Consider the following 57,299-nt stretch of genomic DNA (forward strand, 5'->3'; position numbering starts at 1 on the left):
CGAACGCTTCGACGGCACGATGACGAACACCGGCTGCCCTTCCTCAACCAGCGCGATCGGGCCGTGCTTGAGCTCGCCTGCGGCGAAGCCCTCTGAGTGCAGGTAGGCGACCTCCTTGAGCTTCAGTGCGCCCTCGAGCGCGACTGGGAAGCCGACGTGGCGGCCGAGGAAGAGTACCGACTTCGCGTCGGCGAGCTCGCGGCCAAGTTCCTGGATTTCTGCTTCGTTGTCCAGGATCCACTGGATCTTCTCCGGCATCTCCTCCAGCTCAGCAATGATGGTCTGGATTTCGTCGGTGAACTTGTTGCCGCGGACCTGCGCCAGGTACAGCGCCAACAGGTAGGACGCCACGATCTGGGAGATGAACGCTTTCGTCGACGCCACTGCGATTTCTGGGCCAGCGTAGGTGTACAGGGATGCGTCGGCCTCACGCGGGATGGAGGAGCCGACCGTGTTGCAGATCGCGATGACCTTCGCGCCCTGCTCGCGCGCGTGGCGTACCGCCATGAGGGTGTCCATGGTCTCGCCGGACTGCGAAATTGCTACGACCAGGGTGTTCGGGGTGACGATCGGGTCGCGGTAGCGGAACTCGTGCGCCAGCTCGACCTCCGTCGGGATGCGGCACCAGTGCTCAATCGCGTACTTCGCCACGTGCCCCGCGTACGCAGCGGTACCGCAGGCCACGATGATGATCTTGTCGACGCTGCGCAGCACGGACTCGTCGATACGTAGTTCGTCGAGCGTGAGCTTTCCCTCGGCGTCGAAGCGGCCGTAGAGGGTGTCGCGAACGGCGGCCGGCTGGTCGTGGATCTCCTTCGCCATGAAGGAATCGAACCCACCCTTTTCTGCGGCGGTGACGTCCCACTCGACGCGGAACGGGCTGCCCTCGGCGTGGTTGCCTTCGAAGTCAATGATGTCGTAGCTGTCGGCGGTCAGGGTAACGATCTGCCCGTTGTCCATCTCCACCGCGTCGCGGGTGAACTCGATGAAGCCGGAGACGTCAGAGCTGAGGAAGTTCTCACCCTCGCCCAGGCCGATGACCAGCGGGGAGTTCCAGCGCGCCGCAACGATACGGTCCGGGAATTCCTGCTCGATGGCCAGCAGCGTGAACGCGCCCTCGAGTCGCAGGGCGGTCAGGCGCATTGCCTCGGTGAGGTCCTTGTTCGCCTCAGTATTGAAGATGTCCAGCAGCAGCGTGGCTGCCACCTCGGTGTCAGTTTCGGAGCGGAACGTGTAGCCCTTCTCGCTCAGCTCAGCACGAAGTGCCGCGAAGTTCTCGATGATGCCGTTGTGCACCACGGCCAGCGCGCCGTCGCCGACGACGTGGGGGTGGGCGTTGGCGTCGGTAGGCCCGCCGTGGGTTGCCCACCGGGTGTGCCCGATGCCCAGGTTGGAGGGCGCAAGCGGTGCCTCGGCGATGGCCTGCTCAAGGTCCGCGACCTTGCCTGCCTTCTTCCTGCACGCGATGGTGTCGCCCTGCATGACTGCTACCCCGGCCGAGTCATAACCGCGGTATTCGAGCCTGCGAAGCCCATCAATAATGACGGTGAGGGCGTCGTGCTCGCGTGCACGCTCGCCACCTATGTATCCAACGATTCCACACATGGGGCGAATTTTACACGCGGCGTAGTTCCTGAAAAAGTGACGCCGCCGTACCCTAGCCCAGCGAGCCGGTGAGCTTTCCGTGAAACTCCGTGGTACTCGGGTTCATGCCGACAAAGCGCACGTGCTTGCCGTGCTCGGCGTACTTTTGCTCAATGCTGTCGAGCGCCGCGACTGTTGACGTGTCCCACACGTGCGCGCGGTGCAGGTCCACGACAACCTCTTCCGGGTCCTCCGAGTACATAAACAAGGTGGTCAGGTCGTTGGAGGAGGCGAACAGCAGCTGGCCGGATACCACGTAGTGGGCAACGCCGTCGATAACTTCGCGGGTCACTTCAACCAGGTGGGCGACGTTGCGTACAAAGATGACCGACGCAACTAGGACGCCAACCACGACGCCGATGGCTAGGTTGTTCGTCGCCAGCACCACCGCGACCGTGATCAGCATCGTGACGGTTTCCGACACCGGAAGCTTACGCAACGTGCTCGGCGTCACCGAGTGCCAGTCGAACGTGCCCACCGACACCATCACCATCACGGCGACCAACGCTGCCATCGGAATCATGGCGACGTATTCGCCGAACGCGAGCATCAGGATCAGCAGGAACGCGCCCGCCAGGAAGGTGGAAATACGGGTGCGAGCCCCCGAGACCTTCACGTTGATCATGGACTGGCCGATCATGGCGCAGCCACCCATCCCGCCGAACAGGCCGGTGACAATGTTCGCGACGCCCTGCCCCCAGCTCTCGCGAGTCTTGTTGGAGTGCGTGTCCGTGACTTCGTCAATCAGCTTCGCGGTCATCAGCGACTCCATCAGGCCAACAAGCGCCACGCCGAGCGAGTACGGTGCGATGATCCGCAGCGTCTCCCAGGTCAGCGGCACGTGTGGGATAAAGAATTCGGGCAGGCTGCTCGGCAGCTCGCCGCGGTCCCCGACCGTCGGGACCGGCGCATTCGTCGCGACCGCGATGAGCGTCACCACCAGGATTGCGACGAGCGGGGCCGGAACCGCCTGCGTAAACTTCGGCATCACCACCATGATCACGATGGCCAGCGCCAGCAGCGGGTACACCGCCCAGTGAATGCCGATGATTTCGGGCAGCTGCGCCACAAAGATGAGAATCGCCAGCGCGTTGACGAAGCCAATCATCACGCTTCGCGGCAAGAACCGCATCAGCGTTGCGACGCCAGCAACCGCCAACAGAATCTGGAACACCCCGGCGAGCATGATGGCTGCCACCATGTAGTCGTAGCCGTAGTCGCGCACCAGTGGCGCGATTACCAGCGCCACCGCACCGGTGGCGGCCGCGATCATGGCGGGGCGCCCACCCGTAATCGCGATCACCATCGCCATGATGAAGGAGGAGTACAGCCCGATCTTCGGGTCCACCCCGGCGATGATGGAGAAGCTGATCGCCTCTGGGATCAGCGCCAGCGCCACAACTAGCCCGGCGAGGACCTCCTTCGTCAGGATGCGCGGTGTCTTCAGCGCTGTCGCCACTGATGGCTCGGGCTTGTACCGGCGCGTGTTTTCCGTGGTCAGCACGGTGGCTGCCATATGTGTCACTCCAAACGTTGTTGCTATTCGTAGCGCAGGGCTTCGATCGGGTTCATTCTCGAGGCGCGGTTGGCCGGGTAGTAGCCGAAGAACAGGCCAATCAGCAGCGCGAATACCAGTGAGAGTAGCACTGCCGAGATCGGGGGCAGCACGAAGGCGTTGAGCAGCAGCGCGCCCAGCATGCCGAAGCTCGCGCCCACGACCACGCCGAAGAGCCCGCCGATGAGGCAGACGATCATCGCCTCGGTGACAAACTGCGTGCGGATCATTCGCCTCGTCGCCCCGAGCGCCATGCGCACACCAATCTCGCGGGTGCGCTCCGTCACGGTAATCAACATGATGTTCATCACGCCGATACCGCCCACCAGCAGCGAGATCCCGCCGATCGCGGAGACCACCACGCTCATCATGGTCAACGTCTGGTTGAGCTGATCGATGTCACGCTTCATGTCGGCCACTTTCCCCTTGTAATCGGGGTCGTCCTCATAGGCACGGTCCGCCCACGCCTGGACGTCCTTGGCCACTTGATCGGTGTCGGCGCCGTCCGCGACGCGCACGCTCACGTTGTCCACGCCAGGCACCGGCGTGCGCATCATGTCCGGCTGCACCGTGTACGGCACCGCCATCATCGACTGCGAAAAGTCCCCGACCAGCACTCCCTGCTTCTCAAAGTGCCCGTACGCGCCGACCACCTGCACCGAAGCATACTGCCCGCCGATGTCCAGCTCGACTTCCTGCCCGATCGCCGAATCAGGGTCGTTATTGAACAGCTGCTCCACAACCTCCGGCGAGACCACCGCCACGGCACGGTTCGCCTCAATGTCGTCTTGGGTCAGAAATCGCCCGGCGGTCAGCGGCAGGTTCTGCATCTCCAGCTGGTCAGCGTTGACAAAACTCACCATCGTGGTGCCGTGCGCCAGCCCGCGTGTCGCCTGAGCTGTCGAGCTATCCAACTCAAACGCGATACCCTTCGCCTGCGCCCCGAGGTCGGCGCGCAGGTCCTCGATCATGTCGGGGGTGAGCTTCGAGGCGTCGTCAATTTCTTGGAACATGTAGCGGGCGGCCTCGCTGTCATCCTCCTGGCGGGGCTTGACTTCGAGGTGGACGTCGTGAATGCCGAACTGCTCCAGGCTGTCCAGCGTCTGCTTCTGCATCGCCTTACCCAGCGTCATAATCGCAATCACCGAGGCGATGCCAATGATCACCCCGAGCAGCGTCAGCGCCGAGCGCATCTTGTTCGCCCGCAGGCTCACCGTAGCGAGTCTGACAGATTCGCGCGGGTTCACTCCTGCTCCTCAACCAAGGTCACAGTGGCACCGACGCGTTCGCGGTACTCGGCAGGCTTGTTCAGCACCCGCGTCCCCTTCTCGACGCCCTCTACGACCACATCCGAATCCGAGACCAGCCCAACCTTGACCGGCGTCTTCACTACCTCGAACTTGTCCCCGTCATCCTTCGGGCGAAGCGTGTACACCGAGTAGCTGCCATTCTCGTCGACGACGGCCTCCCGCGGCACAGCGAGCGCGTCCTTCGCGGACTCCGTGGTGATCTGCGCCTTTGCCGTCCCGCCGATCTTGAGGCCCTCGGTATCACCCAGAACCTCGATCTCCACGGGGAACTCCGGGCGCGCCGCCTGTGCCGACGCCCCATCCGCAGCGGGCTGCGCTTCCGCAACCGATGAAACATCCAGCACACGGCCCTTAAACTTCTTCGCGCCGGTGCCAGGCGTGGTGAACGTGACGGCGTCGCCCGGCTGCATCTTCGCCGAGTCCAGCTCCTTGACGCTCGCGCGCAGCACCAGCCGATTCGGGTCCGCCACCGAGAGCAGATAGCCCGTCGGCGTTTGCCCCTGCTTCACCGCAACCTCCGCGACCACACCCGCGATCGGAGCACGCACCTGACCCGACGCCACGTCGACCTCAAGCTGCGCGATTGACTGGCCAGCTGCCGCCTGCGCCGCCTGCACCCCACGCTGTGCCTGCTGCACAGCCGCCGCCTGGGAATCGAGCTGCTGCTGGGCGGCAAGCTTCGCCACCTCGAGCCCAACCGCCGCCTCTGCTTTCGCATCAAATGCCTGGGCAACCGCGCGCTGCTTCGCCGCAAGATCCGCGTCGGTGTCGTTGAGGGCGGCGTCGTACGCCTTTTGCGCCGCAGAAAGGTTGTGCTTCGCGCCGCGGAAACGCTCGTCGGCCTCCAGTTTGCTCAGCAACGGCTGCACAGCATCGTCTTGCGCCATCCCAGATTGGAAGATGCCGTGGTTGCCGCGCACAGACTCCAGGGCCGCCGTCAGCGCGTCACGACGCGCCGAGTCCACGCCCTGCGCCTGCGTAAGCAGCGTGCTGTCCAGGCCCGCAGCGACTGCTTTCTTTCGCTGCTCGAAAACTGCGGTAGCCTCCTGCAACTGGCCATCAGCCTGGCGAAGCGCCGCCTCCGCCTGCGTCACCTGCGGGTTCAGGCCACGCTGCATCGCGTCGCTCGACTGCTGGTAAGCCTGCTGGGCCTGCTCAAGCTGATTCTGCGCCGCGACATCCGCCGAAATCTGCTGCGCGCGCTGCGCATCAATCTCACGCTGGACCCCCGACGTATCCAGGACCGCGACGACCTGGCCCGCCTCGACACGCTGTCCCACCTTCACGTTCAGGGCTGTGACCGGGCCGGTCAGGTGCGTCGTCAACGCGGTCACCGTGGCAGCCTCCACCGTCGCGGTGACCGGCACTTTGGCAGCAACATCACGAGGAGCGAGCTCTGTCGTATCAGCTGCCATGACCGGCTGACCGCCCCCAAACCCGCACGCAGCGGTAGAGGCAAGAATACAAAGCCCGAGCCCCACGGTGGCAAGGGTCCGGGAAACGACATGGTTCGTTCGGCGCAGTCCTTTATTCACAGCGCTAAGGATAGCCGAAGTTTCACATCAATCAGAAGTTTTACGGATATAAAACTCCGGGTGATCCGCGCGCAGCAACGTGTTGCCAGTCAGGCCGCACCAGGCACGAATATCGATATCGATCGCCTCGTTCGTGGACCGCAAGTGCAGCACTTCCCCATCCTTGATCTGGTCGCGGAACAAGAGGAAGAGGCGCACCAGGACATCACCGCACGCGATGTCCTGGGCGTCCCAGTAATGATCCTCATGCATTGCGGCGTGCCATCACGTTGTCGCGGGCCTGCACAATGAGCGCGAGCTGCTGCTCAGCCAAGTTCGCGGCCACGATTGGGTTATCCGCAAACGTTGCAAAACCGCAGTCCGTGGAGAAGACCACCCGGTCAGCCCCGAACGTGTCCAGGGCTCGCTCGATGCGCTCCTCCACTGCCTCGACGGGCTCCAGCTCCTGGAGCTTTTGGTTCAGCACGCCAACGCAGATGCGCTGGTCGTCGCGGATTCCCTCGAGGGCTCGGATATCGCCGGCGCGTGGCGTCGCCAACTCCATGGACAACATACCCACGTTCAGCGAGGCGAACAGCTCAACAAACGGAGCGTAATCGCCCGTCAGCGCCGCCGACTCGTCCGTGGTCCAGTTGCCGCGGCACACGTGCAGCGCCAACCGCTCCTTCGGCAGCCCCTCCGTCAGCTCATCGAGCAACGACTTCGCGAACTCCAGCTCCTCATCCACCGTGCCCTCCAGGCCGTCGAGCGCGCCACACATAAACGTGCGGCCGCCCCCGCCTGCCTGCCCGTACACGACTTCAGTAAGCACCGGCTCATCGATCTGCACCAGCGACGTTCCCTTCGCCAGCAATTCGTGGAGCTCCTCGCGCAACACCCTGACAATGTCCTTCGACATCTCCTCACGGTTCTCGTACGCGCGGTCGGAGACACACTCCATCCACATCGTGCGCGTGAGCAGATACGGCCCCGGCAGGCACACCTTCACCGGGCGGTCGGTGAGCTGCTGCACGAACTCAACCTCGTGCGCAACCAGCGGCTTATCGCGACCAAGCGGGCCAAAGACCGCCGGGTGGCGCACCTCGCCCGCCGGGACGTCCAACGCGCGAAGCTCGCGCTCGAACTCCTCCGGGTCATCCACGTACGGCAGCAGGTCCGTAATCGGGATCAGCTGGCAGTTCTGCAGACGCCCCGCGACGAAGCTCGAGTAGTTGTCGCGTCGCATTTCACCATCCGTGACGACGTCCACTCCGGCCCGCTCCTGCGCCGACACCACCAGGCGCACCGCGTCGTCGGCTGTGGCCTGGAACGTGCCCTCATCCATCCGCTCTTCGAGGTGGCGGTGCAGCGCATCCAACAACCACGGAGACCGTGGCCAAGAGCCCATCGTCAGCACAGATCCGGCCGGAATCTCCGGCGCGGGAGCTGGCTCAGACAGTTCCTTGGCGATCGTCGGCTCCACGACCTCCTGCGTCACCGGCATCTGCGGGCGCTTGCGCGGCCCCTTCTTCTTTTTCGGGCGCACAGCCTCGGGAGCGGCCGGGATGTCAGCAACCTCCACGGGCTTCGTAAACGCCCCCTTCGACACGAGGAAGCGCCACCGCTTGTGCTCTGGCTCCTCAACCACGTTGACCAAGTCATTGCCAGTCAAGTTACACCAGGAAGGCAGGTCCACCTTGACTGTGGGGTCGTAGGAGATAATCTCCAGCAGCTGGCCAGACTCGAGCGGATCGATGTTCTTTCGGATCAATAACAGCAACCCGTTACCGCAGTCCAGATCGCCGCCGTCGAAGCTGGCGTCTGGAGCGTACGGGTGCAGATTCTCGGACTGAGACATCGTTGCCTTAGTAGGAAACGCTTGGGGTGCCGTCTGCCAGGAACTCAACCAGCTTTGCGCCGCCGACGATGGTGGCGCCGTCGATAAGATCCTCTTCCCCGAAGCCGCGCTTCTTGGCACAAGGCGCGCACACGTACAGCTTGCCCTCTGCGGCAACGAAGTTCTCAATCAACTCCTTGATTGGAGCGAAGCCCTCCTCATGGATGTCGTCCGCGTAGCCCTTCGCAGCGAGGCGAGCGCCCTCGGAAGACAGGAAGACCATCGTGTCCTGCGCGGAACCTACAGCAGCGTTGGCGACGACGAAACCGAGCGTCGCAAGGTCCTCATTGTCCTTCGCGTGTGCAACAGTGACGCAAAACTTGCCAGTACCCATAGTGAACTCCTTTTCATTGAACGTTACGAGCACCAGAAAGTCTACCGAAATAGAAAAAGCACCACCCCGTCGTAACGAAACTTGGGGGTGGTGCTCTCTTGTCCTTGAGTCGGACGCCTCTACCGGATGGGTTTAGCGTGCCTTCTCAATGATCTCCACGAGACGGAAGTGCTTGTCCTTGGACAGCGGACGCGTCTCCTGGATGCGGACGAGGTCGCCAACACCTGCGGTGTTCTCCTCGTCGTGTGCCTTCACGCGCTTGGTGGTACGGACGATCTTGCCGTACAGGGCGTGGGACTTGCGGTCCTCGACCTCAACAACGATGGTCTTGTCCATCTTGTCGGATACGACGTAGCCGCGGCGGTTCTTCTGAACACGCTTCTCGTTGGTCTGTTCGTTCACGTTTGCCTCACTCATGATTAAGCCTCAGCTCCCGGAACAACGGACAGGCCGAGCTCGCGCTCGCGCAGCACGGTGTAGATACGTGCAATGTCGCGCTTCACGGTGGAGATGCGGCGGTTGTTGGTCAGCTGGCCGGTAGCAAGCTGGAAGCGCAGGTTAAACAGCTCTTCCTTTGCCTCGGACAGACGAGCGCGCAGCTCTTCGTCGTTGAGCTCGCGGAACTCGGATGCGGGGGTACCGTTTGCCATTAGAACTGGTCCTCCTTCTTGATGATGCGAACCTTGCAAGGCAGCTTCGCGCCTGCGCGGCGCAGTGCCTCGATAGCGGTTGCGTCGTTCGGGTAGGACATCTCAAAGAGAATACGTCCCGGCTTTACGTTAGCGACCCACTTCTCGACAGGGCCCTTACCGGAACCCATACGAACACCGAGCGGCTTCTGCGTCAACGGACGGTCCGGGAAGATGTTGATCCAGACCTTGCCACCACGCTTGACGTGGCGGTTGATCGCAATACGAGCCGCCTCAATCTGACGGTTGGTGATGTACGCCGGCTCGAGAGCCTGCAGAGCGTAGTCACCGAAGTTGATCGTGTTGCCACCCTTGGACACGCCAGAACGAGTCGGGCGGTGCTGGCGGCGGTACTTCACACGCTTAGGAATAAGCATTGATTAGCCCTCCTGCTTCTGCTCTGCACGCTGGCGGCGCTGGCCACCACGGCGTGGGCGGCGATCGCCACGGCCACGACGCTCGTTCGACGGAGCGTTGAGCTCGGACTCGCGCACGCCACCGACGACGTCGCCCTTGTAGATCCAAACCTTGACGCCGATGACGCCGAAGGTCGTGTGTGCTTCTGCGATGCCGTAGTCGATCTCAGCACGAAGGGTGTGCAGTGGCACACGGCCTTCGTGGTAGCGCTCGACGCGGGACATTTCAGCGCCGCCGAGACGACCCGAGGTCATGACCTTGATGCCCTTGACCTGTGGGTTACGCATAGCGGACTGGATTGCCTTGCGCATCGCACGACGGAACGCAACGCGGTTGACCAGCTGTTCAGCGATGGACTGAGCAACGAGCGTCGCGTCGGCGTCGACGTTCTTGACCTCGAGGATGTTCAGCGCAACCATCTTGCCGGTGAGCTTCTCGAGCTCACGGCGGATGCGGTCAGCCTCAGCGCCACGACGGCCAATCACGATGCCCGGGCGGGCAGTGTGAATGTCGACGCGGACGCGGTCACGGGTGCGCTCGATGACAACGTCGGAGATACCGGCGCGCTCGAGGCCCTTGGACAGGAACTCGCGGATCTTGATGTCTTCTGCGACGTAATCAGCGTAGTTCTTGTCGGCGTACCAGTGGGACTTCCAGTCGGACGTGATACCCAGGCGCAGGCCGTGTGGGTGAATCTTCTGGCCCATTACTTCGCCCCTTCCTTGGACTCGACAACTACGGTGATGTGCGAGGTGCGCTTCCGGATCTGGAATGCGCGACCCTGAGCGCGTGGCTGGAAGCGACGCATGGTCGGACCTTCGTTTGCCCAGCACTCGGAGACGACCAGCGTACGCGGGTCCAAACCGAAGTTGTTTTCAGCGTTGGCGGCTGCAGATGCAACAACCTTGGCAACGTCCTTCGCAGCACTCTGTGGTGCGTACTTCAGGACTGCGAGAGCCTCGGAGACGGACTTCCCACGGACGAGGGCGAGCACGCGGCGCGCCTTCATCGGAGAAACACGAACGAACTTGGCCGTCGCGGATGCAGTGGTGATGGTGTCAGCCATTGCTTATCGACGTCCCTTCTGTTCCTTGACGTGACCCTTAAAGGTCTTGGTTGGTGCAAACTCACCGAGTTTGTGGCCGACCATGGACTCGTCGACAAACACCGGGACGTGCTTGCGGCCGTCGTGGACGGCGAAAGTGTGTCCGATGAAATCTGGGAGAATGGTCGAACGGCGAGACCAGGTCTTGATTACCTGCTTGGTGCCTGCATCGTTCTGAGCGTCCACCTTGTTGAGGAGGTGCTCATCGACGAACGGGCCTTTCTTTAGGCTACGTGGCATGTCTTACTACCTCCTCTTAACGCTTCTTGTTCTTCGAGCGACGGCGTCGCACGATCATGTTGTTTGAGTAACGGTTTGGGTTGCGGGTGCGAACTTCCTTCTTGCCCCATGGGGACACTGGGTGACGACCACCGGAAGTCTTACCTTCACCACCACCGTGTGGGTGATCCACAGGGTTCATGACAACACCGCGGACCGTTGGGCGCCAGCCCTTCCAGCGCATACGGCCAGCCTTGCCCCAGCGGATGTTGATCTGGTCAGCGTTGCCGACCTCACCAACGGTTGCGCGGCAGCGGATGTCCACGCGGCGAATTTCGGAGGACGGCATACGCAGCACTGCGTAGGAACCTTCCTTACCGAGCAGCTGAATAGAAGCGCCTGCGGAACGAGCAAGCTTGGCACCTGCACCAGGCTTGAGCTCAACAGCGTGGATCGTCGTACCGGTCGGGATGTTACGAAGTGGGAGGTTGTTACCAACCTTGATGTCGGCGTTAGGACCAGCCTCAACGACGGCACCCTGCTTCAGGCCCTTCGGAGCGATGATGTAGCGCTTCTCACCGTCGTAGTAGTGGAGCAAAGCAATGTTAGCGGTGCGGTTCGGGTCGTACTCGATGTGAGCAACCTTTGCCAGCACGCCGTCTTTGTCCGAACGACGGAAGTCAATCACGCGGTAGCGACGCTTGTGGCCGCCACCACGGTGACGAGTGGTGATGTGGCCGTGCGTGTTGCGGCCACCCTTCTTCGGGAGCGGGCGCAGCAGCGACTTTTCCGGAGTGGAGCGGGTAAGCTCCTCGAACTCCGAAACAGAGCTGGCACGGCGACCCGGGGTTGTCGGCTTGTACTTACGAATAGCCATATTTTGTCCTTTTCTATCGAGTCACTTAGACGGCTGCGCCGCCGAAGATGTCGATGGGATCGCTGCCCTCGCGGAGAGTAACGTAGGCGCGCTTGGTGTCCTTGCGCTTACCGAAACCAGTGCGGGAACGCTTGCGCTTGCCCTCACGGTTCACGGTGTTCACCGAAGCGACGTCGACGCCGAAAATCTCTTCCACGGCAATCTTGATCTGGGTCTTGTTAGCAGACTTCGCTACAAAAAACGTGTAGGTGTTCTGCTCCATCAGCGCGTAGGTCTTCTCAGAGAGGACCGGCGCGATGATGATGTCGCGGGAATTCACGATCTTAGCCATTTACTTCTCCTCCTCCGCAGCTTCAGCCTTGCCACGGTTGATGAAGGTGTGCAGCGCCTCAACCGAGAACACAACGTCATCGGCGTTCAGCACGTCGTAGGTGTTCAGCTGCGCCGGCTCAAGAATGGTGACGCCCGGCAGGTTCCTTGCGGACAGACGGGAGTTAACATCCTCACGGCCGATCACGAGCAGCACCGACTTACGGTCAGTCAGACGCTCAATGAACGCACGAGCAGACTTGGTCGAAGGCTTCTGGCCCGGAACAAGCTCCTCAATGAGGTGGATGCGCTCGTTGCGAACACGATCAGTGAGTGCACCAGCAAGTGCAGCCTTGATCATCTTCTTTGGGGTGCGCTGCGCGTAAGAACGCGGCTGCGGACCGTGGACAATGCCACCGCCGGTGAAGTGTGGCGCGCGGATCGAGCCCTGACGAGCGCGACCGGTGCCCTTCTGGCGGAATGGCTTCTTACCACCACCGCGGACCATGCCGCGGGTCTTGGTGGCGTGAGTGCCCTGACGAGCGGCTGCCAGCTGAGCTGTCACAACCTGGTGCATCAGGGGAATGGAAGCTTCACGGTCAAAAAGTTCTGCCGGAAGCTCAACGGAACCGTTGGTCTTTCCGTCTGCGGTGTGGACGTTCAACGTCAGGTTCGTCATGCGTGAGCACCGCCCTTCACTGCGGTCTTGACGGTAACAACAGAACCCTTCGCACCAGGGATAGCACCCTTGATGAGGAGGAGGTTGTTGTCGCCGTCGATGCGTTGAATCTTCAGGTTCTGGGTAGTAACGCGGTTACCGCCCATACGGCCAGCCATGCGCTTGCCCTTGAACACGCGACCCGGCGTAGACGCGCCACCAATGCCACCAACGCGACGGTGAGCAGCCTGGTTACCGTGTGCTGCACCCTGGCCCGCGAAGCCGTGACGCTTCATTGCGCCAGCGAAGCCGTGGCCCTTGGTGGTGCCAGCAACGTCGACGAAGACGTCGCCGTCAAACAGATTGACGGTGATCTCTTGGCCGAGTTCGTACGCAGAGGTGTCATCCATGCGGATTTCAGCTACGTAGCGACGTGGGGTGACGCCAGCCTTCTTGAAGTGGCCAGCCTCTGGCTTGTTCGTCTTACGGGGATCGATGTCGCCGTAAGCAATCTGGATGGCGGAGTAGCCATCAGTCTCTGGTGTACGGATCTGGGTGACCACGCACGGCCCAGCCTCAACGACGGTAACCGGGATAACACGGTTCTCGTCGTCGAAGATCTGGGTCATGCCGAGCTTGGTGCCCAGAATGCCCTTGATCTGGTTATCAGACATGTATTAGTTCTCCACTACTTACAGGTTGTCGGATCTCTAGTGATTACTGGATGTTCACGTCAACGCTTGCAGGAAGGTCGATACGCATGAGCGCGTCAACCGTCTTCGGCGTCGGATCGAGAATGTCGATGAGACGCTTGTGCGTGCGCATCTCAAAGTGCTCGCGAGAGTCCTTGTACTTGTGGGGAGAACGAATAACGGCGTACACGTTCTTCTCTGTGGGCAACGGCACCGGTCCAACGACGCGGGCACCCGTGCGGGTGACCGTCTCAACGATCTTCTTCGCAGATGCGTCGATCGCTTCGTGGTCGTAGGCCTTCAGCCTGATGCGGATCTTCTGTCCCGCCACGCTTACCTCTTCCTCGCATCCCCACATTCTGAACGAAGCGGTGGGGTTGTAGCTTCTAGTTTCTCTATAACGTTGTCCGGGCTGGGCCCATGGCTCAACGCCAGTGTCGTTTTCATTGACTGTTTGACACTTCCGGAAGGTGAGTAACGCGACAATAAACTGCGCGCTTACTTCAGTGCTTCCGCCTCGGTGCACACGTGCATCGGGGTGTCAGACTCGGAAGGGTGCGTGACCCTTGCGTACTGCCGCTGTTTATTTGCCATGTCCCTTCTCCGGTTTCTCACCTAGTTAACCTAGATAAAAACCTTCTTTGGAAGGTGTCATGTTTACCCCACCATCACAACCTTGCGGCCGCCATGTCGAGGCAACCCGAGTATTAAAACACGTTCTTGCAAGAAGCGCAACCCCTCCTCTGAACATTTCAGTTTGATTGCAGAGTGATATCCATTCGGAACTTTTTGCATCGATTCAGGCAAGCTAGTTGGTTGCTGTGTACCCTGGGTGTTTACACGGGCGTCTGTCCGTCGTACTTTTCTTTACCCATATATATACGAAGGGATTTTCCATGGCCGACCACAATGCAACCGAGAACACCCCTGCCACCACTGAGGCAAAGGAGACGGAGCAGGTTCGCACTCGCAACTCCAACCTTGAGACTGAGCACGGCACCACAATGATCGACGACAACGTCGTCGGCAAGATCGCCGGCATCGCCGCCCGCGAAGTTTCCGGTGTTTACAACCTGGGCGGTGGCGCTGCACGCATGTGGGGTGCTGTTCGCGAGTCGCTGACCTCCTCCACCAATGTTCAGCAGGGCGTCGATGTCGTTGTCGAGGACGGCCACGCTTCCGTCGCTGTTGCAATTATTGCGGAGTACGGCGTCGCCATCCACGAGCTCGCAAACGCCATCCGCGAGAACATCACTGTTGCTGTTACCCGCATGACCGGCCTTATCGTTGACCGCGTCGACGTCACTGTTCACGATGTCCACCTGCCGGAGCAGGACAACGAGGAGTCCAACGAGGCCGCCTACAACGCTAACCAGGCGCTGGCTCAGTAGTTATGGCGTACACCTCCGTTAGCCGCGAGGTGGCCGAAGCCGCCCGGGACGCCATTTTGGCCGTCCCCGGCGTTGCGGGTATGCATGGCGGGTTCTTCGGTGAAGTTGCCCTCCTGCTACCCGGCGAGCGGATCGAAGGGCTCAAACCCGCGACGCGATCCTCAGACCCCAACCTCCGCGGCCTTGAAGTCAACTTTATTTACGACGTTTCGAGCGAACGGGACATTCACTCCATCGCCGACGACGTACGCACCGCTACCCTGCGCGCCACCGATGTCGATTTCGTCGACGTTGTTGTCGCCGACGCCGAATAGGTACGCCCGTTAGGGCGTCCGCGTTGCGTACCCACAACTACAAGTAAGTGGTGAACAATGAATCTTTTATCTAACAAAGCGTTAACCGGTGTCATTATCGGCATTATCGTTGCTTTCTTCGTCACCTTTGGCGGCGGACTCGGGCTACTTTGGCTCGTTCTCTTCTCCGTCATTGGTGGTGTCGTCGGCGCCCAGCTTGATGGCAAGCTGGACCTCGCAGAAATCCTGAGCACCAGCTCGGGCAAGGGTCGTAGCTAATGGCGTCGAACCAATTCCATCTCAGTGAGCGCGTCATCGCGCAGATTGCTGAGGTGGCGGCTTCGTCAGTGCCCGGCACGATCGAAATGGACGCAAAGCTTGCAGGTTTGGCAGGCCGCAGCTTTCCCCAAATCGATGTCCGCCTGGACCGAGTTTCAGGCACCGCGGCCGTCGAAGCCGAGATCGCTACTACTTACCCTGCCCCCATTGCTGCCATCACGGACGCGGTGCGTTCAACGATCATCTCGCACATCCGGACCTTGACTGGGCTTGACGTCTCCAGCGTCAATATCGAGGTGGCAAACGTCACCGCGAACGCCGGTGAACCCGTCTCGTGGGACGACGTTGCAAACCACCAGTCGTTCATCATCCCGACTCCGCTGAAGGTCAAGCCTTTGGACGTAGAGTCCCCGACGACGAAGGAGCCGGAACCGTTGCACGATATCGTCGCTCGCTCGCTTGTCGACGACCTGACGGACACCCACGTTCCAGAGCCAGTCTCTGTGAAATCCATTGCCGCTCCGACTCCGTACCCCGTGCGTACCAAGGGCTTCGAAGCACAGCCCACGCGGGTTTTCCGTCCACAAACGCCGGAGCCTGCCCGACTGCTTGGCGTGCAAACACGCAAACAGCGCGTATATAGCCCGAGCGTTCCGCAACCTGCGCCGCTCAAGCCCATTCGCGTGAAGCGCACTGCGGCACCGACGACGGTATCGGCACCGCAACCTCAGCCGCTTCGTGAAATTACGATCAAACCGGCGGTGAAGTACTATGACCGAACCTAATACGCCCGTCGCCCCAGTAGGCCCGCACCCGGCTGCCGCACCGAAAGCTAGCCCAGTTGCACGCTGGATCACCGTGCTCGCCGGCCTGGCGTTCCTCGGGGGCGCCGTTGTTATCGGGCACGACGTTTGGGTCCGCCTCCAAGAAGCAGATGGCCAAACCGAATGGCTCCCCGAGCTCTACGACCAGTTGACGTTGAATCTCATTGACATTACGTGGGTAGCCGTCGCCGTCGGCATCGTTGTGATGTTGGTGGGGCTTGCGCTCGTGATTGCGTCGTTGAAGCCACGCCAGAAAACTCATCTACGCGTGCAGTCACCGGTTTCGATCTGGACGCGACCCGTGGATATTGCGCGGAAGTCGACGTTCCTTGCAACGTCTCAGTTTGGCGCAAACCATGCGCGTACCAAAGCGGACCGGAACAAATTGACGCTCACAATGCAGACCGACGTCCAGCGGCCCGATGTCGAGCAGCAAGCGCACGAAACTCTCGTTGGTGAGTTCCAGCGTCTGGAGCAGGTACCCGCCATCACCATCAAGACCGAAGCGCCAGCACCAGTTGCTGAACAGGAGGCGAAGTAAATGACCAAGACACTTGCGTTCTTTGACCGCCTGCTCGTGTTCATCATTGGCGTTCTCCTGCTCTGCGTCGGGTTTATCCCACTCACGTACTTCTGGGACATCCCCTACGTGAGCGAATGGATCCAGCAGGTCGATCCAGTCGTGATCAGCAATCTTCCCTACCGTTCCTGGTACAACACAGCGCTGATCGTCGGTGCTGTCGTGCTGGTACTTCTTGGACTGTGGGCTGTCATCGCAAATATTCGCAGCCGCGGATTCTCGACCCGAGCAATCACCGCGGCCGACGCCGAGCATGGCACAACCGAAATCAACGTCAAACGCGTCGCCGAAGCGGCGTGCCACCACTTGGCTATGGACCCCATGATCAACTCCGCCGACGCCAAAGTTGCGATGGTGGAGACCAGGCCGACCGTTGAATTCGTTGCGATTGCCAACCCAGCATTCTCGCTTGACGAAGTCGTTGACGTTCTCGAACGCGCCGATCAGGACTTCCGAATGGCAAACCACACAATGAACGTGGATACCCTGTGGAAGCTGCACTTCGACCAGGTTAGCGCCTAAAAGGACTCACGCGAAAGCTCCCCGCCAACGGGTGGGGAGCTTTTTCATGTCCAGACGGTGCGGCTTAAAAGACATTTTGTGTGTATATATCTATTCGGTTTCCCGGACTCCCGATATGGTTTTCAAAACAGTTCCATTCGCCGGTCTTGAGAATTGAACGCCGGATGACGTCTGACGTGTGGGATGTATCGAGTCTGCGGGTAGCGCAGCGAGATTGGTGGCTCTAGAGAACAAGAACCGGTCTCTCTACGCGTTGGGCGATCGCATACTGCCAGGGGGACGAGCAAAGCCCTGGGCGTGCACGATACTGGCCAGGGCACGAACAGGACCGGGAAGCAAGGCATTGGGGTATGCCGTTAAGCGAGCTGCCATACAGCCTGCGGGGCGAGAGACGATCTTGCACACAGCGGTGCACTGAATGGGCGGCTGAAAGAATTCAATACTGGCAATGATCGTCAGTGCAACCCCAGTCTAGCCGTGAGAAAGGGGTGGGCTGGACGCGGCTAGTTACACACAAAATGTCCCTTAAGTCGGCGGTGCCCAATGCACTGAAGTAACAGCACGGTGACCAGCTGCAGGACATAGTGGTCCTAGAACCGTTGCCTTCCCAACGCACTGTAGGCATGAAAAAAGGTCACTCCCCGATGGGGAGTGACCTTTACGTCACGTTATCGGACTGAGTTAGCCGAGGATCTTGGTGACGCGGCCAGCGCCGACGGTACGGGAGCCCTCGCGGATAGCGAAGCGCAGGCCCTCGTCCATAGCGACTGGGTGGATCAGCTCGACGGACATGTCGACGTTGTCGCCAGGCATGACCATCTCGGTGCCCTCAGGCAGGTGCACAACACCGGTAACGTCGGTGGTGCGGAAGTAGAACTGAGGACGGTAGTTGTCGAAGAATGGCGTGTGACGGCCACCCTCGTCCTTGGACAGGACGTAGACGGAGCCCTCGAACTTGGAGTGAGGGGTGTAAGCGCCCGGCTTGATGACAACCTGACCACGCTCAACGTCCTCACGCTTCAGGCCACGAAGCAGCAGAGCTGCGTTGTCGCCAGCCTCAGCGGTGTCGAGAAGCTTGTTGAACATCTCGATGGAGGTGACGGTGGTCTTCGTGGACTTCTCGCGGATACCGATGATCTCAACTTCGTCGTTGAGGTTCAGGACGCCACGCTCAACACGGCCGGTAACAACGGTACCGCGGCCGGAAATGGTGAAGATGTCCTCGATCGGCATCAGGAAGTCACGGTCGGTCTCGCGAACTGGGTCCGGAATGGAGTTGTCGCAAGCATCCATGAGCTCAACGATGGAGTCAACCCACTTCTCCTCGCCCTCAAGAGCCTTCAGAGCGGAGATGTGAACGATTGGAGCCTCTTCGTCGTAATCCTGCTCTGCGAGAAGCTCACGAACTTCCATCTCGACGAGCTCGATGATTTCCTCATCGTCGACCATGTCGCACTTGTTCAGAGCAACGAGGATGTAAGGAACGCCAACCTGGCGAGCAAGCAGAACGTGCTCGCGGGTCTGAGGCATCGGACCGTCGGTAGCAGCAACCACGAGGATTGCGCCGTCCATCTGAGCAGCACCGGTGATCATGTTCTTGATGTAGTCAGCGTGGCCTGGAGCATCCACGTGTGCGTAGTGACGCTTAGGAGTGTTGTACTCGACGTGGGAAATGTTAATGGTAATGCCGCGCTCGCGCTCTTCCGGCGCCTTGTCAATCGCGTCGTACGCGAAGGACTTGTTCTCCTCCGGGTACTTGTCAGCGAGCACCTTGGTGATAGCAGCCGTGGTGGTCGTCTTACCGTGGTCGACGTGACCAATGGTACCGATGTTGACGTGCGGCTTTGTACGTTCGAACTTTGCCTTTGCCACTGTATGTCCTCCTAGGACTTCATGGTGGCTACGACCTTCGCAGCCACGTGGTTTACATTTGCCTTTGCCTTCGAAAAGGCGTCGGCTCATTCACAATGTGCCAGTTACCTGATCCTAGAGATTCCCAGTCTGATTTTCAAACCGTCAGACCGAAAGTTCCGGGATCATTCGTCGCGAGTAACGGCCGGCTCAAACCACCACTTCAATCTTGTGGCGATTCCAGCGCGACCGCTACTAGCGGCCATCCCTGCTTCCTTCTACCGGTCACGCTCACTGGCACGTGAGCAGGCCGTCGAGAAGCAGGGAGCAGCGATTAGTTGCCGTTGCGGGCGTCGATGATTTCCTGAGCGACGTTGGACGGAACTTCACCGTAGGAGTCGAACACCATGGTGTAGTTCGCGCGACCCTGCGTCTTGGAGCGCAGGTCACCGACGTAGCCGAACATCTGCGACAGCGGAACAACAGCCTTGACAACCTTGGCGCCAGAGCGGTCGTCCATCGAGTTGACCTGGCCACGACGGGAGTTCAGGTCACCGATGACGTCACCCATGTACTCCTCAGGCGTCACAACCTCAACAGCCATCAGCGGCTCGAGCAGCACTGGCTTCGCCTTAGCGACGGCCTCCTTGAGCACCTGCGAACCGGCCATCTTGAAGGCCATTTCGGAGGAGTCAACCTCGTGGTAAGCGCCGTCTTCGAGGGTTGCCTTGATGTTGACCAGCGGGTAGCCAGCGAGGTAGCCGTACTGCATCGCGTCCTGGATACCGGCATCCACGGAAGGGATGTACTCCTTCGGCACGCGACCACCGGTGACCTCGTTGACGAACAGGTAGGTTGCGCTCTCGCCCTCTTCCAGGGTCTCTGGATCCGGGTTGTAAGGCTCGATGGAAACGATAACCTTTGCGAACTGACCGGAACCACCCGTCTGCTTCTTGTGGGTGTAGTCCAGGGACTGCACCTTCTTGCGGATGGTCTCGCGGTACGCAACCTGTGGAGAACCAATGTTCGCCTCGACCTTGAACTCGCGCTTCATGCGGTCAACGAGGACGTCGAGGTGGAGCTCGCCCATGCCGCCGATAACGGTCTGGCCGGTCTCCTCATCCAGGTGAACGGTGAAGGTTGGGTCCTCTTCAGCAAGCTTCTGAATAGCGGTGCCCAGCTTCTCCTGGTCAGCTTTGGTCTTCGGCTCAATAGCAACCTGAATAACCGGATCCGGGAAGTCCATGGACTCGAGGATGATCGGGTGATCAGGGTTGCACAGGGTGTCACCAGTAGTGGTGTGCTTCAGACCAATGAACGCGTAGATGTTGCCGGCGTCAGCGTGCTCAACCGGATTCTCCTTGTTCGCGTGCATCTGGAAGAGCTTGCCCACGCGCTCACGCTGCTGCTTGGTGGAGTTCATCATGTTCTCGCCCGGGATAGCCTGGCCCGAGTACACGCGCACGTAAGTCAGCTTGCCGAAGAACGGGTGCACAGCAATCTTGAACGCCAGTGCAGAGAACGGCTCATCAACGGAAGGCTTACGCGTGAGGTCTTCCTCACCGTCGACGGAGGTGCCGTGAACCTCGCCGATATCCAGCGGAGAAGGCAGGTAATCGACGATGGCGTCCAGCACAGGCTCGACACCCTTGTTGCGGTACGCAGTACCACAGAACACTGGGTAAACTTCCGAATTAACGGTCAGCTTACGGATGCCAGCCTTGAGCTCCTCGATCGTGAGCTCTTCGCCGCCGAAGTACTTCTCCATGAGCTCTTCGTCGGACTCAGCAACGGTCTCGACGAGCTTCTCACGGTACTCCTCAGCCTTTTCCTTCAGATCGTCCGGGATCTCGGTGATCTGTGCAGGGGTGCCGGTCTCGACCTTGCCTGGCCACAGCATTGCCTTCATCTCAAGAAGGTCAACGACGCCGTCAAAGTCATCCTCAGCACCGATCGGCAGCTGCATCACCAACGGCTTGGCGCCGAGACGATCGACGATCGTGCCAACGGTGTAGTAGAAGTCAGCGCCCAGCTTGTCCATCTTGTTGACGAAGCAGATACGCGGAACGTCGTACTTTGCAGCCTGACGCCAGACCTGCTCAGACTGCGGCTCAACGCCTTCCTTGCCGTCGAACACAGCAACTGCGCCATCGAGCACGCGCAAGGAACGCTCAACCTCGACGGTGAAGTCCACGTGACCCGGCGTATCGATGATGTTGATCTGGTTGTTATTCCAGAAGCAGGTCACTGCTGCGGACGTAATGGTGATGCCGCGCTCTTTCTCCTGCTCCATCCAGTCAGTTGTGGAAGCACCGTCGTGGGTCTCGCCGACCTTGCGGTTAATACCGGTGTAGAACAGAATGCGCTCTGTCGTGGTGGTCTTACCAGCATCGATGTGCGCCATGATGCCGATGTTGCGGACCTTGTGCAGGTCCTTAAGCACTTCTTGTGCCACGTTATTTACCCCAACTTAAAAGTCGTCGACGTGCTGCACACGTCTTGGCGAATATTTACCTAGTTCATTGTGCCACTGTTTGCCCAAGATGGGCAGAGCCAGCCTGGAAGTCACCTCAAAACAAAAACCCGGACGCCGCACGTGCACCCACATTGGTGGGTAACCACGTATGCAATTGTGCACACGTTGTCCGTGTCAGCATGGTCCGGGCGCTTTGTTTCATATATGACCTACCGGCGACTACCAGCGGTAGTGAGCAAACGCGCGGTTTGCCTCAGCCATCTTGTGGACGTCCTCGCGACGCTTCACGGATGCACCCAAGCCGTTGGACGCGTCCAGGATCTCATTAGCGAGACGCTCGACCATCGAGTTCTCACGACGCTGGCGCGTGAAGGTGACCATCCAGCGCAGAGCCAGAGTGGTTGCACGAACTGGCTTCACCTCGACTGGAACCTGGTAGGTAGCGCCACCGACACGACGGGAGCGAACCTCAAGGTCAGGACGGATGTTGCCGAGCGCCTTTTCCAAGGTGCCAACCGGATCGGTGCCGGTCTTTTCACGGCAGATCTCGAGTGCACCGTAGACGATACGCTCAGCGGTGGACTTCTTGCCGTCGAGAAGCACCTTATTGACCAGCTGGGTCACGAGTTCAGAGTTGTATACCGGGTCCTTAACGATGGGACGCTTCGGAGCTTGCTGCTTACGCATTTCTGATTACTGTCCCTTCTTTGCGCCGTAGCGGGAACGAGCCTGCTTACGATCCTTGACACCCTGGGTATCCAAGGAACCACGAATAATCTTGTAGCGAACACCTGGGAGGTCCTTCACACGACCACCACGGACAAGCACCATGGAGTGCTCCTGGAGGTTGTGGCCCTCACCTGGGATGTATGCGGAGACCTCAATACCGGAGGTCAGACGAACACGAGCAACCTTACGAAGCGCCGAGTTCGGCTTCTTCGGCGTGGTGGTGTACACGCGGGTGCACACGCCACGACGCTGCGGGGAACCCTTCAGCGCTGCAGTTGCTACCTTGCCACGCTTGTCGTGGCGGCCCTTGCGGACCAGCTGCTGGATAGTTGGCATAGATTTTCCTTCTAATTTTTACGCTGAGGCGGACAATCGCCTGAACATGCAAAAATGAGGGCTCTTTCCCGGGGCCCTGCCGCACGTCCAGAACGCTCCGCCACGTTTATGCGAAAACGATCAGACACTTCACCTTGAGTTGGTGAACCGTCCGACAGCGTATCACGGCCACCCCAGCTTTGCAAGACCGAAACCTCCTCCACAGTACATACCCCCGCTCGAGGGTGTACTGAAGGTGTATGGAGGCGCTACTACACCTACACCTATCGCCCGTCGTCCACCAAGGATGCACACCCCTACGGCTACCACATGTTGTATCTCAGTTACTCTTTGTGTCCATATCTACTAAATACGATCAATGGAATTACAGCTACGTTAGTTACGAACCGAGAGAAAGGAAGCAGCATGGCCGCCAACAACGTCAACCCCCAAGCCACCATCAACGAATACCTCCACCGCGCTGACTGGCGCATCAACGCAAACGCCAATCAGGACTACTCCCTCGGCGGAATGATTCTCAACTCCGCCGGCAAAATCACCGCCAACTACTGGCTGGACGAAGTGTTTTCCGACGTCGCCGGCAATGCCCACCGCAACGGCGACCTCCACATCCACGATCTCGACATGCTCTCCGGGTACTGCGCAGGGTGGTCATTGAGGCAACTCCTTGAAGAAGGGTTCGGAGGGGTACCTGGCACGATATCTTCTCTGCCACCAAAACATTTCTCCTCCGCGTGCGGACAAGTAGTGAACTTCCTCGGCACGCTGCAGAACGAATGGGCTGGCGCGCAGGCGTTCTCCAGCTTCGATACCTACATGGCACCATTCGTGCGGCTGGACTCGCTCACCTACGAGGACGTCTTGCAACACATGCAGGAGTTCGTCTTCAACCTCAACGTTCCCTCGCGTTGGGGGACGCAGACTCCGTTCACGAACCTTACTTTTGACTGGACGTGCCCTCAGGACCTCGCTGAGCAGACTCCGTTCATCGGTGGAGACCCTGTCGACTTCACTTACGGCGAGCTCCAAGAAGAGATGGACATGATCAACCGCGCGTTCATTGAGGTTATGTCCCAAGGCGACGCCGACGGCCGCCCATTTACCTTCCCCATCCCGACGTACAACATCACCAAGGACTTCGACTGGGGCTCGCCAAACACGAAAGCCCTGTTCGACATGACTGGCAAGTACGGCCTCCCCTACTTCCAAAATTTCCTCAACTCGGATTTGGACCCAGGCATGATCCGCTCGATGTGCTGCCGCCTCCAACTCGACCTGCGTGAACTACTCAAGCGCGGAAACGGCCTGTTCGGTTCCGCGGAGCTCACTGGCTCCATTGGCGTAGTCACCCTGAACTGCGCACGCCTCGGGTACCTCTTCCCCAACAATGAGGCTGCACTACTGCGCAGGGTTGACGAGTTGATCGAGGTGGCTGTCGATACGCTGGAGCGGCGTCGCGCGTTTGTGCAAGATTGCTTCGATAAGGGGCTATACCCGTACACGAAACGGTGGTTACCGGGGTTTGACAACCACTTCACCACCATCGGGGTCAATGGCTGCAACGAAATGGTACGCAACTTCACGCACGACGCCTACGACATCACCGACCCCCAAGGCCACGCACTTGTGGCGCGCCTGCTCGACCACATCAATGCCCGTATCACGGAAGCTCAGGAACGTACAGGGCACCTCTACAACCTAGAAGCGTCCCCCGCGGAAGGCGCAACGTACCGCTTCGCACGCGAGGACCGTGCCCGCTATCCCGGCATCATCCAGGCAGGTACCGAGGAGCAGCCGTACTACACCAACTCCTCCCAGCTGCCTGTTGCGCACACTCCAGATCCGTTCGCGGCGCTCGCCGCCCAGGAGGACCTGCAAACGAAGTACACCGGCGGCACGGTGCTTCACCTGTACATGGGCGCAGCAATGTCCAGTGGCGAAGCAACCGCCAAGCTCGTACGACGCAGCCTAGAAACCTTCCGCCTGCCGTACATCACTATCACGCCGACGTTCTCCATCTGCGCAAACCACGGCTACATCTCCGGCGAGCACCCCGAATGCCCGCACTGCGGAAGCGCCACCGAAATGTGGACGCGCGTAATGGGCTACTTCCGGCCCGTGCAAAGCTTCAACACTGGGAAGAAGGGTGAGTTCGCTGAGCGTCACTACTTCGCAGAAGCCTTCGCCTAACCTGCCGGTGGCGGGGATCATTCCGTTCTCCGCCACCGACTGGCCCGGCCGTCTCACGGTCACGGCATTCACACAAGGCTGCCCACTGCGCTGCAGCTACTGCCACAACCCTAACTTGCAGGAATTTACTCCTGCTCCCCACGATTTCTCGGAAGTGCTCGACTTACTGCGGGCTCGACACGGACTGATTGACGCCCTCGTCATTTCCGGCGGCGAACCACTCGCATGCGCAGGACTCGGCGAAGCGATTGCCGCGGCCCATGAGATCGGGTTTCCCGTCGGGCTACACACGAGTGGCTATGTCCCCGCGAGGCTGGGTTCCATTCTCGCTGAGTCGACTACCCGCCCCGACTGGATCGGGTTCGACGTCAAGGCGCTTCCCGAGCACTTACCCTCGGTCGCTGGTGTCACCAGCGTGGTGGCTGCACGGATGTGGGAAAGCCTCGACATCGTGTGCACCGCGGCCCGCGAACATGGCATGGGACTGCAGCTGCGTACTACGTTGTGGCCGGGGTCCGTCATCGAGCAAAACATCGACCAGCTGCAGGACGCCGCCGCACAGCGGGGCCACGCGCTGGTATTGCAGTGGGCTCGCGGAGTTGACGCCGACGGCGTGTACAGCGCCTAAGGCAAAGCGCCCCGCCTCCCTGGGTTCAGGGGGCGGGGCGCCGGTGCTGGGGTAGCAGACCTAGCTATAAGCCAGAGTCACTAGATCTGGTCGTACCCGTATTCCTCCAGTGGGACGGAGGCGCCGGTGTAGTCGCCGTATGCCTCGTCGCCGTAGATGCCGTCGCCGAAGGACGGGATCGAGTAGGCGGCGGAGCGGGCGGCTTCCGTCGGCTTGACCGTGATGTTGCGGTAGCGCGAGATACCGGTACCAGCCGGGATCAACTTACCGATGATCACGTTCTCCTTCAGACCGATCAGCTGGTCAGAACGCTTGTTGATAGCAGCGTCCGTGAGCACACGCGTGGTCTCCTGGAACGAGGCGGCGGACAGCCAGGACTCGGTTGCCAGGGAGGCCTTGGTGATACCCATGATCTCGGAGCGCATCTCTGCTGGCTCGCCACCATCTGCAACAGCTGCAGCGTTGACCTGGCGTGCCTCCGACAGATCCACAAGCGTACCCGGCAGGAACTCGGTGGTACCCGAGTCGATGACGGTGCCGCGTCGCAGCATCTGGCGGATGATGATCTCGATGTGCTTGTCGTGGATGGACACACCCTGGGTGCGGTACACGGCCTGCACTTCGTCGATGAGGTGCTTCTCCACACCACGGCGGCCGAGAACCTCGAGCACGTCGTGCGGGTCAGCAGCGCCGCGCAGGAGGCGGTCGCCCACGTTGACGTGGTCGCCTTCACGTAGGGAGCGCTCGATCATCGCGTTCGGGTTGGACTCCATCGGGCGGCGGACCTGTGCGAGGCCCTGGCGCTTCGACAGCTTCTCGTAGACCACAACGTCGGAGCCGTCATCCGGGTGGATGGTGAGCGTCCAGAAGTTGCCTTCGTCTTCGAGGGTGACGGTGCCGGCCACGGATGCGATCGGGGCGCAGTTCTTCGGCACGCGGGCCTCGAACAGCTCCTGAACACGTGGCAGACCACCGGTAATGTCGCCACCGACACCACCCTGGTGGAAGGTACGCATGGTCAGCTGGGTACCAGGCTCACCAATCGACTGTGCAGCCACGATACCGACGGCTTCACCGATGTCGACAAGCTTGCCGGATGCCATGGACTTGCCGTAGCACTTCGCGCAGACGCCGGTTGGGGTCTGGCAGGTCAGGACGGAGCGGACCTTGACTTCTTCGACACCGGCGGCGACGAGGGCGTCAATACGCTCTTCCGAAAGCTCAGCGTCGGCTTCGAGCACAACGTTGCCCTCGGCGTCCTTCGCGTCGGATGCCAGTACTCGGCCAGCGACGGAGGTCTCGACGAACTCGTCGCGGACGAACTTCTCACCGGCAAGCTGCGCAACTGGAACCTTGACTCCCTGGCGGGTGCCGCAGTCGTGCTCGCGGACGATGACGTCCTGGGCGACGTCGACAAGACGGCGGGTCAGGTAGCCGGAGTCTGCGGTACGCAGTGCCGTATCCGCCAGGCCCTTTCGGGAACCGTGAGAGTTGTTGAAGTACTCCATCACTGTCAGGCCTTCACGGAAGGAAGTCTTGATCGGGCGGGTGATGTACTCACCGCGCGAGTTCACGACCATGCCCTTCATGCCGGCCAGGGTCCAGATCTGACGCATGTTACCGGCAGCGCCAGACTTCACGATCATCGGAATCGGGTTGTCATCCGGGTACAGCGCCTCAACTGCTTCACCGACCTGGTTGGTGGCGTCCTGCCACAGCTCCACGAGACGGTCGTAGCGGTTCTCCTCGGTCAAGGCACCCTTCTCCCAGTACTTGCGCTCGATCTCCTCGGCGCGCTGCTCGTACTGCTCAAGGATTTCCGTCTTGTTCGGAAGCACCAACACGTCGGACATTGAGATGGTCACGCCGGAACGGGTCGCCCAGTAGAAACCGGCGTCCTTCAGCTTGTCCAGCGTTTGGGCAACGGTAATCATTGGGTACTTCTCCACCATCGACTGGATGATGTCGCCCAACAGCACCTTGCCGACACCGCCGCCCTTACGGACCATCGCGCCTTCCTGGTACGGGAAGTTGAACGGAAGCAGCTCGTTGAACATGATGCGACCAAGGGTGGTCTCCATCATCCAAGCCTGGCCCTTCGACCAGCCGTCTGGGAACTGCTCAGCCTCAATCTCAATCGTCGGACGCAGGTGGTCGATGCGCACCTTGATCGGTGCCTGCAGGCCAAGTACACCCAGGTCGTAAGCCATGATGGCCTCACGGTAGGAGGAGTACACGCCCTTGGCTGGGCCGTTCTCGTCGGCTGGGGTGAAACGACCCTCGCCGCCGATCTCGTCCTCGCCCTTTTCCATGGTCAGGAAGTACAGGCCGGTCACCATGTCCAGGCGAGGCATCGCCAGTGGCTTGCCGGATGCCGGGGACAGGATGTTGTTCGAGGACAGCATCAGGATGCGGGCCTCTGCCTGCGCCTCCGCGGACAGTGGCAGGTGGACCGCCATCTGGTCACCGTCGAAGTCAGCGTTGAACGCCTCACAGGCCAGCGGGTGCAGCTGGATTGCTTTACCCTCGACCAGCTTCGGCTCGAACGCCTGAATGCCAAGACGGTGCAGGGTTGGCGCACGGTTCAGCAGCACCGGGTGCTCGGAAATCGCCTCTTCGAGGACGTCCCACACCTCAGGGCGCTGGCGCTCCACCATGCGCTTCGCCGACTTAATGTTCTGCGCGTACTCATTGTCCACGAGGCGCTTCATCACGAACGGCTTGAACAGCTCGAGCGCCATCAGCTTCGGCAGACCACACTCGTGCATCTTCAGCTGCGGACCAACAATAATGACCGAACGGCCAGAGTAGTCCACACGCTTACCCAGCAGGTTCTGGCGGAAGCGACCCTGCTTACCCTTCAGCAGGTCAGACAGGGACTTCAGCGGACGGTTGCCTGGGCCCGTGACAGGGCGGCCACGACGGCCGTTGTCGAAGAGGGCGTCGACAGACTCTTGCAGCATGCGCTTCTCGTTGTTCACGATGATCTCTGGGGCTCCCAGGTCAATCATGCGCTTCAAACGGTTGTTGCGGTTAATTACGCGACGGTACAGGTCATTCAGATCCGAGGTGGCGAAACGGCCACCGTCGAGCTGCACCATCGGGCGCAGCTCCGGTGGGATCACCGGGATCGCGTCCAGGATCATGCCGGCAGGATCGTTGCCGGAACGCTGGAACGCAGCCACGACCTTCAGGCGCTTCAGTGCGCGGACCTTCTTCTGGCCCTTACCCTCCGCGATGATGGTGCGCAGCTCCTCCGCCTCAGCTTCAAGGTCGAAGTTGCGGATCAGCGTCTGGATCGCCTCAGCGCCCATGCCGCCGGTGAAGTAATCCTCATAACGGTCCACGAGCTCTTCGTAGAGGAACTCGTCGATAATCATCTGCTTCGGAGCAAGCTTCTGGAAGGTCGACCAGATCTCGTCGAGGCGCTCAACCTCACGCTCGCCAGCCTCACGGATGTGCTGCATCTCCTTGTCAGCAGCATTCTGCACCTTCTTACGGGCAGCAGCAGTCGCGCCGGCGGCCTCGAGCTCAGCGAGGTCCTCCTCCAGCTTCTGTGCACGCTCCGCAATCTCGGCGTTAGCGTCCTGCTCAACTTCCTTCTTCTCGAGCAGCATCTCCGCCTCGAGCGTCGACATATCGTTGTGACGCGCCTCCTCATCAACACTGGTGATGATGTTGGCAGCGAAGTAAATGATGCGCTCCAGATCCTTCGGAGCAAGATCCAGCAGGTAACCAAGGCGCGACGGGACGCCCTTGAAGTACCAAATGTGGGTCACCGGCGCAGCCAGCTCAATGTGGCCCATGCGCTCACGGCGAACCTTCGACTTGGTGACCTCGACGCCACAACGCTCACAAATGATGCCCTTGTAGCGAACACGCTTGTACTTGCCACACGCACACTCCCAGTCACGGGTAGGACCGAAGATGCGCTCGCAGAACAGGCCGTCCTTTTCCGGCTTCAACGTGCGGTAGTTAATCGTTTCGGGCTTCTTGACCTCACCATGCGACCAACGACGGATGTCGTCAGCAGTAGCCAGGCCGATGCGAAGCTCGTCGAAGAGGTTTACGTCAAACACGTAAATTCCCTTTCACCTCCCCAACGACGGGGAGGATTGCAGTTGGATAGATTCTTTCGTTCGTTCCTGGCTTAGGCGGTGTCCGCCGCGGAGCCCTCGTCACGTGACAGGTTGATGCCAAGGGAGGAACCAGCCTGATCAAAGTCGTCGTCATCGCCGTCGAGCTCCATCGGGGTGCCGTCCGTCGAAAGAACCTCGACGTTCAGGCACAGCGACTGCAGCTCCTTGAGCAACACCTTGAACGACTCCGGAATACCCGGGTCAGGGATGTTCTCGCCCTTCACGATGGCTTCGTACACCTTCACGCGACCAACCACGTCATCCGACTTGATCGTCAACAGTTCCTGCAGCGTGTAGGCGGCGCCGTATGCCTGCATCGCCCACACCTCCATCTCACCGAAGCGCTGGCCACCGAACTGGGCCTTACCGCCAAGCGGCTGCTGGGTAATCATGGAGTACGGACCAGTAGAGCGAGCGTGAATCTTCTCGTCAACCAGGTGGTGCAGCTTGAGCATGTACATGTAGCCGACGGAAATCGGGTACTTGAACGGCTCGCCGGAGCGGCCGTCGAACAGCGTGGTCTTGCCGTTCTCATCGACCATGACGTCACCGTCGCGGTTCGGCTTGGAATTCGCCAGCAGACCAGCGATCTCCTCGTTCGTCGCGCCGTCAAACACTGGGGTCGCGGTGAGCGACTCCGGCGGGACGTCGTACAGGTGCTCAGGCAGCGTCTCGAGCAGCTTAGCGTTCGCAGGATCGTCCGGGTTGACCGTCCAACCAGCCTTCGCCAACCAGCCGAGGTGCACCTCGAGGACCTGGCCAATGTTCATACGACGCGGCACACCGTGGGTGTTCAGGATGATATCCACCGGAGTACCGTCCGCCATGAACGGCATGTCTTCCTGCGGCAAAATCTTGCCGACGACACCCTTGTTACCGTGGCGGCCAGCCATCTTGTCACCGTCCTGGATCTTGCGCTTCTGCGCAACGTAAACGCGAATCATCTCGTTGACGCCTGGCGACAGATCGTCGTCGTCCTCGCGGGAGAAGCGACGAACCGCGATGACCTTACCGGTCTCACCGTGAGGGACCTTCAGGGACGTGTCGCGGACCTCGCGAGCCTTCTCGCCGAAGATGGCGCGCAGCAGACGCTCCTCCGGAGTCAGCTCGGTCTCACCCTTCGGGGTGACCTTACCGACCAGGATGTCGCCGTCGCGCACGTCCGCACCGATGCGGATGATGCCGCGCTCGTCGAGGTCCTTCAGCACGTCCTCGGACACGTTCGGAATCTCGCGGGTGATTTCCTCGGCACCGAGCTTGGTGTCGCGGGCATCAATCTCGTGCTCCTCGATGTGCACGGAGGTCAGGATGTCATCCTCAACCACGCGCTGGTTCAGGATGATCGCGTCCTCATAGTTGTGGCCTTCCCACGGCATGAACGCAACCAGCAAGTTGCGGCCGAGCGCCATCTCGCCGTTCTTGGTGCCCGGACCGTCAGCCAGCACCTGACCAGCCTCAACGCGCTGACCGTGGTCAACGATCGGGACCTGGTTGTAGCAGGTTCCCTGGTTCGTACGCTCGAAAGTGCGCAGCATGTACGTGTCCTGGATGCCCTCGTCGTCCATGACGGTGATGAAGTCACCGGTCACGTTCGTGACGACGCCAGCCTTCGCCGAAATAATCGTGTCACCCGCATCGTACGCGGCGCGCTGCTCCATGCCCGTGGCCACGTACGCAGCCTCAGAGCGCAGCAGCGGCACAGCCTGCTTCTGCATGTTCGCACCCATGAGGGCACGGTTCGCGTCGTCGTGCTCGAGGAACGGAATCATTGCCGTTGCCACGGACACCATCTGGCGCGGGGAAATGTCGAGGTAATCGACGCCCTTCGGGCCGACGACGCCGATGTCGCCGTCCTTCAGACGGACCTCGATACGCTCACCGGTGAGGTTGCGGTCCTTATCCATTGGGGTCGCCGCCTGCGCGATTGCGTAACGGTCCTCTTCGTCCGCGGTCAAGTAGTGGACCGTATCGGTCAGCTTGCCGTCTTCGACCTTCTGGTACGGCGTCTCAATAAAGCCGAACGCGTTCACGCGTGCGTAGGAGGAGAGCGCACCGATCAGACCAATGTTCGGGCCTTCAGGCGTCTCAATCGGACACATACGGCCGTAGTGCGACGGGTGGACGTCGCGGACCTCAATGCCGGCGCGCTCACGCGACAGACCACCAGGGCCCAGCGCTGAAAGACGACGCTTGTGCGTCAGCCCAGACAGCGAGTTGTTCTGGTCCATGAACTGGGACAACTGGGAGGTACCAAAGAATTCGCGGATCGCCGCGGAAACCGGACGGACGTTGATCAGCGAGGTCGGCGTGATGGACTCCGCGTCCTGCGTCGTCATGCGCTCGCGCACAACACGCTCCATACGGGACAGGCCAACACGAACCTGGTTCTGGATCAGTTCGCCCACCGTGCGCAGACGACGGTTACCGAAGTGGTCAATGTCGTCCGTATTAATCGCGATGACCTCGCCCTCCGGGGAAGTCATTTCGGTCTCACCTGCGTGCAGGCGCACCAGGTACTCGAGGGTGGTCGCGATGTCTTCCTCGGTCAGCGTCATCAGGCCGTCGTGGTCGCCGCCAAGACCGAGCTTGCGGTTGATCTTGTAACGGCCAACTCGTGCCAGGTCGTAGCGCTTCGCCTTGAAGAACGAGTTCTCCAGCAGGGACTGCGCGAGGTCGCGCGTCGGCTGCTCGCCCGGGCGCTGCTTGCGGTAAATCTCCAGCAGCGCCTCGTCGGTGTTCGCCACACCGTCGTTCTCGAGGGTGGACATCATGATCTCGGAGAAGCCGAAGCGCTCCGTGATCTGCTCCGTCGTCCAACCAAGCGCCTTCAGCAGCACCGTCACTGGCTGACGACGCTTACGGTCAATACGCACACCAACCGTGTCACGCTTATCGACGTCAAACTCCAACCACGCACCGCGCGAAGGGATCACCTTCACCGCGTGCAGCGGCCGCTCCGTCGACTTATCAATCGTCTCGTCGAAGTACACGCCCGGCGAACGCACCAACTGCGAAACAACAACACGCTCAGTGCCGTTGACGATGAAGGTGCCCTTGTCCGTCATCAGCGGGAAATCACCAATGAACACCGTCTGAGACTTAATCTCCTGGGTTTCATTGTTGATGAACTCCGCCGTCACATACAACGGCGCGGAGTAGTTAATATCTTTTTCTTTACACTCGTCGATCGTGTCCTTGACATCTTCGAAGCGCGGCTCGGACAGCGTCAGGCTCATGTTGCCCGAGTAGTCCTGGATTGGAGAAATCTCTTCGAGAATGTCCTCCAAGCCACTCGTGATACGCGCGTCGGCGCCGCGAGCTTCCTGCTCACGCTCACGCCACTCCTGCGTACCAACAAGCCACGCGAAAGATTCAAGCTGTACATCAAGAAGACCCGGGACAGCGATCGGCTCTGCGATCTTCGCGAACGAATAACGTTCGGGAGCCCCGGGAATTTCAGCCATTGACATGGTCTGGTTTGAGACTGCCAAGTTGGGTCCTTCCAGCACCTAAGGCGGACGCCGATCTCTACTCTGGCTCTGTAAAAATCGGCGTTTCCGCTGGGTAGATTAGCATTCGGTCTGCTTCGGAATACCCGCCCCCAGAGACAGCAAAATCACCTTGTCAAGTCAGCGCTTCGAAAATTCTCGACGCCAACAAAGCAAGGTTGACATAGCGGACTGGAGACGGCTTCCAGTGCACCGAATGAGTTTACACAATGCACCCAATGTTGTAAAGGGCAGCAACAATCCCCCGATTCAATGCCGTCGCGGGGAAGCTTAGCACTAAACGCAGGCGCGACGCTAACGCCGACGCGGCCACAACGCGCCAACCAGACCAATCAAGGTCAGCGCACCACCCAAACCGAGCACGCCCCATGTGAAGGCTTGCTGCGTGGAAGGTCCGTAGGCGCCGTCGAGAAGCGAGATGAGCTCGGCCGTCTGCTGCTCGTCCATCGCGGCGTCGTAGGAAACAATGCCCTGGACCTCATTGCCGTCCACGTCAGCATAATAGTCGTTGACGCGCTCCTGCATCCCCACGACCACGCCGGTGATCTGATCAACCAACAACTCGCGCTGCGCGCTATGCGTATAGAACGTGCGGACCGGCTCACCTTCTTCCCCTTCGACGGTCAACGTGTTTCGCATATCCGCGTACCGCTGCGCCACGTTCGTTGGCGCAATGACCTGCCGGAACCGCAGCACCGTGCGCCCAGCAACCGATTCCTCTGCGACGAACTCCGCGGGAGCAGCCCCACGCAACACCGGGTCGAACACCTGGTACGTCTCCTGCTTTACCGGCGACGGCAACTTCAGCCACGACCCCTCCACCGGGACATCGACGGCCGGCATCGCCATCACAAGCTGGACCTTTGCCGGGCCCTGCGCCTCACCGGTTTCACGGTCCAACGTATACGTCCACGTGCTCGCGCCGACAAGGTTTTCAAAGTCCGTACCCGCGTCCCCCGCACGCAACGTGTCCCCCACGCGCACGCTGGCAGAGTCCTTGCCCGCCGGATTCTGCACCTCCATGTGCAGCTGGTGCACCACCGGGGCCGGCTCTCCCTCGCGGGTGCCGTCGGGATCGGCCATCGTCAGCGTTACCGCCCCAAGGTCCAGCGGTAGCTTCGCGCCCGAGTTCAGCACACGCGGAGCCAGCAGACCGCCAACCAACAACGCAATACCGAGGCCCGCCAACAACGAAGCAATGATCCTGGATTTGGGCAGCATGGTGCGAAATCTTAGCACACAACGCGAAACACCCCGCCAGCCACAGTACGTGGCGACGGGGTGATCGTCGAAAAGCTATGCAGCCTGCGAGATTACTTGAGGGTAACCTTTGCGCCAGCCTCTTCCAGCTTGGCCTTTGCAGCCTCTGCATCGTCCTTGTTTGCGCCCTCGAGGATAGCCTTTGGAGCACCCTCGACCATTTCCTTGGCGTCCTTCAGGCCCAGGCCCGGAACGAGCTCGCGGACAACCTTGATGACACCGATCTTCTTGGCGCCAGCGTCCTCGAGAACAACGTCGAACTCGTCCTTCTCCTCTGCAGCAGCAGCGTCGCCGCCAGCAGCGCCCGGAGCAGCAGCAACAGCAACTGGTGCAGCAGCGGTAACGTCGAAGACCTCCTCGAATTCCTTCAGGAACTCGGAAAGCTCGATGAGGGTCATTTCCTTGAACTGCTCAATGAGCTCGTCCTTAGACAGCTTAGCCATGGTGGCTTCCTTTCTATTGGTGGGCGGTTAGCCCAAGTTTGTAAGTGTGTTATGCGGCGTCGTTCTGCTTGTCCTGCAGCGCAGCGACAAGGCGAGCCGTCTTGGATGCCGGAGCCTCGAACAGCCCAGCAGCCTTTGCCAAAGAACCCTGGAATGCGCCAGCGAGCTTTGCAAGCGTGGTCTCGCGGTTGTCCATCTCAGCGATGGCATCAACCTGAGCGGCGTCGATGGCAGCGCCATCCATGTAGCCACCCTTGATCACGAACGCGTCGTGATCCTTGGAGAACTTCTTCATGACCTTAGCAGCGTCGACAGCCTCGCCCTTAATGAAAGCGATAGCGGTCGGGCCGGTCAGAAGCTCGTCGAGACCCTCGATGCCGTGCTCGTTCGCAGCGATCTTGATGAGGGTGTTCTTGGCGACGTGGTATTCGACATCGAAGCCGAGATCGCCACGAAGAGTCTGCAGCTGACCAACGGTCAGGCCACGGTACTCCGTCAGCACGATGGAGCTAGCAGCGTCAAACTTCTCCTTCAACACAGCAAGCTCGCGCTCATTCTTCGGATTTGCCATTACACACGCCTCCTTCCAATAACTTCATGTCCTTCAATCCGCCCGGGACACAAAAAGTGCCCCGTGCAGAAGCACGAGGCACCATTAGAAAGGTAGGCCACGTTCCTCCTGCGTGGGTCGACCCCTGGAGAGGGGTACCTTCGGCCCCGAAGGGCGACCGACGGTCTTCGGTGAAACTTGAGCTCGGGTATTACCCGTTCAAACTTCGTTGTGGAACCCTACACGTCTTCCTGCGTGCGCGCAACTCCGCGCAACATCCGCACCGCCACCACGAACAACGCAATGCCTCCCAGCAGCGCCATCAAGCCAACACCGAGGATGAGCCCGCCCCAGAAACCGCTGGCAGCCACGCCCGTCGCGGGTTCCTCCTGCGCTGCTCCCTGGTCGAAAGATGAGACGATGCCACCGCCACCAGCCTGTATCGGAGCGTCCGGGATCGCCCTTCTTGTCGACGTCGGCTTCGCCCCCGTCGGCTTTACCGCCTGCCGCTTTGGTGCCGACGTTGTTGTGGACTTCTGCGCCGGTTTCTGCGCCGTCGTCTGCTTTGGTGGCGCCTGCTTGGTCGCGGCCTTCGCTTCCGTCGCACGCACAGTATTTATTACAGTGCGCGGTGGCACTGGCTTTGACGGCGCAGTCGTTGCTACTGGCCGTAGCTTCTGGCCGAACTTGCTCAACTCCTCGTCGATTGAGCGGATCCCCTTCGCCAATGCACCCATCCACGTGTCGCTGGTCGCTGCATTGGAGCCGCACGAGTCCAGCTCACGATACCCGCTCGCGTGCTGTTCGCGGGCCGTCGCGATGGCGGCGTCGCCGACCGCGAAGACCGCAACGAGCTCCGCGGAGTCAAACGCGAAAGTCACGGCGTAAAGTCCAGGCTCGGTGAATCCGAATGCCTGGTGGTCATGGGCGTTCGCCGGGTAGCTCAGCGTGCGGGACTTGTCGCCGGAGTCCAGCTCGAGCTTCGCGCCCTGCAGACCCTCGTGCCAGGTGTACATACGGCCGGGTCCGGCGACAGCAGTAATGCGGACGGTGGCGGGGGCTGGGTGGTGGGTTGTCGAGAACCCGAGCCATGGCAGGTCCGCCTTCTGCGACTGCGGCAACACCCACATGCGCTCGGGGCGGGTGGGGAACGTGTCGCGCAGCGTCGCAGGGATGTCCTGGCGGGCGCGGTCGGGAACCTCGAAGAGGAAGGTGCCGCTGGTGTGCCGCGCGGGGTTGTTGGGGTCGCGGTCGTCGATGAGCGCGGCCTCCCCCGTATCGACGGGCCCCATGTCCATATGCCCGTTCGCGATGAACACCTCCGGGCGGGTGCGCAGCGCGTCGCAGTGCTTCGCAGCGGATGCGGGTGCCGGTGCCGCGGTTGTCACTGGTGTTGTTGGTGTTGGTGTTGGCGGTTGCGTCGGTGATGGAGTGGGCGTCGATAGTGCGGGGGTGCGAAGTCCCGTCGTGGTGCCCTCCGGCAAACCGACGTCCGCGTCGGTGCCAACCAGCCAGTACTGGTCGGTCCAGCCGGTGTACTCAGTCTCACCGTTGGTCAGCTCGGCGCGACCCTGCCAACGCAGCTTATAAACGCCGGGCTTCGTAAACGTCCAGTTGAAATGGCCGTGCGCGCCAACCTCATACTCGACGGTGCGCATCTGTTCGTCAGCGCTATTGAAGAGGCGCTCAGCCGGCGAGGCGGCGTTCTTAAAGAAGATCTGCACATCACCCGGACCATCGATGCCCAGCAGGTCGAAGTACATCATGTCGTCTTTGAAGTTGCTCGGCACAGCACCCGGCAGCTCGTGCGCCGGGTCAAATGCACCGATGCCGGACCAGATGGGGCGCCAATCATCGGTGAAATCCGCGTGCTGGGGCGCGAGCCACACCTGACTGCCCGGAGCGCCCAGAAAATCGAGGGAGCCATCATCCGGGATGGTGAGGCGGGAGACGTCATTGCCGTCGGCGTCAGCGTCGAGAGGCAGACGGAAGCAGACGTCGCGCTGGTCGGTGACCTGCTGACCGTCAACCGCACCAATGGACAGCTGGCCGTCGAACCGAGTGCCGTAGAGGGCGTCGTTGTGGGAGTGGTACAGCAACTTACGGCCAGCGCATGGGTGGTCAAGGTCCTCCGGGAGGACGACGCCATGCCCAGGGTCACCGGGCTGATGCCCGGCAGGCGTGGTCGCGTGCGCCGGGGTGACAGTAAACGCGATCAGCGCAACCACAAGGATGAGTCTGCGGATCATGCCCGCACCCCTTTCCTAGCGAAGAGCCAACTCGCACCGAAGATGGCAGTCACACACAGTACAATCGTTGCGCCGGTCGGCGAGTCAAACGACCACGCCAGCCATACACCAACCACGCTGCCTACCACGCCAATCAGCGCGGCGAGGATCATCATGGTCTCCAGGTTGTCTGTAAACAGTCGCGCGGCGGACGCCGGGGTAACCAACAGTGCCAACACCAGAATGTTGCCGATCGTCTGCACCGAAACCACCACCGCGGCCGTCACACACAGGTACAACACCAAGTCCAGGAGCGCGACGCGCACGTTCATCGCGCGCGCCGTCTCTCGGTCGAGCGCCACCGCGGTCAGCCACGGCCGTAACACCACCACCAGCGACACAATGACAGCACACGTCGCAGCACTGACTATAAGGTCGCGCTCACTCACACCTGTCAGCGAACCAAACAAGAACGAACTCAGCGACGCTGTGTAGCCCTCAACGCGCGAAATAATCACCAGGCCAAGCGCGAACGCGGCCGCAAACACAATGCCAATCACCGCGTCTTCTTTCAGCGCACGCCGTTGCGATAGCACTGCAATCAACACCGCCACGATCAACCCGGCAACGGCCCCACCGAGCAGCACCGACACCTGCAGCGCGAACGCCAACGCAACACCCGGAAACACGGCGTGTGCCACCGCATCCCCGATAAACGCCATACCGCGCAGCACCACAAAACACCCAACGACCGCGCACAACACGGACGCCAACACTGCCGCCGTCAACGCGCGCGGCAAGAACGCCAGGTGCGGGTTGGCCACGTCAGCCAAGAATTGCAGAAACCCGATCTCAAGCACGGGATACCTCTTTCACATGTGTTTGCAGCGCCGCCAGCCATGGCGAATCCGGGCCGACGCCGAACGTGTCCATCCAGGGGCGGGCGTCGTCAAGATCAGCGGGAGCCCCGTCCGCGACGATGCCACCGCGGAACAGCAGGAGGCGATCACAAGAGTCAACAGCCTCCACGATGTTGTGCGTGGACATCACGATCGCGATTCCGCGGGAAGCCAGCTGACGAAACAGCGCTAGCAGCTGCTCAGTAGACGGGATATCGAGGCCGGTGAACGGCTCGTCGAGGAACAGCGCGCCTGGACGACGCACCAGGGCGCGCGCCACCAATACGCGTTGGCGCTGCCCTCCGGAAAGCGCCGCGATCGGCCGGTGTGCCAGGTCTTGGAGGTTCACAGCTTCGAGTGCTTCCGCCACAGCTTCGTGGTGCTCCGCCTTAGGCCGCGCGTACCACGGGCGCAGGTCAAGCGTGGCGTTCATGACAGCGGACGCGACATCGATCGGGAAATCCCAGGCGACGTCGTGACGCTGCGGGACGTACCCCACCACTTTGCGCACCGCGTGGCCCGTACACTCCCCTACCCGCACCGTTCCGGCTGTGCCGGGAATCAGGCCGAGCGTTGCACGCATCAGCGTGGTCTTCCCCGCCCCGTTCGGACCGAGCAGCGCGACGAACTGCCCGGCAGGCACAAGAAGATCAACTCCCTCAAACACCGGGCGACCCGGGTACCCGGCGCGCAAGCCTCGCACCTCTATAAGCGGTTGCGTGCTCACGCGCGACGCTCCTTCCGAGAACGCGCCACTAGAAGCGCCACCAGCGCGAGCACCAACACGCCGATCACCCCACCAGCGATCAGCCCCGCATTCAGCGTGCTCTGGCTATCTGCCTGTTCTTCCGTCGCAGCACCCTCGCGCCACGGCCCGTTGAACTGCGCGGACTGCGCCGCCGCTACGTCCGTCCCGTCGCCTACAGCCACGCGCACCAACTGGTCGTCCGTGTGAACGGTGCCAGCGTCATCCTTCACCACTGCTCGCACCCCGACCAGGTGCACTCCCGGCTCGGTGAAGACCCAATTGGCGTGGGTATGCGTGTTCGGCTCCACCCACATTGGCTGCACACCCGGCTCAGTAGTCGTCCACAGCAACTGTGGTGCGTGGAACCCGCCCGGTTGCAGGAACAGGGAGAACTCGCCTGGCCCTTCGTGTCCGCCGAACTCCAGGCTCACGCCGTTTCCGGAGTGTTCGAGCAGGCTCGCGGCCTGCGTGTTCCACCCCAGCCACGGCACCCCGGCAACCTCAGTCTGTGGGATCACCCAGACGTCTGCACCTGGCTTTGCGCCGGTGAAGGCGAAGTCGTCGCCGTCGGGGAGGGTTTGCTTCGCGGCATCGGTCACGCGGAACACCACGTCGTCGAGGTGACGCCATACGGGCGGTTGCTGTGTGTCGTCGCGAGCGAGAAATTCAAGGGTATCCCCGTTGAATGTCGCGCCTAGGTCGACGTGACCGGCGTCAATAACTGTGTGCTCACCGGCTGGCGCAATCGCCTCATCTGCGCTGACCACCTGTTGTAACGCAGGATCGTTGTTGGCGGCCTGCGCATTCGCGATCGCAGGAGTTGCCACGATCATCGCAGCAACCATCAGTGGGGTAATTCGAAGTTTCATTGTTCGCTCATTTCTCATTTCGTCCGAGGCACCTGCGTATCGACGCAGCATTCGCCTCCACAAGGTGTATATAGGTATCGGCTGGCCCAGACCCCGGAGGATCCAATGTGTCGCCCCAGATTGGGCATACCTCTATGCCAAGCCGGGCGGCGGTTTCTGTCAGCACTGTGCTGCGCCCCGCCAACTGTGGTTCCAGGAAGACCGCGGGCACGTGCAGATTCTCCAGTGTGCGGGTGAACGCGATGACATCACGCGGGCTCGGCTCCACGCTGGGGTTTGGCGTGACAAAACCTGCAACTCGCATTCCATATGCCCGCGCGAGGTAGGCGTATCCATGGTGCGTAGTCACCAGGTTGCGTTGTTCCTCCGGAACCGCGGAGACAGACTCGTGCATCATTTCATCCGCTGCGTCCAGTTTTTGCAGGTAGTCGCGGGCGTTTGCCTGGTAGATTTCCGCGTGGCGCGGATCCACCGCAGCCAACTCGTCACGGATTACCTGAACGATCGCTTTCATCGCCCGAACGTCGTGCCACACATGCGGGTCCAGCTCACCATGCACGTGATTGCCCAGCACCGCCTGCGGGAGCAGGTAGGTTTCCTCCCCCGGTGTACCGAGGAATCGGAAGGGGCGCTCCGGAGGGATCGGCTGCAGGGTTGTATTCGGCACTGTGACGGCTACGTTCACTGGATCCATGCGGCCGTCGTCATCCGAGTTGAGCACGAGGTGAGCCGCACCTTGCCCATCAAGCTCTGTTGTAATGTCGACGTGCCCCTTCTCCACCGCGTGCAACCCCGGCGTTACCCGCGCGGGATCCTGCCCCACAACGACCGTCACCGTCGACTCCGCACTTGCGCGCTCAGGTGCACCGACGGCATCGCGAATATGCGATTCAAACGTCAGCTTGTACACGCCTGGCTTGGAAAATGCCCAGCTCAAGTGAGTATGCGCGTCAACCGGCAGGGTCTTTACGTCACGGCTATCCAGCCCGTCGTGAGAGTTGAACACCACCTCCGGGGTGCCGAAGGTTCCCAGGATGAACGCAAAAGTGGCACCGGGGCCGTCAACATCTACAAGGTGTAAGTCCGCGACTCCCGTCGTCGGGAGCTGTTGGCCCGTATCCACCCGCAACCCGAGCCACACCGCATCTAGGCTCGCGTCCTCCACAAGCGGAATCGGCGCAAACCCGTACCGTTGCGCCTCCTGCGCAAGTGCCACGACCGGAGTCGTGTCACGCACGGTCGCCGCAATCGTATTCGTTAAAGACTGTGGCTCCAACAACAGTCCGTTGGTAAAAATGGCATCCGCATACGCGATGTCGCGTGTGGCATGCAAGCTCGGTTCGTAGCTGTGTGGATCAACCCCACGAGCCATCAGCGTGTGCACATCAGCCACATCACCTGCAACGTTTTGAACCGCATCCGCCAAAATAGGTGTCGACGCCACCACCGACGCCTTCCCCTCTCCCACCGACTGCCCTTCCGGTGCGCTACACGCCCCGAGCAGCGCCACGCACATCAGCACAGCGGCTCGTTGAAAAAACTGGATCACCGGTGGCCACCGAAACCCCACGCTGCGGCGACACGACGGCGCAACGACGCATCCAAACACAACCAACCCGCACCAAAGACAAACACGCCCAAGCCGAGCACAGCCACCGGCAGCGTCATCACTGTCGTACCCGTTTCTGCAAGGGCCCCACCGCGTTGCGCGGGAGCAACATCCTGCTGCTGGTGATCTTGTGATTGCAACTGAGTCTCTCCCTGATCAGGCGCTGGATTCGCGTTGCTCGCCGCCACTGGCTGCGCGCACTCGCCCTCCTCGTCAAAGACGGAGCCAAAGTCGAAGTGACCATCGTTCGCGTTACCGGCGCCGCCAATGTCAAAGGTGAGCGTCGCCTCCCCGCTCACCGGCTCGCCATTACTCGTCGTCGCGCTTTGACGAACTGTCACCGTGTAAGTCCCCGGAGCACTGAACATCCAGTTTGGATGCACATGTGAATTCGCAGGAATGGTATGGCTGCCCTGCGCCTGCCCATCGACGCCACGGAACCACTCCTCGCCCACGACCTGACCGAGCCCACCCTGTGTGAACACAAACATGGCACCGGGTCCATCAAAATTTGTAATCTCCCAGGCCACATCCCCAGAAGTGTGCTCAAGCAGCGACGGATGCTGCGTATTCGCTCCAAGCCATGGCACACCGGCTTGCTGAGTTGCACCGATCATCCACGCGGTACCGGCCGGAATTGGCCCGACTGGATTGGAGAGCTGTTGCTTTGCTGAATCACCCAGCCCAAAAACGAGTTCTGCGGGATCGCGCCACTCGGCCGGAACAGTGCGGTCGTCTTTCACCATCGGGTGCAGTGTCGGGTGGCATTCCGCCGCGAAAGCAGGCGTCGACATGGAAAGGAGCAGTAATGTCGCGGCGAGCGCTCGCAGAATCTTGATGACAAAAAATTTCACCTAATGAACATTATTTTCATTAGCGTTCGCATGCAAGTCATACGTTATCCACAGGGCACTTCAGAAAACGCCACACAAGAAGAAGTTATCCACAGGTAGCGTGAAAAGCCTTTCCCAGGCGTTCTGCAACCACATATGTTCAGGTTATGAACTTCAAGACATTCCTAGAATCCATGTCCACGCAGGCACTCGACGTACTGGACGGCTTCGATTACGAAGCCGCCATCGAAGCAGGCGTCGATCCAACACGAGCCCGCGCCTGGCGCCAGCTCCACGACATCTACTTCGGGCCCACAAAATCCCGACAAAAACAGCGACTCGCTACCGAAAAGGCTCGACGCTACGGCTTCTCACTCGACCAACTCGCTATGATCGAACGGCGCTTACGCCCCATCAAGTCCGCGCGAACACGCACCAAACTGCGCCTCGTACTCCTCGATACCAAGGGCACATACAAAAAGCTCAGCGAACGCGCAAAAGCACTTCTTCCGAACAACACCAAGCACCAAAACGACCGCCTCACATTTTCGCCTTCCCGCAATGGGCGCCGCACCATGACGCTCACCACCAACGAGCGCGACCTCGCCGACCTTGAACACGCCCTCACCCAAGACATGGACCCCAAGACGCCACCCACGAAACACATGCTGCGCAGATTCCTCGACATCATACGTGGCGACGGCCGTTCCGTCCCCCACGCAGTCCCCCGACCTCTCTTGCTCATTCCACTCCCCCAGTGGATCCAAATACAGCGCGGCCACGGCGACGAGACCACCCTCACCCTGACCGATGGCACCACCATGACAGGCGCCGAATACCTAAACAGCCACGTCGCCACCACCGAGAACGAGCTCGAAGCCGCCGTCTTCCACCCACAGCACGGGGCAGTCAACCTCTACCGGACACAACGCCTCGCAAATGACAAGCAGCGCGCTCTGGCCCGCGCCGTTACCCCCGGCTGCCCAGTGCCTGGATGCCGCCATGCAGCCGACGCCTGCGAAATCCACCACATCACTGCATGGCAACACGGCGGGGAAACGAACATCAACAACCTGTCGCCATTGTGCCGCTACCACAATCGCGTCAACGACGACGACCCCCAACGAGCACGCCGAGGTCGCATCGAAATTGTGGACGCACAACCGCTCTGGCACTCACCACGCGGCTACTCCGCCCCAAACCCAGTCCACCGACCTGGTGCGATGAAAATGTTGTACACATAGCAAAACGCCCACCACGACGGGGCCGAAGTGGGCGTCGAAAAGCTGCTGACTAGAACTGACGCTTCATCCAGTTCACGATGACCTCATTGAACTCATCAGCCTTCTCAACCTGCGACCAGTGGCCACACTGTGCGAAAAGGTGAGCGTCAGCGGACGGAATTGTGTTCACCAGGTCCCACGTGCGCTGCGGCGTAATCACGACGTCTTGCATGCCGTGCACTAGCAGAACCGGGATCTCGACCTTCGACAGCACGTCGAAGTCGAGTGGAAGCTCGGTACGGTCACGGTCACGCGCCTGCACAACCTCCTGTAGGCGATCAGACGCCGTATCGTTCAGCGCGGACTGGTAGCGCAGCGACACGAGCTCATCGGTGATCAGCGACTTATCCACCACGAACTGCTCGAGCGTGTTGCGGATACCTTCTTCGGTCAGCTTCGGGTTCGAATGACCCTTCAGCGCGCCGGTCAACTTCGCCCCACCGGTGCCCATGGAGATGATGCCCTTCACACGCTCCGGGTGGTCGATGATCATCTGGAAGCCAACCCAGCCACCGAGCGAGTTACCAACAATCCAGGTCTTTTCAATTCCCAGGGCATCCAGCACACGGATTGCGTGCTCAACCCACTCGCGGATACCGTACTTGGTGCCCTCAGCTACGACGGTCTGGCCGTAACCAATGGAGTCGATCGCGATGCATCGTGCGTTCTCGGAGATGGTCGGAAGGTTCAGCCACCAGTTCGCGGCTGCAGTCACGCCCGTGCCGGAGCCGTGGAGGAACAGTACTGGTTCGCCCTCGCCGAGATCGTGGTAGTGAGTGAGCTCGCCGGGTGCCGTCTCCAGCCACTTGTCCTCGAGCCCGAAGAATTCGTCAGTCTTGTAATCAGGAATGGAAATTTCAGTCATACAGCCAACATAGCGACGAACCCACGCACACGCCGGAGTGTTCCAGTCCGTGGCACACGATAGACACTATCCGGTTACACTGATCCTATGGTTCAAGACGGAAAACCAAACTCCATCGACAAGGCGTTCGGCATTCTGAAAGCGTTCAAGAGCGAGGACGTCAACGGGGTTGGCGTTTCAGAGTTAGCCCGGCGCGTCGATCTTCCAAAGTCGACGACGCACCGCCTTCTTAACAAGCTGGTGGAAAATGATGCCGTCCTCAAAGCGAACGAGCTCTATCGGCTCAACCCGGCGCTCGGAATGGCGTCAACACCGGAGGTGTATTCCGAGCAAACCGCGCAGGTATCAGAGTTGCTCACACCTTTTTTGGCAGCGCTTTTTGAGCGCACTCGACACACCGTCCACCTTGGACATGTTGAAGGGACGAACGTTCGTTACGCGAACAAGCTCTTTTCCGTCCGTGGTGTGACAGCGCCGTCACGCATTGGCGGCCTCATTCCCGCTTACGCGACTGGCATTGGCAAAGCAATTATGGCGTACGACGAAACGCTTACCGAGCGCATCATCCGTGAGGGGCTCGCACCATGGACTCCGCACACGATCTCAGACCCGGATGAGCTGCGTGAAACGTTGAAAAAGATCCGCGATGAAGGTATCGCCTACGACCTTGAGGAAATTTCGGAAGGTCTATGCTGCGTCGCCTGCCCGATTTTCGGCACCGAGGGCGTACCGATTGCCGCGATGAGCGTTTCCTTTCCCGCAGAAGACTTTCAGCCCAAAACAGTAATCCCGGTCCTCAAAAAGATTTGTGGATCCGGGACTCGTGCGTGGAGAGCGAAGCACGCGGGATAAACCCGCATACGCGCTCTACTTCGCTACTTCTGCTTTGCCAGGTCGATTGCGACGTCGATAATCATGTCTTCCTGACCACCGACGTAACCACGGCGACCGACTTCTTCCAAGATGGTCGCTGCAGGCACACCATAGCGTTCCGCGGCGCGCTGCGCGTGGAGCAAGAAGGAGTTGTAAACGCCAAACTCACCCTGGACGATGGAGCCACGGTCCATCATTGGGAGACGCTCGACCATTGGCTTCAGGATGTCTTCAGCGGCGTCACGAAGCTTGGCTTGATCAACATTGCCGATGTCAATGCCGGTGCGGTTGAACACCGTGGCTAACACCTCGATCGGTGCGTTACCGGCGCCAGCACCAAGCCCATACAGGGTGCCGTCAATTTGGCGAGCACCATTGACTACAGCGAGCAACGAGTTTGCAACCCCGAAACCGAGGTTCTGGTGTCCGTGGAAGCCGACCTGTGCGTCGTCGCCAATCTCTTCAACGACTGCCTTGACGCGGTCCGCGGCCTGGTTCATCACCAGGTAGCCGGCGGAGTCGACCACGAAGACGCACTGACAGCCGGCATCGACCATGATGCGGGCCTGCTTCGCAAGCTCTGCTGGTGGGATGCGGTGTGAAAGCATCAGGAAGCCACCGGTCTCAAAACCAAGCTCCCGTGCTGCCTGGAAGTGCTGGATCGAAATATCTGCCTCGGTGCAGTGAGTGGCAACGCGCACGATGGATGCGCCCGCACTCTTTGCTTCTTTGAGGTCCTTTACGGTACCCAGGCCTGGAAGCATCAGTGCGGCAATCTTCGCATTCTTGACTTCTTCGACTGCGGCTTCGATGAGTTCGATGTCGCGGGTGTGGGAGAAGCCGTAGTTGAAGGAAGACCCGCCAAGCCCGTCGCCGTGAGTGACCTCGATCATTTCGACGCCGGCGTCGTCAAGCGCACGGGCGATCTTTTTCACCTGGTCTTTGGTGTACTGGTGGCGTACGGCGTGGGATCCGTCACGCAGGGTCGTGTCGTTGAGGCGGATTTTGTGTGTCGGGATGCCATCGATGACATCGCTCGCAACCGTGTTCATACTATGCTCCTTGCTTCTGCGCCGACACGAGCTCGGCGTACTTGTTTGCGGTGGCAATTGCTGCCGATGTGATGATGTCGAGGTTGCCGGCGTAGTCCGGCAAGAAGTCGCCTGCCCCTTCTACTTCGATGAGGACGGAAACACGACCGAGTCCGTTCCAGTCGTCGCGGGCTTCTTCGAACTGTGGATCCGCGGTGAGGCGGTAGCCCGGTACGTACTGCTGCACCTTCGCTGCCATTTCTTTGATGGACGCGGCGATCTGGTCTTGCAGTTCGCCAGGAGCCGCGGCTTCTGGAGGTAGGGCACAGTAGACGGTGTTGCGCATCATCATTGGTGGCTCGACGGGGTTGAGGATGATGATGGCTTTTGCGTGTTTCGCGCCAGCGAGTTGTTCGAGGGCGGCGGCAGTGGTTTCGAGGAACTCGTCGACGTTAGCGCGGGTGCCGGGACCCGCGGACTTCGAGGAGATCGACGCAACGATCTCCGCGTATTCGACGTCTACGATGCGAGATACTGCCGCGACAATCGGGGTGGTGGCCTGACCGCCACAGGTAATCATGTTCACATTGTCGACGGTTTCGAGCTCATCCAGGTTGACCGATGGGCAGAAGAATGGGCCGACGGCCGCCGGGGTGAGGTCGATGGCGCGGATGCCTGCTTCGCGGTAGCGCGGTGCGTTTGCTGCGTGTGCGCCCGCCGAGGTTGCTTCAAAGACGAGGTCTGGAAGCGGATCCTGTTGCAGGAGCCAGTCGACGCCTTCGTGGGAGGCCTCGATGCCGTTTTCGCGCGCACGCTTGAGGCCTTCCGATTCTGGATCGACGCCGACCATGTAGCGCAGATCAATGTTGGATTCGTTGTTCAAAAGCTTCATCATCAGGTCGGAGCCGATGTTGCCCGATCCGACGATGGCTGCTGTCATTTTCTTTTGCATTGTGGTGCTCCAAACCTATTTAAACCGGACGTCGATGGCCCCGTATGGGCCGTAGGATACTGCGAGGTGTTGGCCTGCTTTGAAAGCGACTGCGCCGCAGAAGCTACCGGTAAGCACGATGTCACCGGCGCGCAGGGCGGTGCCTTGCTCGTCGAGAATGCCTGCGAGCCACGGCAGCGGGAGCAGCGGGTCGCCCATCACATCCTTGCCGACGCCCTCTCCGACAACTTCGCCGTCGAGCGTCATCGTCGCGTGGACTGTTGCAGCTTCCTTCAGGTCGAGATCGAGCGGGGTCGGGTCCCACACGATGGCGCCGAACGAAGCGTTGTCGGCGATGGTGTCGACAAGGCGGATGTCCCAGTCACGGACTCGTGAGTCGATGATTTCGACTGCAAGGTGCGCGGACTTGACAGCCTTGCGGGCCTCTTCGAGTGTCGCGCCCGGTTCAAGGTCCTTCCCGAGCACGAACGCGAGTTCCGGTTCGACCTTCGGGGAGATGAAGCGGTCGACTGCAATGTCGGTACCGACTTCGTAGAGGTCGGCGTCGGTAAAGAACCCGAAGTCTGGGCTATCGACCCCCAGCTGCTGCTGCATTGCGAGTGAGGTCAGGCCAACCTTGCGCCCGATAACTTTGTGTCCGCGGGCAACGAAGTCTTTTTCCTGGATCTGTTGGATTGCGTAGGCGTCGGCGATGTCAAGGTCGGCGACGACGGTGCGCGGTGGCGCGATCGGCTCGCGGGACGGGTACGCGGCGAGCAGGTCGTTTGCGATGGTACGCAGGGAGTCCTCACGGCTACTCATCTATCTGTCTCTCCTATGATGCGATGACCAGGCCGAAGCCTGCGACGAACTCTGGGATTGGGCGGTAGAACGTGAACTCCGCGTTGACTCCACCGTTGGCGGCGGTCAGCGCGGAAAACGCCGCAACCCAGGTACGCACCTCGTGCGAGGAGTGACCGGCTTCGTCGTCCATGGTGTCGGCGTCGTAGGCGTCGAATCGCGTCGATTCGCCGGAGATGCAGTCCGCCATGAACTTTTCGTCCCACTCTGGGTTGATGTCGATGATTCCTGCATTTGCGGCACCTTCTTTGCCGGCGGCGATGACGCGAGCTTCACGAGCGTCGCGGTCGGCCTGGTCCGGGTGGCCGTGGAGCATGAAGTGCTTCTGCGCGTCGGTTGCGGATGCCCAGCGTGGAAGCGGCGGGTCGTGGGACAGGCCACCGGAGGCAACCATCAGCACCTTCTTATCCTGGGCCTTCGCCCACTTGCCGACGGCCTCCCCCATCACACGGATGCGCTGCATCGCGGTGAACGGTCGGGCGACTCCGTTGACGAAGATCGGGATGACTGGCTTGGCGGTCAGGGAGCCGAAGAGCAGCTCGACAGGCTGTGCGCCGCCGTGGTCGAGAACCATCTGGCGGGAGATTGCCGTGTCGACGTCCTGGTCGATAACGAATTGCGCGAGCTCTTCTGCGGCTGACTCGGGCACGTCGAATGGGCCAGGCGTGGTGAGGTAGTCACCCATCGATTCTGCTTGTAGGCCTACACAGAACGGGGGCATCAGGGTGTAGAAGAACCCGTTGAAGTGGTCCGGCGTGAAGACGATGACCAGATCTGGGTCATATTCTTCCGCGGCTTTGCGGGCTTTTGCGAATGCGTCTTGCAGTACCTCGTTCACCTCTGGTTTTGGCTCGTTGATGCCGAGCAGCGGGCTGTGGGACAGCGCAATAAGTTTTACGCTCATGGTGGCCTCCTTCGGGGCTGGGTTTATCAGCTGTCACATCTGACTGTAGAAGTAGCACATCACACTCCGCGCCCTTGTTCCGGGTTTTGGAACACTAAACCACATACTCAAAAGCAAGAATGTCTGGACTACCCTCGCTCCCTACCCCCGTTCCACAGATTCTGTTCTATTCACCGGAACACATGCGCGAACATAACTGCCCCCATGTAGCTTAAGAATTGTGTGAAGCAAAGAACGCTTCAGAAGTAATTGTGCTTTCTATCACTAGGTGCGAAGGAGTTACCTATGGCAACGCCACCAAAGTCCGGCTTACAGCGGCCGGCAGAATTGGATCAGTGCATCGACGTCAGTGGCATGGTCGACCCTGAAGGTGGCCTGGTAGATCGTCGAGTCTTTACGGACGAGGCCGTCTACAAGCAGGAAATGTCGCGTATTTTTGCCCGTTCCTGGCTGTTTATCGCCCACGAGTCGCAGTTCCAGAAGCCGGGCGATTTCTTCCAGACGTACATGGGCGAAGACCCGGTCATCGCGACGATGAACAAGAAGCGCGAAATCCGCGTGCTGCTCAACAGCTGCCGTCACCGCGGTGCCCGCGTGTGCCGCGCCGACCAGGGCCGCACGAAGATGTTTACCTGTACGTACCACGGCTGGGCGTACGACCTCGACGGTAACCTCGTCAACCTTCCTGGCAAGGAGCAGTACGACGAGAACTTCTCCCAGGACGACTGGCCGCTGGTCACGGTGCCACGCGTGGAGTCCTACAAGGGCCTCATCTTCGCGAACTGGGACGAGAACGCCGAACCGCTCGAGGATGCGCTTGGTGATATGCGCTGGTACATCGACGCATTCATGGACCGAGACTCTGAAGGCACCTACGTCGTTGGTGGCGTCACTAAGTGGGTGCTCGACGGCAACTGGAAGTTGGCAGCGGAGCAGTTCGCTACTGACTGGTACCACGTCAACATGTCGCATGCCTCTGCGCTGATGGTGATGTCCCCGTCGGGCAAGGGCCCGAAGAAGGAGATCGCGGAGCGCACCGGTGTGCAGTACCACGACGACCACGGCAACGGCGCGGGCTTCCCAGTCCACCCGAAGAACCGTTTCGACGCCCAGCCGGTCCACGAGTACTACGACTACGACTTCCTGCGCGAGCGCCTCTCCCCTGAGCAGGTGATGGGCCCGATGACGAACGGCCACGCAACCGTGTTCCCGAACTTCTCCTACCTTCCGGTCAATGGCTCGATCCGCGTCTGGCATCCGAAGGGCCCAAACAAGATGGAAGTTTGGGCGTGGACTGTCCTGGACCGTTCGATGCCGGAGGATGTGGCTCGCGCGCAGCGCCTGTACAACCTGCGCACTTTTGGCCCGTCGGGCATCTTCGAGCAGGACGACGGCGAGAACTGGTCTGAGTGCCAGTCCATCGCGCATGGCTTCATGGTTGGCAACACCCCGCTGAACTACCAGATGGGTATGGCCACGGTCGGCGAACGTGAAGGATTCCCCGGCACTACATCCGAACTGTATTCAGACGCTGCTGGTCGTGCGCTGTACCGCCGTTGGCGCGAACTGATGTCGACCCCAGCTTGGCACGAGAAGTAAACCAAACACACCCTCGAAAGGAACCGAATTACCATGGCTGAACCAGTAAAAGTTGCTGACCTGGACGATCTCGAGCAGGAGGAAGGCTTCCTGGTCACGGAGGAAATGTCGGGATACGACAAGCCGATTGCACTCTTCCGCACCGAAGACGATGAGGTGTACGCCCTCGACGATATTTGTACCCACGAAATCGCTCACCTGTCTGACGGCTGGGTCGACGGCACAATGGTTGAGTGCCCGGTGCACTCCAGCCAGTTCTGCATGAAGACTGGCGCGGTGCAGTGCATGCCAGCGACCGAGGACACCAACACGCACAAGGTTGAGCTGCGTGGCGAAGAAGTCTGGCTCTACCCAGGCGTGCCTGCTGAAGGAGCCGACAAGTGAGCAGCACGACGATCGTAGGCGGCGGAATCGGCGGCTTTACCGTCGCTGATGAGCTGCGCAGGAACGGTTACACCGGCGAGATCACGATCATTGATCCGCTTGGTGTTCCGTACGACCGCCCACCGCTGTCCAAGGACTACCTGACCAACGAGAAGACGCGCGCTGAGATTGAGTTCCGCCCGGCGGAGTGGCTCGAGGAAAACAGCATTGTGCTGAAGCAAGCCACCGTTGAGCGCGTTGAGGCGCAATCGAAGAAGCTGGTGCTGGAGGGCGGTGAGGAGGTTGCGTACGACAACCTCGTGATCGCCACTGGTGGTACTGCTCGTCGCGGCAGTGCGCCGGGCTTCGATAGCGACAACGTCGTGGTGCTGCGCACTACTGAGGACGCGGATAAGCTGCGCTCGCTGATCGGCCCAGGCAAGAAGCTTGGCATCATTGGCGCTGGCCTTGTTGGTGCAGAGGTCGCGTCCTCTGCACGCAAGCTGGGCGCGGACGTGGTACTCATCGACCCTGCGCCGGTATCCCTGGTCCCTGCTGTCGGTCCTGAGCTGGCGCAGCGCCTCCACGACATGCACGCGGAAAACGGCGTGGAGTTCATCAACGCGATGACCTCCAGCATCGAGGAGTCTGACGGCAGGTTCCACATCGGCCTCGACGGCCACGACGCCGTCACGGTTGACGCTGTGTTGCTGTGCATCGGCATCATCCCGGAGACGGTCCTCGCGGAATCCGCTGGCCTGGAGACCGATAACGGCATCCTGGTGGATGAGCAGCAGCGCACGTCGAACTCCTCCATCTGGGCTGTGGGCGACTGCGCCCGCACCCGCCTCGAGGATGGCACGCTACTTCGCCGCCACGAGCACTGGGACTCCGCAATCCAGGAAGCAAAGACAGCCGCCGCCTCAATTATCGACGGCCCGTCTCCGAAACTTTCCGCGTCCTGGTTCTGGTCCGACCGCTACGGCATCCACGTTGAGGGCACCGGCGACATGACTATCCCTGGCGAAACCATCATCCGCAATGACGCGGAGGGTCGCCCGGCCGTCGCGTTGCGCCTCGACGAGAACGGCGCCCTGGTTGGCGCGGCAGCAATCGAAGATTCGATGGCTGTTCGTGCGGCACGTCGCATCATCGACCGCGGTATTGCCGTCGATAAGGACAAGCTGGCTGACGCATCGATTCCTCTGAAGAAACTTGCTCGATAGCTACAAGAAAGGAATGGACTCGTGACTGACTTTCTACGTCGCGACGACGTGACTCCCGGGGAGCGAGTGGACCAAACCACCTACTTCGATCTCCAAAACATGTACTACGACGAAGCCGCCCTCCTCGATGAGGGACGCTACGTCGACTGGCTGACCCACTTCGACGAAGACCTCTTCTACTGGGCACCAACCCGCACGAACCGCCTCCGCCGCGAGCAGGCCCTCTCCATTTCGGACGAGGACGGCCCGGCCTTCTACGACGAAACCTACGACTCGCTAGCGTGGCGCATCCGCCGCTTCGACTCCGGCATGGCGTGGGCTGAAGACCCGCCGTCGCGTACGCGCCACCTGATCACGAACCTGATCGCACGGCACGTCACCGTCGGTGAAGGCGCCGACGCCGTCGAGGCGCTCGAGGTCCGCACCAACTTCTACGTCTGGCGCACTCGCCTCGAGCGCGAGCAGGACCAGTTTGTGGGCACCCGCACCGACCTGCTTCGCCCCGCGAAGGACGGTGAGGACGGCCCGAAGTGGAAGGTCTTTGACCGCCGCATCCTGCTCGACATCAACGTTCTGAACTCCAAGAACATCTCTACCTTCTTCTAAGGGCCGACATGCTACAAGGACAACACGTACTTATTACTGGTGGTGGCTCCGGACTTGGGGCAGCGCTGGCGAAGCGCTTCGTTGAAGAAGGTGCGCGCGTAGCAGTTGTGGACATCTCGCTCGAGCGATGCGAAAGCGTCGCCGACGAGATCGGCCGCGAGCACGTCCTGCCGCTCGAGGCGGACGTGACCGACACACACTCGCTACACAAAGCCGTCGACGCTGCCGTGGCGGAGTTCGGATCCCTGGACACCGTCATCGCAAACGCTGGCATCTGGGACTACAACCGTTCCATCACCCGTCTCAACGGCGAAGAGATGAGCGCCATTTTTGACGACGTCATGAACGTCAACCTCAAGGGCTACCTGCTCACCGCGGAAGCTACGTGGCGTCACTTGCTAGCGTCGAACGGTTCGCTGATCTTCACGCTGTCCAACGCATCGACCTACGCGGCCGGCGGCGGGCCGGTCTACACCGCAAGCAAGCACGGTGCCGAAGGCATGATGCTTGAGCTGGCGTACGAGCTCGCCCCGAAGATCCGTGTCAACGGTGTCGGCGTTGGCGGCATGCGCACGAACCTATCCGGCCCCGCGTCCGCTGGCCTGGATGACCGGAAGTTCTCCGACATCATGGACAAGCGCGGCGACGGCGGCAACCCATACCTACCACTCCACGACATTTCTACTGACCCCTATGCATTCACCGGGCCGTACGTGCTGTTGGCGTCCAGGAAAGACGGCGCGAACATCACCGGCGAAGTGATCAAGATTGATGGCGGAATCGCGGCTCGCGGTTTCGCTAAGACTGCCGGAGGCGACAACCTATGTTAATTCGCGGTGTTGAGCACGACGCAAACACTCTCGACGTCAGCCCTTGCTTCCAAGTACAGCGCCATGCTGACTGGCAGCCAGAACGCTTGGCGATGGCCTACGAAGGCCAAGAAATCAATTACGGTGAGTTCCGTGACACCGTAGTCCGCTGGGCGGCACAGCTGAAGGAAGCTGGCGTGAATCCGGGCGATCGCGTCGCTTACTTCGGTATGAACTCCAGCTCCTTCATGTATGGCATGTTTGCGTCCTGGTGGATCGGCGCAGTGTTCATGCCTGTGAACTTCCGCCTGGCTGCGGGCGAAGTCTCGCAGCTGCTGGCGATGGGCAGCCCGAACAGCATCATCGTGGAGGGCACGTTCCTCGACGAGGCAAAGCGCATCTACGGCGTGGAGCGCCACCATGTCCTCGTTGTCGATGACGACGAAGCCGCCCCACCAGAGAGCGATATCCCGCTGTACTGGTCGCGGACCTCGCAAAGCTCCGAGTACGAAACCGTGGCTGTGGAAAAGCCGACGCCACGCACCATGTCTGACTTGGCGCTGCTGCTGTTCACATCCGGCACGACTGGCCTGCCGAAGGGCGCCCAGATCACGTTCGGCAACCTGTGGTGGAACCAGATCAACGTGGACACAGCGATCGACAGCCGCATCGGCGACGCGACGCTCGCGTCCGCCCCGCTGTTCCACGTCGGCGCGCTGAACTCCTTCGCGGTGCGCGCCTTCGGCCGCGGCAACTCGGTTGTGGTGCACCGTACCTTCGACCCAGCCCGCATCTTCAAGGACGTCGCCCAGTACAAGATCGGTTCGGCGTTCCTCGTGCCGGCACAGCTCGAGGCAATGGCACAGCACGACGAGTTCGCTGACTCCGACCTTTCTAGCCTCCGCGTCATCATCTGCGCAGGCGCCCCGGTGCCACCACGGCTGATCCGCACGTACTGGGAACAGAAGGACTCCGTCGTCCAGCAGGCGTGGGGCCTCACCGAGACCTCCCCATTTGCCACCTACCTCCCACCGGCCAGGACCATGGAAAAGCTCGGCTCCTGCGGCATCCCCATGGCGCACACCGAAGTCAAACTGATGGACACCGAAACCGGGCAGCACATCAAGGAACCAGGCGTTCCCGGCGAGATGTGGGTGAAGGGCCCAAACGTGGCCGTCGGCTACTGGAACAACCCTGAAGCAACCCAGAAGGCGTACACCGGTGGCTGGTTCCACTCCGGTGACATTGGCTACTTCGACGAGGACGGATACTTCTTCATCGTCGACCGCCTCAAGGACCTGATCATTTCCGGCGGAGAGAACGTCTACCCCGCCGAGGTGGAGCGCGTCCTCGCCGAACACGACGACATCCTGGCTAACTCCGTCATCGGTATCCCCGACGAGCGCTGGGGTGAAGCCGTCGTCGCCGTCCTGCAGGTCAAGGACGGCAAGGAACTCACCTTGGAAGAAGTCCGCGACCACTGCGCGAACTACCTGGCACGTTACAAGCTGCCAACCCGCGTTGTGCACGTGGATGAAATCCCACGCAACCCGGCAGGCAAGATCAACAAGATCCAGCTACGCCAGGAAGTGCGCGCGATGTTCGGCGAGAATCCCGAGACTGCCAGCCAGTCCGTCGTATCATCGCAAAATCAGCCCGACGCACAGAAGTAAGGAGGCGGAAACGATGCTCGACTACCGCAACATCACCAAATCGCCGCTGAAGCACACGTACCCGTACGGCACCACGGACACCGTGGTGGACCTCGGGACTACCGCGGAAATCAAAGAGACCGTGGCTGAGGTGTTCAAACAGCAGCCGGAGTGCCGGCGCGTCATTGTGCCTGTGCCTGTCGGCGACACCGACGGCGTCATCGCTGCGGAGGAGGCCGGGCTGCGGTACGTCTTGGACGTCACCCAGCGTGATGGCCAAGAGTTCTCCCTCCTGGTTGCTGAACCCGACTGGGTCACCAACCAATCCATGGATATCGACGGACTGGAGTTGAAATAAATGGCCGAACTTAACGAGTTCCAGAAGCGCTGGGCGCACTTCTACCGCGAGGACGGCGGCGTCCAAGACGTGGCACAAACCTTGCGCGTTTACGCCATCGACGGCAACAAGGACCAGGTCAAGCTCGGTATGCCGCTGCACAAGGCAATCGCCCAGCCGGCCGGCATGTTCTCTGCCCCGGCGCTGTTCGGCCAAGCCGACTTGTGCGGCACCTGGCTGGCGATGCAGCAGGTACCAGAAGGCGTATTCCCGCTCGCTGTCTCGGTAGCTGGCAACGTGGTGTCCAACACCAAGGAGGGTGACGCAATCGCTACCGCCTCCATCGTGAGGGCGGGTCGCACCATCATCGTTGCGGACGTGGAGACACACTCGGAGGTCACAGGCGCCATTCTGTCGAAGTTCACCTTCACCTACTCGGTGCCGCGCCCCAAACAGTAACCAAGACGCAAAAGTAGAAAACACCCCAGTCGATTCGTCGACTGGGGTGTTTTGCGTAGTAAAACGCCGAAGCTTACGCCTTCTTAGCGAAGTCCTTCACAACGTTGGTGTCCACCGGGACGCCAGGGCCCTGCGTTGCGGAGACGGTGATCTTCTTGATGTAGATACCCTTCGCGGATGCAGGCTTGAGGCGCAGCACCTCGTCGAGCAGAGCGCCGTAGTTCTCAGCGAGCTGCTCAGCGGTGAAGGAAGCCTTACCGATCAGCGCGTGCAGGTTCGAAGCCTTGTCCACGCGGAACGCGATCTTGCCGCCCTTGGTCTCCTCGATCGCCTTCGCGACGTCGGTGGTGACGGTGCCGGTCTTCGGGTTCGGCATGAGGCCACGTGGGCCCAGGACGCGAGCAACGCGGCCAACCTTCGCCATCTGGTCCGGGGTCGCGATTGCGACGTCGAAGTCGATGTTGCCGGCGTTGATCTGCTCGATCAGTGCGTCGGTGCCGACGATGTCAGCGCCTGCAGCCTCAGCCTTGGTTGCGTTCTCGCCCTCTGCGAACACAGCGACGCGGACGGTCTTACCGGTGCCGTGTGGCAGGTTGACAGTGCCGCGGACCAGCTGGTCAGCCTTGCGAGGGTCGACGGACAGACGCATTGCGACGTCGATGGTGGCGTCGTAGTTCTTGGAGGAGGTCTCCTGTGCCAGCTTGACGGCGTCGAGCGGGTGGTAGAACGCGTCGCGGTCGACCTTTGCCAGCGTCTCGTTGTAGCGCTTGGACTTCTTAGCCATGTTGATTTCCTTTCAGAAAATGGTGTTGTCAGGAAATGTGGTACGCGCCTGGCCGGCGCTCCCACAGACGGTGAGAATTACTTCTCGACCGTGATGCCCATCGAGCGGGCGGTACCAGCGATGATCGCGGCGCCAGCCTCGATGTCGCGGGCGTTGAGATCCTTCTTCTTGGTCTCGGCGATTTCCTTGCACTGATCCCAGGTGACAGAGCCAACCTTCTGGGTGTGCGGGACGCCGGAGCCCTTCTTCAGACCAGCTGCCTTCAACAGCAGGGATGCAGCCGGTGGGGACTTCAGGATGAAGTCAAAGG

At 60.7% G+C, this 57,299-nt stretch carries 58 protein-coding genes (2 of these 58 running past the window's edge); 18 read left to right on the forward strand and 40 right to left on the reverse strand.

Going from position 1 to position 57,299, the window contains the following annotated elements; translation table 11 throughout:
- The 18 genes from glmS to rpsJ form a co-directional block, all read right to left on the reverse strand.
- Positions 1-1,605: the 5' portion of a glutamine--fructose-6-phosphate transaminase (isomerizing) gene (glmS, locus tag BJP06_RS03190; protein ID WP_071572781.1), read on the reverse strand. It extends 264 nt beyond the left edge of the window; only the first 1,605 of its 1,869 coding nucleotides appear in the window; the start codon lies at positions 1,603-1,605; its stop codon lies beyond the left edge, outside the window.
- A 52-nt stretch (positions 1,606-1,657) separates the two neighbouring features.
- Positions 1,658-3,160 carry a SulP family inorganic anion transporter gene (locus tag BJP06_RS03195; RefSeq protein ID WP_071572782.1) on the reverse strand — a complete coding sequence of 501 codons (1,503 nt, stop codon included), beginning with the start codon at positions 3,158-3,160 and terminating at the stop codon, positions 1,658-1,660.
- Positions 3,161-3,183: 23 nt separating this feature from the next.
- Positions 3,184-4,446: an ABC transporter permease gene (locus BJP06_RS03200; RefSeq protein ID WP_071572783.1), complete on the reverse strand. Its 1,263-nt coding sequence runs from the start codon at positions 4,444-4,446 to the stop codon at positions 3,184-3,186.
- Positions 4,443-6,044 carry an efflux RND transporter periplasmic adaptor subunit gene (locus BJP06_RS03205; protein ID WP_143110522.1) on the reverse strand — a complete coding sequence of 534 codons (1,602 nt, stop codon included), beginning with the start codon at positions 6,042-6,044 and terminating at the stop codon, positions 4,443-4,445. Before BJP06_RS03205 ends, BJP06_RS03200 begins: the two co-directional genes overlap by 4 nt.
- 27 nt (positions 6,045-6,071) lie before the next feature.
- Positions 6,072-6,296, reverse strand: a complete 225-nt coding sequence (locus BJP06_RS03210) for a hypothetical protein (protein WP_070363094.1) — start codon at positions 6,294-6,296, stop codon at positions 6,072-6,074.
- Entirely contained in the window at positions 6,289-7,881 is a 1,593-nt protein-coding gene (locus BJP06_RS03215; protein ID WP_071572785.1) for a sulfurtransferase TusA family protein, read from the reverse strand. The genes BJP06_RS03210 and BJP06_RS03215 overlap by 8 nt, the downstream gene beginning before the upstream one ends.
- 7 nt (positions 7,882-7,888) lie before the next feature.
- Positions 7,889-8,254 carry a DsrE family protein gene (locus BJP06_RS03220; protein ID WP_070477537.1) on the reverse strand — a complete coding sequence of 122 codons (366 nt, stop codon included), beginning with the start codon at positions 8,252-8,254 and terminating at the stop codon, positions 7,889-7,891.
- 132 nt (positions 8,255-8,386) lie between these two features.
- Positions 8,387-8,671, reverse strand: coding sequence for a 30S ribosomal protein S17 (rpsQ, locus tag BJP06_RS03225; RefSeq protein WP_070363097.1), 285 nt, complete (start codon positions 8,669-8,671; stop codon positions 8,387-8,389).
- Between the two features lie 2 nt (positions 8,672-8,673).
- Positions 8,674-8,904, reverse strand: a complete 231-nt coding sequence (gene rpmC / locus BJP06_RS03230; protein ID WP_070363098.1) for a 50S ribosomal protein L29 — start codon at positions 8,902-8,904, stop codon at positions 8,674-8,676.
- Positions 8,904-9,320, reverse strand: coding sequence for a 50S ribosomal protein L16 (gene rplP, locus BJP06_RS03235; protein WP_070363099.1), 417 nt, complete (start codon positions 9,318-9,320; stop codon positions 8,904-8,906). The genes rpmC and rplP overlap by 1 nt, the downstream gene beginning before the upstream one ends.
- 3 nt (positions 9,321-9,323) lie before the next feature.
- The gene (gene rpsC, locus BJP06_RS03240) at positions 9,324-10,067 is read right to left on the reverse strand and encodes a 30S ribosomal protein S3 (RefSeq protein WP_070363100.1); all 744 of its coding nucleotides are present in this window, start codon (positions 10,065-10,067) and stop codon (positions 9,324-9,326) included.
- A complete protein-coding gene (rplV, locus tag BJP06_RS03245) occupies positions 10,067-10,426 on the reverse strand; it encodes a 50S ribosomal protein L22 (protein ID WP_071572786.1) in 360 nt (119 codons plus the stop codon). Before rplV ends, rpsC begins: the two co-directional genes overlap by 1 nt.
- Before the next feature lie 3 nt (positions 10,427-10,429).
- The gene (gene rpsS, locus BJP06_RS03250; RefSeq protein WP_070363102.1) at positions 10,430-10,705 is read right to left on the reverse strand and encodes a 30S ribosomal protein S19; all 276 of its coding nucleotides are present in this window, start codon (positions 10,703-10,705) and stop codon (positions 10,430-10,432) included.
- Positions 10,706-10,721: 16 nt separating this feature from the next.
- Entirely contained in the window at positions 10,722-11,561 is an 840-nt protein-coding gene (rplB, locus tag BJP06_RS03255; RefSeq protein ID WP_070363103.1) for a 50S ribosomal protein L2, read from the reverse strand.
- A gap of 25 nt (positions 11,562-11,586) precedes the next feature.
- Positions 11,587-11,892 carry a 50S ribosomal protein L23 gene (gene rplW, locus BJP06_RS03260; protein ID WP_070363104.1) on the reverse strand — a complete coding sequence of 102 codons (306 nt, stop codon included), beginning with the start codon at positions 11,890-11,892 and terminating at the stop codon, positions 11,587-11,589.
- Positions 11,893-12,549, reverse strand: coding sequence for a 50S ribosomal protein L4 (gene rplD, locus BJP06_RS03265; RefSeq protein ID WP_070363105.1), 657 nt, complete (start codon positions 12,547-12,549; stop codon positions 11,893-11,895). It abuts the gene before it with no gap.
- Positions 12,546-13,202 carry a 50S ribosomal protein L3 gene (gene rplC, locus BJP06_RS03270; protein ID WP_070363106.1) on the reverse strand — a complete coding sequence of 219 codons (657 nt, stop codon included), beginning with the start codon at positions 13,200-13,202 and terminating at the stop codon, positions 12,546-12,548. Before rplC ends, rplD begins: the two co-directional genes overlap by 4 nt.
- Before the next feature lie 43 nt (positions 13,203-13,245).
- A complete protein-coding gene (gene rpsJ, locus BJP06_RS03275; protein WP_003848085.1) occupies positions 13,246-13,551 on the reverse strand; it encodes a 30S ribosomal protein S10 in 306 nt (101 codons plus the stop codon).
- 565 nt (positions 13,552-14,116) lie between these two features.
- Between rpsJ and BJP06_RS03280 the strand changes: the two genes are divergently transcribed.
- From BJP06_RS03280 to BJP06_RS03305, 6 genes are read left to right on the forward strand one after another with little or no spacing between them, the layout of a single operon-like run.
- On the forward strand, positions 14,117-14,611 hold the full coding sequence (locus tag BJP06_RS03280; protein WP_070363107.1) for an Asp23/Gls24 family envelope stress response protein: 495 nt from the start codon (positions 14,117-14,119) through the stop codon (positions 14,609-14,611).
- Between the two features lie 2 nt (positions 14,612-14,613).
- Entirely contained in the window at positions 14,614-14,925 is a 312-nt protein-coding gene (locus BJP06_RS03285; protein ID WP_071572787.1) for a hypothetical protein, read from the forward strand.
- A 57-nt stretch (positions 14,926-14,982) separates the two neighbouring features.
- A complete protein-coding gene (locus BJP06_RS03290; RefSeq protein ID WP_070363109.1) occupies positions 14,983-15,183 on the forward strand; it encodes a hypothetical protein in 201 nt (66 codons plus the stop codon).
- Positions 15,183-15,968: an Asp23/Gls24 family envelope stress response protein gene (locus BJP06_RS03295; protein WP_070477536.1), complete on the forward strand. Its 786-nt coding sequence runs from the start codon at positions 15,183-15,185 to the stop codon at positions 15,966-15,968. The genes BJP06_RS03290 and BJP06_RS03295 overlap by 1 nt, the downstream gene beginning before the upstream one ends.
- Positions 15,955-16,548, forward strand: coding sequence for a hypothetical protein (locus tag BJP06_RS03300; protein ID WP_070477535.1), 594 nt, complete (start codon positions 15,955-15,957; stop codon positions 16,546-16,548). Before BJP06_RS03295 ends, BJP06_RS03300 begins: the two co-directional genes overlap by 14 nt.
- The gene (locus tag BJP06_RS03305) at positions 16,549-17,109 is read left to right on the forward strand and encodes a hypothetical protein (RefSeq protein ID WP_071572788.1); all 561 of its coding nucleotides are present in this window, start codon (positions 16,549-16,551) and stop codon (positions 17,107-17,109) included. It begins immediately after the preceding gene.
- A 681-nt stretch (positions 17,110-17,790) separates the two neighbouring features.
- Here the strand turns inward: BJP06_RS03305 and tuf are convergent.
- The 4 genes from tuf to rpsL form a co-directional block, all read right to left on the reverse strand.
- Positions 17,791-18,981, reverse strand: a complete 1,191-nt coding sequence (gene tuf / locus BJP06_RS03310) for an elongation factor Tu (RefSeq protein ID WP_071572789.1) — start codon at positions 18,979-18,981, stop codon at positions 17,791-17,793.
- A 313-nt stretch (positions 18,982-19,294) separates the two neighbouring features.
- Positions 19,295-21,415: an elongation factor G gene (gene fusA, locus BJP06_RS03315; protein ID WP_071572790.1), complete on the reverse strand. Its 2,121-nt coding sequence runs from the start codon at positions 21,413-21,415 to the stop codon at positions 19,295-19,297.
- A gap of 240 nt (positions 21,416-21,655) precedes the next feature.
- On the reverse strand, positions 21,656-22,123 hold the full coding sequence (gene rpsG / locus BJP06_RS03320) for a 30S ribosomal protein S7 (protein ID WP_071572791.1): 468 nt from the start codon (positions 22,121-22,123) through the stop codon (positions 21,656-21,658).
- A 6-nt stretch (positions 22,124-22,129) separates the two neighbouring features.
- Positions 22,130-22,501, reverse strand: coding sequence for a 30S ribosomal protein S12 (rpsL, locus tag BJP06_RS03325; RefSeq protein ID WP_070363116.1), 372 nt, complete (start codon positions 22,499-22,501; stop codon positions 22,130-22,132).
- Positions 22,502-22,906: 405 nt separating this feature from the next.
- Between rpsL and BJP06_RS03330 the strand changes: the two genes are divergently transcribed.
- Both BJP06_RS03330 and BJP06_RS03335 read left to right on the forward strand, forming a co-directional pair.
- Positions 22,907-24,691 (forward strand): ribonucleoside triphosphate reductase, encoded by a 1,785-nt coding sequence (locus tag BJP06_RS03330; protein ID WP_252930982.1) that lies wholly within the window; start codon positions 22,907-22,909, stop codon positions 24,689-24,691.
- Positions 24,657-25,319: an anaerobic ribonucleoside-triphosphate reductase activating protein gene (locus tag BJP06_RS03335; RefSeq protein ID WP_070363588.1), complete on the forward strand. Its 663-nt coding sequence runs from the start codon at positions 24,657-24,659 to the stop codon at positions 25,317-25,319. The genes BJP06_RS03330 and BJP06_RS03335 overlap by 35 nt, the downstream gene beginning before the upstream one ends.
- 80 nt (positions 25,320-25,399) lie before the next feature.
- On the opposite strand, the gene BJP06_RS03340 is transcribed toward BJP06_RS03335, so the two are convergent.
- From BJP06_RS03340 to BJP06_RS03390, 11 genes are all read right to left on the reverse strand, one after another.
- A complete protein-coding gene (locus tag BJP06_RS03340; RefSeq protein ID WP_071572792.1) occupies positions 25,400-29,398 on the reverse strand; it encodes a DNA-directed RNA polymerase subunit beta' in 3,999 nt (1,332 codons plus the stop codon).
- Positions 29,399-29,469: 71 nt separating this feature from the next.
- Entirely contained in the window at positions 29,470-32,967 is a 3,498-nt protein-coding gene (locus BJP06_RS03345; protein ID WP_071572793.1) for a DNA-directed RNA polymerase subunit beta, read from the reverse strand.
- 294 nt (positions 32,968-33,261) lie between these two features.
- The gene (locus BJP06_RS03350) at positions 33,262-34,188 is read right to left on the reverse strand and encodes a DUF3068 domain-containing protein (RefSeq protein WP_071572794.1); all 927 of its coding nucleotides are present in this window, start codon (positions 34,186-34,188) and stop codon (positions 33,262-33,264) included.
- Positions 34,189-34,280: 92 nt separating this feature from the next.
- Entirely contained in the window at positions 34,281-34,670 is a 390-nt protein-coding gene (gene rplL / locus BJP06_RS03355) for a 50S ribosomal protein L7/L12 (RefSeq protein WP_070363121.1), read from the reverse strand.
- 49 nt (positions 34,671-34,719) lie between these two features.
- Complete coding sequence (gene rplJ, locus BJP06_RS03360; protein ID WP_070363122.1) at positions 34,720-35,241, reverse strand: 50S ribosomal protein L10; 522 nt, start codon at positions 35,239-35,241, stop codon at positions 34,720-34,722.
- A 218-nt stretch (positions 35,242-35,459) separates the two neighbouring features.
- The gene (locus tag BJP06_RS03365) at positions 35,460-37,469 is read right to left on the reverse strand and encodes a choice-of-anchor M domain-containing protein (protein WP_071572795.1); all 2,010 of its coding nucleotides are present in this window, start codon (positions 37,467-37,469) and stop codon (positions 35,460-35,462) included.
- Positions 37,466-38,308, reverse strand: coding sequence for an anchored repeat-type ABC transporter permease subunit (locus BJP06_RS03370; RefSeq protein ID WP_071572796.1), 843 nt, complete (start codon positions 38,306-38,308; stop codon positions 37,466-37,468). Before BJP06_RS03370 ends, BJP06_RS03365 begins: the two co-directional genes overlap by 4 nt.
- Entirely contained in the window at positions 38,301-39,074 is a 774-nt protein-coding gene (locus BJP06_RS03375; protein WP_071572797.1) for an anchored repeat-type ABC transporter ATP-binding subunit, read from the reverse strand. The genes BJP06_RS03370 and BJP06_RS03375 overlap by 8 nt, the downstream gene beginning before the upstream one ends.
- On the reverse strand, positions 39,071-39,964 hold the full coding sequence (locus BJP06_RS03380) for a choice-of-anchor M domain-containing protein (RefSeq protein ID WP_071572798.1): 894 nt from the start codon (positions 39,962-39,964) through the stop codon (positions 39,071-39,073). The genes BJP06_RS03375 and BJP06_RS03380 overlap by 4 nt, the downstream gene beginning before the upstream one ends.
- A gap of 7 nt (positions 39,965-39,971) precedes the next feature.
- Positions 39,972-41,513 carry an anchored repeat ABC transporter, substrate-binding protein gene (locus BJP06_RS03385; protein WP_252930984.1) on the reverse strand — a complete coding sequence of 514 codons (1,542 nt, stop codon included), beginning with the start codon at positions 41,511-41,513 and terminating at the stop codon, positions 39,972-39,974.
- Positions 41,510-42,427 (reverse strand): TIGR03773 family transporter-associated surface protein, encoded by a 918-nt coding sequence (locus BJP06_RS03390; protein ID WP_071572799.1) that lies wholly within the window; start codon positions 42,425-42,427, stop codon positions 41,510-41,512. The genes BJP06_RS03385 and BJP06_RS03390 overlap by 4 nt, the downstream gene beginning before the upstream one ends.
- 146 nt (positions 42,428-42,573) lie before the next feature.
- On the opposite strand from BJP06_RS03390, the gene BJP06_RS03395 reads away from it, so the two are divergent.
- Complete coding sequence (locus tag BJP06_RS03395) at positions 42,574-43,650, forward strand: HNH endonuclease signature motif containing protein (protein ID WP_070477514.1); 1,077 nt, start codon at positions 42,574-42,576, stop codon at positions 43,648-43,650.
- A gap of 49 nt (positions 43,651-43,699) precedes the next feature.
- Here BJP06_RS03395 and BJP06_RS03400 read toward each other — a convergent pair whose 3' ends face one another.
- Positions 43,700-44,554 (reverse strand): alpha/beta fold hydrolase, encoded by an 855-nt coding sequence (locus BJP06_RS03400; protein WP_070363590.1) that lies wholly within the window; start codon positions 44,552-44,554, stop codon positions 43,700-43,702.
- A gap of 87 nt (positions 44,555-44,641) precedes the next feature.
- Between BJP06_RS03400 and BJP06_RS03405 the strand changes: the two genes are divergently transcribed.
- Complete coding sequence (locus BJP06_RS03405) at positions 44,642-45,406, forward strand: IclR family transcriptional regulator (protein WP_071572800.1); 765 nt, start codon at positions 44,642-44,644, stop codon at positions 45,404-45,406.
- A gap of 23 nt (positions 45,407-45,429) precedes the next feature.
- On the opposite strand, the gene dmpG is transcribed toward BJP06_RS03405, so the two are convergent.
- Genes dmpG through BJP06_RS03425 form a run of 4 tightly spaced genes read right to left on the reverse strand, consistent with a single transcriptional unit; the run spans position 45,430 to position 49,154 of the window.
- Positions 45,430-46,479: a 4-hydroxy-2-oxovalerate aldolase gene (dmpG, locus tag BJP06_RS03410; protein ID WP_070477510.1), complete on the reverse strand. Its 1,050-nt coding sequence runs from the start codon at positions 46,477-46,479 to the stop codon at positions 45,430-45,432.
- Between the two features lies 1 nt (position 46,480).
- Positions 46,481-47,410 carry an acetaldehyde dehydrogenase (acetylating) gene (locus tag BJP06_RS03415; protein ID WP_071572801.1) on the reverse strand — a complete coding sequence of 310 codons (930 nt, stop codon included), beginning with the start codon at positions 47,408-47,410 and terminating at the stop codon, positions 46,481-46,483.
- 15 nt (positions 47,411-47,425) lie between these two features.
- Positions 47,426-48,211 carry a 2-keto-4-pentenoate hydratase gene (locus BJP06_RS03420; RefSeq protein WP_071572802.1) on the reverse strand — a complete coding sequence of 262 codons (786 nt, stop codon included), beginning with the start codon at positions 48,209-48,211 and terminating at the stop codon, positions 47,426-47,428.
- Positions 48,212-48,224: 13 nt separating this feature from the next.
- Positions 48,225-49,154 carry a 3-carboxyethylcatechol 2,3-dioxygenase gene (locus tag BJP06_RS03425; protein ID WP_071572803.1) on the reverse strand — a complete coding sequence of 310 codons (930 nt, stop codon included), beginning with the start codon at positions 49,152-49,154 and terminating at the stop codon, positions 48,225-48,227.
- A 285-nt stretch (positions 49,155-49,439) separates the two neighbouring features.
- Here BJP06_RS03425 and BJP06_RS03430 point away from each other — a divergent pair, with 285 nt between their 5' ends.
- From BJP06_RS03430 to BJP06_RS03465, 8 genes are read left to right on the forward strand one after another with little or no spacing between them, the layout of a single operon-like run.
- Positions 49,440-50,753 carry an aromatic ring-hydroxylating dioxygenase subunit alpha gene (locus BJP06_RS03430; protein WP_071572804.1) on the forward strand — a complete coding sequence of 438 codons (1,314 nt, stop codon included), beginning with the start codon at positions 49,440-49,442 and terminating at the stop codon, positions 50,751-50,753.
- Between the two features lie 33 nt (positions 50,754-50,786).
- Positions 50,787-51,137 (forward strand): non-heme iron oxygenase ferredoxin subunit, encoded by a 351-nt coding sequence (locus tag BJP06_RS03435; RefSeq protein WP_070363135.1) that lies wholly within the window; start codon positions 50,787-50,789, stop codon positions 51,135-51,137.
- Positions 51,134-52,342, forward strand: coding sequence for an NAD(P)/FAD-dependent oxidoreductase (locus BJP06_RS03440; RefSeq protein ID WP_070477507.1), 1,209 nt, complete (start codon positions 51,134-51,136; stop codon positions 52,340-52,342). The genes BJP06_RS03435 and BJP06_RS03440 overlap by 4 nt, the downstream gene beginning before the upstream one ends.
- A 21-nt stretch (positions 52,343-52,363) precedes the next feature.
- Positions 52,364-52,948: a 3-phenylpropionate/cinnamic acid dioxygenase subunit beta gene (locus BJP06_RS03445; protein ID WP_070363137.1), complete on the forward strand. Its 585-nt coding sequence runs from the start codon at positions 52,364-52,366 to the stop codon at positions 52,946-52,948.
- 8 nt (positions 52,949-52,956) lie between these two features.
- Positions 52,957-53,778 carry an SDR family NAD(P)-dependent oxidoreductase gene (locus tag BJP06_RS03450; RefSeq protein WP_070477503.1) on the forward strand — a complete coding sequence of 274 codons (822 nt, stop codon included), beginning with the start codon at positions 52,957-52,959 and terminating at the stop codon, positions 53,776-53,778.
- Positions 53,772-55,430, forward strand: coding sequence for a long-chain fatty acid--CoA ligase (locus BJP06_RS03455; RefSeq protein WP_070363139.1), 1,659 nt, complete (start codon positions 53,772-53,774; stop codon positions 55,428-55,430). The genes BJP06_RS03450 and BJP06_RS03455 overlap by 7 nt, the downstream gene beginning before the upstream one ends.
- A gap of 13 nt (positions 55,431-55,443) precedes the next feature.
- Positions 55,444-55,767 carry a hypothetical protein gene (locus BJP06_RS03460; protein ID WP_070363140.1) on the forward strand — a complete coding sequence of 108 codons (324 nt, stop codon included), beginning with the start codon at positions 55,444-55,446 and terminating at the stop codon, positions 55,765-55,767.
- Positions 55,768-56,205 carry a PaaI family thioesterase gene (locus BJP06_RS03465; RefSeq protein ID WP_070363141.1) on the forward strand — a complete coding sequence of 146 codons (438 nt, stop codon included), beginning with the start codon at positions 55,768-55,770 and terminating at the stop codon, positions 56,203-56,205.
- A gap of 73 nt (positions 56,206-56,278) precedes the next feature.
- On the opposite strand, the gene rplA is transcribed toward BJP06_RS03465, so the two are convergent.
- Together rplA and rplK are read right to left on the reverse strand one after the other, a co-directional pair.
- Positions 56,279-56,989 carry a 50S ribosomal protein L1 gene (rplA, locus tag BJP06_RS03470; RefSeq protein WP_070975772.1) on the reverse strand — a complete coding sequence of 237 codons (711 nt, stop codon included), beginning with the start codon at positions 56,987-56,989 and terminating at the stop codon, positions 56,279-56,281.
- 77 nt (positions 56,990-57,066) lie between these two features.
- Positions 57,067-57,299, reverse strand: partial view of a 50S ribosomal protein L11 gene (gene rplK / locus BJP06_RS03475; RefSeq protein WP_070363143.1) — the 3' portion only. It continues 196 nt past the right edge of the window; the window shows 233 of its 429 coding nt (coding positions 197-429); its start codon lies off the right edge, out of view — the gene reads right to left on this strand; the stop codon is at positions 57,067-57,069.

Origin of the sequence: Corynebacterium sp. NML120713 (genome assembly GCF_001875735.1) — a bacterium.
In the GTDB taxonomy this organism is placed as follows: domain Bacteria; phylum Actinomycetota; class Actinomycetes; order Mycobacteriales; family Mycobacteriaceae; genus Corynebacterium; species Corynebacterium pseudogenitalium.

Bases quoted from the DNA above. Each gene is read 5' to 3' on its own strand.
- BJP06_RS03195 (WP_071572782.1), bottom strand. From the start codon at position 3,160: ATGGCAGCCACCGTGCTGACCACGGAAAACACGCGCCGGTACAAGCCC.
- BJP06_RS03210 (WP_070363094.1), bottom strand. From the start codon at position 6,296: ATGCATGAGGATCATTACTGGGACGCCCAGGACATCGCGTGCGGTGAT.
- BJP06_RS03215 (WP_071572785.1), bottom strand. From the start codon at position 7,881: ATGTCTCAGTCCGAGAATCTGCACCCGTACGCTCCAGACGCCAGCTTC.
- BJP06_RS03220 (WP_070477537.1), bottom strand. From the start codon at position 8,254: ATGGGTACTGGCAAGTTTTGCGTCACTGTTGCACACGCGAAGGACAAT.
- rpsQ (WP_070363097.1), bottom strand. From the start codon at position 8,671: ATGAGTGAGGCAAACGTGAACGAACAGACCAACGAGAAGCGTGTTCAG.
- rpmC (WP_070363098.1), bottom strand. From the start codon at position 8,904: ATGGCAAACGGTACCCCCGCATCCGAGTTCCGCGAGCTCAACGACGAA.
- rplP (WP_070363099.1), bottom strand. From the start codon at position 9,320: ATGCTTATTCCTAAGCGTGTGAAGTACCGCCGCCAGCACCGCCCGACT.
- rpsC (WP_070363100.1), bottom strand. From the start codon at position 10,067: ATGGGCCAGAAGATTCACCCACACGGCCTGCGCCTGGGTATCACGTCC.
- rplV (WP_071572786.1), bottom strand. From the start codon at position 10,426: ATGGCTGACACCATCACCACTGCATCCGCGACGGCCAAGTTCGTTCGT.
- rpsS (WP_070363102.1), bottom strand. From the start codon at position 10,705: ATGCCACGTAGCCTAAAGAAAGGCCCGTTCGTCGATGAGCACCTCCTC.
- rplB (WP_070363103.1), bottom strand. From the start codon at position 11,561: ATGGCTATTCGTAAGTACAAGCCGACAACCCCGGGTCGCCGTGCCAGC.
- rplW (WP_070363104.1), bottom strand. From the start codon at position 11,892: ATGGCTAAGATCGTGAATTCCCGCGACATCATCATCGCGCCGGTCCTC.
- rplD (WP_070363105.1), bottom strand. From the start codon at position 12,549: ATGACGAACCTGACGTTGAACGTCCACACCGCAGACGGAAAGACCAAC.
- rplC (WP_070363106.1), bottom strand. From the start codon at position 13,202: ATGTCTGATAACCAGATCAAGGGCATTCTGGGCACCAAGCTCGGCATG.
- BJP06_RS03280 (WP_070363107.1), top strand. From the start codon at position 14,117: ATGGCCGACCACAATGCAACCGAGAACACCCCTGCCACCACTGAGGCA.
- BJP06_RS03285 (WP_071572787.1), top strand. From the start codon at position 14,614: ATGGCGTACACCTCCGTTAGCCGCGAGGTGGCCGAAGCCGCCCGGGAC.
- BJP06_RS03290 (WP_070363109.1), top strand. From the start codon at position 14,983: ATGAATCTTTTATCTAACAAAGCGTTAACCGGTGTCATTATCGGCATT.
- BJP06_RS03295 (WP_070477536.1), top strand. From the start codon at position 15,183: ATGGCGTCGAACCAATTCCATCTCAGTGAGCGCGTCATCGCGCAGATT.
- BJP06_RS03300 (WP_070477535.1), top strand. From the start codon at position 15,955: ATGACCGAACCTAATACGCCCGTCGCCCCAGTAGGCCCGCACCCGGCT.
- BJP06_RS03305 (WP_071572788.1), top strand. From the start codon at position 16,549: ATGACCAAGACACTTGCGTTCTTTGACCGCCTGCTCGTGTTCATCATT.
- rpsG (WP_071572791.1), bottom strand. From the start codon at position 22,123: ATGCGTAAGCAGCAAGCTCCGAAGCGTCCCATCGTTAAGGACCCGGTA.
- rpsL (WP_070363116.1), bottom strand. From the start codon at position 22,501: ATGCCAACTATCCAGCAGCTGGTCCGCAAGGGCCGCCACGACAAGCGT.
- BJP06_RS03330 (WP_252930982.1), top strand. From the start codon at position 22,907: ATGGCCGCCAACAACGTCAACCCCCAAGCCACCATCAACGAATACCTC.
- BJP06_RS03350 (WP_071572794.1), bottom strand. From the start codon at position 34,188: ATGCTGCCCAAATCCAGGATCATTGCTTCGTTGTTGGCGGGCCTCGGT.
- rplL (WP_070363121.1), bottom strand. From the start codon at position 34,670: ATGGCTAAGCTGTCTAAGGACGAGCTCATTGAGCAGTTCAAGGAAATG.
- rplJ (WP_070363122.1), bottom strand. From the start codon at position 35,241: ATGGCAAATCCGAAGAATGAGCGCGAGCTTGCTGTGTTGAAGGAGAAG.
- BJP06_RS03365 (WP_071572795.1), bottom strand. From the start codon at position 37,469: ATGATCCGCAGACTCATCCTTGTGGTTGCGCTGATCGCGTTTACTGTC.
- BJP06_RS03380 (WP_071572798.1), bottom strand. From the start codon at position 39,964: ATGAAACTTCGAATTACCCCACTGATGGTTGCTGCGATGATCGTGGCA.
- BJP06_RS03395 (WP_070477514.1), top strand. From the start codon at position 42,574: ATGAACTTCAAGACATTCCTAGAATCCATGTCCACGCAGGCACTCGAC.
- BJP06_RS03400 (WP_070363590.1), bottom strand. From the start codon at position 44,554: ATGACTGAAATTTCCATTCCTGATTACAAGACTGACGAATTCTTCGGG.
- BJP06_RS03405 (WP_071572800.1), top strand. From the start codon at position 44,642: ATGGTTCAAGACGGAAAACCAAACTCCATCGACAAGGCGTTCGGCATT.
- dmpG (WP_070477510.1), bottom strand. From the start codon at position 46,479: ATGAACACGGTTGCGAGCGATGTCATCGATGGCATCCCGACACACAAA.
- BJP06_RS03415 (WP_071572801.1), bottom strand. From the start codon at position 47,410: ATGCAAAAGAAAATGACAGCAGCCATCGTCGGATCGGGCAACATCGGC.
- BJP06_RS03420 (WP_071572802.1), bottom strand. From the start codon at position 48,211: ATGAGTAGCCGTGAGGACTCCCTGCGTACCATCGCAAACGACCTGCTC.
- BJP06_RS03425 (WP_071572803.1), bottom strand. From the start codon at position 49,154: ATGAGCGTAAAACTTATTGCGCTGTCCCACAGCCCGCTGCTCGGCATC.
- BJP06_RS03430 (WP_071572804.1), top strand. From the start codon at position 49,440: ATGGCAACGCCACCAAAGTCCGGCTTACAGCGGCCGGCAGAATTGGAT.
- BJP06_RS03435 (WP_070363135.1), top strand. From the start codon at position 50,787: ATGGCTGAACCAGTAAAAGTTGCTGACCTGGACGATCTCGAGCAGGAG.
- BJP06_RS03450 (WP_070477503.1), top strand. From the start codon at position 52,957: ATGCTACAAGGACAACACGTACTTATTACTGGTGGTGGCTCCGGACTT.
- BJP06_RS03455 (WP_070363139.1), top strand. From the start codon at position 53,772: ATGTTAATTCGCGGTGTTGAGCACGACGCAAACACTCTCGACGTCAGC.
- BJP06_RS03460 (WP_070363140.1), top strand. From the start codon at position 55,444: ATGCTCGACTACCGCAACATCACCAAATCGCCGCTGAAGCACACGTAC.
- BJP06_RS03465 (WP_070363141.1), top strand. From the start codon at position 55,768: ATGGCCGAACTTAACGAGTTCCAGAAGCGCTGGGCGCACTTCTACCGC.
- rplA (WP_070975772.1), bottom strand. From the start codon at position 56,989: ATGGCTAAGAAGTCCAAGCGCTACAACGAGACGCTGGCAAAGGTCGAC.